This is a genomic window from Streptomyces sp. NPDC127100 (assembly GCF_042724095.1).
Lineage (GTDB): Bacteria > Actinomycetota > Actinomycetes > Streptomycetales > Streptomycetaceae > Streptomyces.
The window spans coordinates 114,230-170,471 of record NZ_JBHXFL010000010.1; the positions used below are offsets into that span (position 1 = coordinate 114,230).

Genomic DNA, 56,242 nt, shown 5'->3' on the forward strand with positions numbered 1-56,242 from the left:
GCTGGTGGCCGCGCTGCGGGAACGGCTGCCCGGGGCGCGGGTGGGCGTCGAGAACGAGACCAACCTCGCCGCCCTGGCCGAGCAGCGCGACGGGGCGGCCCGCGACCGGGACACGTTCGTGCTGCTCTGGCTCGGCCTGGGCGTCGGCGGCGCGGTCGTCCTCGACGGCGTCCTGCGGCGCGGCGTCTCCGGCGGCGCGGGCGAGCTGGGCTTCCTGCCGGTGCCGGGTACGTCGGGCGTGCCGTCGGCCACCGATTGCGGCGGCGGTTTCCACTCCGTGACCGGGGCGGCGGCGGTGGTGGCCCTGGCGGCGCGGCACGGTGTGACGGCGGAGCCCGCCGCGGGCGAGCCGCATGCGGCGGCGCTGGTGCGGGCGGCGGTGCGCGGAGCCGGAGCCGCCCCGTCGGCCGAAGCGTTCCTCGACGCCCTCGCCGCCCGGATCGCGCTCGGCGCCGCCGCCGTCGTCTCCGTCCTCGACCCCGGCTGTGTCGTGCTGGCCGGGGAGGTCGGCCGGGCGGGCGGCGACCCGCTCGCCGCCCGTGTGCAGGACCGCCTGGCCGGGATGTCGCCGCTCGCCACCGAGGTGCGCGCGGGCACGCTGGGCGGCGGCGCGGTGCTGCGCGGGGCACTGCTGACCGCCCGGGAGAGTGCCCAGGACGCCCTGTTCGGACCGCAGGAGCGGTAGGCCCCGTCGTCCGGACATGCCGACCGCCCGGGCGGTGGGTCCCGCCGTCCGGACCGTCCCGGCTTCGGCCGCGCCGAGCGGTGAACCACAAGTCGCTGCACGCCCATTGACTGTGACGGGGTCTCTGCTTAGCGTCACCGGCAACGCTCTGAAACCTTTCAGCCACAGCTTTGGCCTGCGCGCGTGCACGGATCCGTGACCGGTCCACCCCACGAGGAGACCGGTCACCTCGCCTTTCCTTCACGCCGTCGACACAAGTCAGCCACCGCGAGCTGCGGGGCGGCACGGTGCGGGGCCGGCGGTTGACAGGCCGCGTTCGTACGTTTCATTCCACCTCTGCGAAAGAAGCACATGTACAGGCCCATGCCACGGCGCACCCCACTGCTACTGGCCACGATCTGCTCCCTCAGCCTGTTCGCCACCGCGTGCGGCGACTCGTCGGCCTCCGGCGCCTCCGGCACCTCGGGCGCCGCGAACGCCGTGAAGGGCGACGCCTCGCCCAACGCCCCCACGCGCAAGGGGCTCACCGTCGCCTTCCTGCCCAAGCAGGTCGGCACGCCGTACTTCAAGGTGGCGGACGAGGGCGGCAGGCGGGCGGTCACGGAGCTCGGCTCGACCTTCGAGGAGACCGGGCCGGAGCGGGGGGCCGACACGGCCGGCCAGGTGTCGTACATCAACGCCGCCACGCAGGACGAGGTGGACGCCATGGCCGTCTCCGCGCTCGACCCGGAGGCCCTGTGCACCGCCCTGAAGAAGGCCCTGGACGCGGGCCTCAAGGTCGTCACGTACGACTCGGACACCAGACCGGAGTGCCGCAACGCCTTCGTCTCCCCCGCCGGCGCCGAGGACATCGCCGTCTCGCAGCTCGAACTGCTCGGCAAACAGATCGGCTACAAGGGCGAGTTCGCCATCCTCTCCGCCGCGCGGACGGCGACGAACCAGAACGCCTGGATCGCCAGCATCAAGAAGGCCCTGTCGGACCCCCGGTACAAGGACATGGAGCTCGTCGACATCGCGTACGGCGACGACGACGCGCAGAAGTCCTACGAGCAGGCGCAGGCGCTCCTCGAGTCGCATCCAAGGCTCGCGGGGATCATCTCGCCCACCACCAACGGCATCAAGGCGGCCGCCGAGTACCTGTCCCGGTCGGAGTTCAAGGGCACCGTGCGATTGACCGGCCTCGGCGCCCCCAACGACATGCGCTCCTACGTCAAGGACGGCACGGTCGAGGCGTTCCTTCTGTGGGACCCGGCCAGGCTCGGCGAACTGGCGGGGCACGCGGCGGTCGCCCTCGCCTCCGGCCAGATAACCGGCAGGGAGGGGCAGATGTTCCTGGCCGGCGACATGGGCTGGTTCGAGGTGGGCGAGGACGGCGTCATCACGCTCGGCGAGCCGACGCAGTTCAACGCGAAGAACATCGACGACTACGACTTCTGAGGCTCACCCCGCCGGGCCGGCCCGGCGGGGCCGCTGGAACACGGCTTCGCGGGTACGCAGAGTACGGCGAGGAGTGCGGCGGTCAGGTAGGCGAGCGCGCCGATGGCCATGCAGGCGCGCAGCCCGGTGCCGTAGTCCGTGGCCGTGGCCAGCAGGCTGCCGCCGAGTGCCACGCCGGCGGCGCTGCCGATCTGGCGGGCGGTGTTGAACAGCGCGGAGGCGGCCCCCGAGTAGGCCGGGGGAGCGGCGCCCATCACCGTGGTGGTCGAGCCGGTGAGGGCGAAGGAGGTGCCGAACCCGGCGGCCGCCAGCGGGGCGACCAGCAGGGGATAGGCGGGTTCGGTCCCCGCCGCCGCCCAGCCGGCCAGTCCCAGCGCCGCCAGCAGCATGCCGGAGACCACCAGGGGCCGATCGCCGGTGCGGGGGGTCAGCCGCCCGGACAGCGCGGAGGCGAACGTCGTCATCGCCACCGCCGGCAACAGTGCCAGGCCGGTGGCGAGGGCACTGAATCCGCGCTGATGCTGGAAGCTCAGGCTGGCGGTGAACACCATGCCGTAGAAGGCGAAGTTGAACAGCAGGCCGATGGCGGCGCCGCCGCTCATCGCACGGGAGCGCAGCAGGCTCGGGGGAAGAGCGGGAGACCGGGCCAGCCGCTCGCGCACCGCGAACGCCACGGCAGCCAGTACGGCCAGGCCCAGCCCGGCGAGGACGGCCGGATCGGACCAGCCGCGCCGTCCGGCCTCGTTGAGCGCCCCGATCAGCAGCACCACCGCGGCCACGACCGCGCACTGCGCCGGCCGGTCCAGTGCCCGGTCGGGGCGCCGGGGTGAGCGCGCGACATGCCGCAGCGTCAGCGCCAGGCAGGCCGCGCCGACGGGCAGGTTGACGAGGAACACCCAGCGCCAGCCCACCGTGGAGACGAGCAGTCCGCCCAGCAGCGGCCCGGCCGACGCCGCGACGCCCGCCATCGAGCCCCACAGCCCGAAGGCCCGCGAGCGGGCGGCCCGCGCCGGGTAGGCCTGCTGGAGCAGGGCCAGCGAACCCGGCACGATCAGCGCCGCCCCCAGCCCTTCCACCAGTCGGGCCGCGATCAGGAAGGGAGCCGTCGGCGCCAGCGCGCAGGCGGCCGAGGACACGGTGAACACGGCCACGCCCAGGCAGAAGACGCGCCGGTTCCCCAGCCGGTCGCCCAGCGCGCCGCCGGTCAGCAGGAACCCGGCGAAGACCAGGGTGTACCCGTCGGTGATCCACTGGATGCCGGTGAGCGAGGCCGACAGCTCCCGGCCGATCACCGGCACGGCGACGTTGATGACGGTCACGTCGAGGATCACCATGAAGTACCCGGCACAGACCGCCAGCAGCGGTGCCCACGAGCGTCGCCCGGGCGCCGGAGCCGGCCCGGGAGAGGGCTCGGGCTCCTGGCCGCCGGCCGACTCCGCGAACGCCACAGCCCGACTCCGTCCCGTCCGCAGGCCCTTGCCGGAACCGACGATAAGGGACATACCGCGTTCCGGTCTTCGGAGCCACGCCCCTCTTCCGTGCGCCCCGCATGGAGCCCGCGGCGCCGGTCACCGGCTCCGGTCAGCCGCGGCGTCCCGCTCCGGGCACGCCCCCGAAGCGTGCCGTCAGATACTCCTCGAAGGTGCCCTTGCCCAGCGCCCGCTCCGGAGTCAGATGGCCGCCCGAACGGAAGGCGCGGTAGGCCCGCCCGGCGAGCGGCACGTTCACCACGGCCCGTCGCCGCCCCGTCGCGGCCAGATAGGCGCGGGCGAGCGACTCGAAGCTCCGCACCTCGGGCCCGCCCAGGTCCGGGACCCGGCCGGCGGGCTCGCCGGCCGCCAGCTCGGCGAGCCGGTCCGCGACCTCCCGCACCTCGATCGGCTGGTCATCGACCTTCGCCGGCAGCAGCATGACCGGGGGCTTGGCCAGCCCCTGGAACAGCCGCACCACCAGGTCGTGGAACTGCGTCGTCCGCAGCACCGTCCAGCCGAGCCCGGACTCCTCGACGAGGTGCTCGACGTCCGCCTTGGCGCGGTAGTAGCCGAACGGCACCCGGTCGACGCCGACGATCGAGATGTAGACCAGGTGCCCCACCCCGGCCCGCCGGGCGGCCTCCAGCAGGTTCACGGCCGCCCGCTCGTCACCGCCGGTCTGCGTGGTCGCGCAGTGCACGACCGTCTCCACGCCGTCGAGTGCCGCGTCCAGGCCGGCGCCGCCCTTGCGCAGGTCGACGGCGTACGGCTGGGAGTGCCGGCTGAGCACCCGCACCTCGTGCCCGTCCGCGCGCAGCCGCTCGGTGACGTACCGGCCGAGTGTTCCGGTGCCGCCGGTCACCAGGATCGTGGTCATGCTGTTCAGTCCCTTCGGACGGGTGGTGCTCCCGGGCGGAGCACCCTGTCGCCAGCTTGGACGGATGGGCACCCCGGAAATGTGACACCGGGCGGCACCGGCGTCCGTGGTCGCGCGATTGGGTGGCCCGGCGGCGGGCAAGGGCCGTCGTCACCGCCGCCGGGCCGGTCCTGAGGGGGCGGTTCCGCTGCACGGAAGCTTCACGGAAGCTGCGCAGACCCTAAAGAGGACTAGACCAGTAGGTCAATAGGTATGGACCAATCTCAAGCGGGTGCGACGACGCGGGAGTTGGCCGTGCTCGCGGACGGGCACGGTCCGGCGGGGCAGACCGCCGACGCGCTCTGTGAGCCACCCCACACCCTCCGTCCGGATGAGTGCGGGCCGTCCGTGGCACACTGGCCCTGTACCAGAAGCAGCGCACTCCGGGGTCGGTGAAAGTCCGAACCGGCGGTTACAGTCCGCGACCCGGTCGCCTCCAGCGACCGGTTGACCAGGTGAAATTCCTGGACCGACGGTTAAAGTCCGGATGGGAGGCAGTGCGCGGCGGGCGAGCACACGTGCGCGCCGCCGGCCTCTGGGACCGCCCGTTCCGGGTGGCTCCCGTCCGGCGTCGCCTCCACGGTCCTCGTTCGTCCTTTCTGTCGTTCTCGACAGCCCCGGAGTCCGTGCCCGAAGAGGCAGGGAGGACCCGGGAAGTGTTCACCGGAATCGTCGAAGAGCTGGGCGAGATCACCGCCGTCGAGACCCTCGACGACGCCTGTCGCTTCCGCCTGCGCGGCCCCGTCGTCACCGACGGCGCACGGCACGGCGACTCCATCGCCGTCAACGGCGTCTGCCTCACCGTCGTCGACCACGAGGGCGACGAGTTCACCGCCGACGTGATGGCCGAGACCCTCGACCGCTCCAGCCTCGGCGCCCTCGCCGTCGGCTCCCGCGTCAACCTGGAGCGCCCCTCCGCCGTGGGCGCCCGGCTCGGCGGCCACATCGTGCAGGGCCACGTCGACGGCACCGGCGAGATCGTCGAGCGCACGCCCTCCGAGCACTGGGAGATCGTGAAGATCTCCCTGCCCGCCGGCCTCGCGCGCTACGTCGTGGAGAAGGGCTCCATCACCGTCGACGGCATCAGCCTCACCGTCGTCGACGCCGGCCCCGACTTCTTCACCGTCAGCCTCATTCCCACCACCCTCGCCCTGACCACGCTCGGCCTCAAGCAGCCCGGCGACCCGGTCAACCTCGAGGTGGACGTCATCGCCAAGTACGTCGAGCGGCTGCTCGGCGCCCACGTCGAACAGGGAGACACCAAGTGAACTGGCTCAACTCCGAGGCGTTCACCCTCTTCGACCAGCACATCAAGTGGTCGGACATGATCGGCAACGTGATCGGCCTGCTCGGCCTCGCGCTCGGCTGGCGGCGCTCCATATGGACCTGGCCCGTGCAGTTCGTCTCCGGACTCGTCCTCTTCGCGGCCTTCGCCACCGCCCACCTCTCCGGCAGCGCCGGCAAGCAGATCGTCGTCATGGTCGTCGCCGCCTGGGGCTTCTGGCAGTGGAACCGCGGCCGGCAGCAGACCCAGGACGGCTCCATCGCCGTCCGCTTCGCCACCTGGCGCGAACGCGGCGCCCTGGCCGGCGCCGCCGCCCTCGGCACCCTCGCGGTCGGCGGCCTGTTCACCGCCTTCCCGGCCCTGTCCTGGGACCCCTGGCCGGACGCGTACATCTTCGTCGGCACCGTCGTCGCCATGTACGCCCAGGCCCGCGGCATGGTCGAGTTCTGGTTCGCCTGGCTGCTCGTCGACCTGGTCGGCGTCCCGCTGAACTTCGCCAACGGCTTCGCCTTCTCCGGCTTCGTCTACGTCCTGTACGGCGCGCTCGTCCTGTGGGGCCTGCGCGACTGGTGGCTGCGCTCCCGCAACGCGACGCGGCCCGTCCCGGAAGGAGCGCCCGCATGAGCGCGGCACCCATCCTCTACAGCCCCGACGGCCCCGAGGACCTCGCCCTCGACCCGGTCGAGCAGGCCGTCGCCGACATCGCGGCCGGCCGCCCGGTCGTCGTCGTGGACGACGAGAACCGCGAGAACGAGGGCGACCTCGTCGTCGCCGCCGAGAAGGCGACCGAGGAGATCGTCGCCTTCATGATGAGCGAGTGCCGCGGCCTGATCTGCGCCCCCATGGAGGGCGACGAACTCGACCGGCTCCGCCTCCCGCAGATGGTCGACGACAACACCGAGTCGATGAAGACGGCGTTCACCGTCTCCGTGGACGCCACCGCCGCCCACGGCGTGAGCACCGGCATCTCGGCCTCCGACCGCGCCACCACCCTCCAGCTCCTGGCGAGCGGCACCGCCCGGCCGGACGACCTCGTCCGGCCCGGCCACATCTTCCCGCTGCGCGCCCGCTCCGGCGGCGTGCTGGTCCGAGGCGGCCACACCGAGGCCGCCGTCGACCTCGCCCGTCTCGCGGGCCTGCGCCCGGCCGGCGCCATCGTCGAGATCGCCGGCGAGGACGGGCGCATGCTGCGGCTGCCCGAGCTGATCCCGTTCGCCCGCAAGCACGGCCTGACGATCATCTCCATCGAGGACCTGATCGCCTACCGCCGCAGCGCCGAGCCCACCGTCCGCCGCGAGGCCGAGGTCCACCTGCCGACCCGGCACGGCGACTTCACGGCGTACGGCTACCGCTCCACGGTCGACGGCGTCGAGCACGTCGCCCTCGTCCACGGCGACATCGGCGACGGCGAGGACGTCCTGGTGCGCATCCACTCCGAGTGCCTCACCGGCGACGTCTTCGGCTCCCAGCGCTGCGACTGCGGCCCCCAGCTGGACGCCTCCCTCGACCGCATCCAGGCCGAGGGCAGGGGAGTGGTGGTCTACCTCCGCGGCCACGAGGGACGCGGCATCGGCCTGATGTCCAAGCTGCGCGCCTACGAACTCCAGGAGCGCGGCCGGGACACCCTCGACGCCAACCTCGAACTCGGCCTGCCCGCCGACGCCCGCGACTACGGCGCCGGCGCCCGGATCCTCGCCGACCTCGGCGTGCGCGCCGTACGGCTGATGACCAACAACCCCGACAAGTCCGACGCCCTCGAACGGCACGGCATCGACGTCACCGGCCGCGAGCCGATGCCCGTCCAGGCCGGCGAGCACAACCTCCGCTACCTGCGCACCAAGCGGGACCGGATGGGACACGACCTGCCCTGGCTGGACACGACGCCCGTGTCCACCTGCGGCAACCAGTAAGCGCAGCACGCAAAGGATTCAAGGAGACACGTGAGCGGCAAGGGTGCACCGGAGCTGTCCGTACGCAACGTGGGCGACCTGCGGGTCGCCGTCATCGCGGCGCAGTGGCACGACAAGGTGATGGACGGACTGGTGGACGGCGCCCTGCGCGCCCTGCGCGAACTCGGGATCGACGAGCCGACCCTGCTCAGGGTCCCCGGCAGCTTCGAGCTCCCGGTCGTCGCCAAGGTCCTCGCCGGCCGCGGCTACGACGCGATCGTCGCCCTCGGCGTCGTCATCCGCGGCGGCACCCCCCACTTCGACTACGTGTGCCAGGGCGTGACCCAGGGCCTGGTCCAGGTGTCCGTCGACACCGGCGTGCCCGTCGGCTTCGGCGTGCTCACCTGCGACACCGAGGAGCAGGCCCTGGACCGGGCCGGCATCGAGGGCTCCAGCGAGGACAAGGGCCACGAGGCGGTGACCGCGGCCGTCGCCACGGCGGCCACGCTCCGCTCGGTATCCGAACCGTGGCGCTAGGCCCCTCGGCACTACGCGTAAAGTGGGCGCCACCATGTCCAAGAAGACTTTCGAGGAGCTCTTCACCGAGCTCCAGCACAAGGCCGCGAACGGCGACCCCGCCACCTCCCGCACCGCCGAACTGGTGGACAAGGGGGTCCATGCCATCGGCAAGAAGGTCGTCGAGGAGGCCGCCGAGGTCTGGATGGCCGCCGAGTACGAGGGCAAGGAGGCGGCGGCCGAGGAGATCTCCCAGCTGCTGTACCACGTCCAGGTGATGATGGTCGCCCGCGGTATCTCCCTGGACGACGTCTACGCCCATCTGTAAGCCAGCCCTCGCAGAGCCTTTCCCCACCCCCTCACACGAAGGAAGCCGACCTCATGCTGCGCATCGCCGTCCCCAACAAGGGTTCCCTGTCAGGCCCCGCGGGGGAGATGCTGCATGAGGCCGGCTACCAGCAGCGCCGTGAGTCCAAGGAACTGCGGATCGTCGACCCGGTGAACGAGGTGGAGTTCTTCTACCTCCGCCCCCGCGACATCGCGATCTACGTCTCCTCCGGCCGCCTCGACATCGGCATCACCGGCCGGGACCTGCTGGTCGACTCCGGCGCCCGGGCGGAGGAGATCCTCCCGCTCGGCTTCGCCCGCTCCACCTTCCGCTTCGCCGCCAAGCCGGGCACCGCGAACGGCATCGAGGACCTCAAGGGCAGGACGGTCGCCACCTCGTACGAGGGCATCGTCGCGGGCCACCTCGCCGAGCACGGCGTCGACGCCTCCGTCGTCCACCTCGACGGCGCCGTCGAGACCGCCATCGAGCTGGGCGTCGCCGAGGTCATCGCCGACGTCGTCGAGACCGGCACCTCCCTGCGCAACGCCGGCCTGGAGGTCTTCGGCGAGCCCATCATGAAGTCCGAGGCGGTCGTGATCCGCCGTACCGGAGCCGACACGGAGGAGCCCAAGGTCCAGCAGTTCCTGCGGCGCCTCCAGGGCGTCCTGGTGGCCCGGACGTACGTGATGATGGACTACGACTGCCGCGTCGAGCAGCTGGAGAAGGCCGTCGCCCTCACCCCCGGCCTGGAGTCCCCGACCGTCTCCCCGCTGCACAACGAGGGCTGGGTCGCCGTTCGCGCGATGGTGCCCTCCAAGGAGGCCCAGCGGATCATGGACGACCTGTACGACATCGGTGCCCGGGCCATCCTGACCACGGCCATCCACGCGTGCCGTCTGTGACCCCCCGCCCCGTCGTTCCTCCAGCATGATGCGGAGCACACACACCATGTCGGACGCACCGTCGGGCGCCGGACCGGACCTGCCCGCCCTGCCCGTCACCTTCCGGCCGGGCCGCACCCGAGCCGTCCTCCTCGGTCTGGCCGCGGCCACCGTCGTGACCGTCTCGGCGGTCGGCATGCTGCTCGACGGACTGGGCCCGGGGGAGCGCCTCAGCTTCGTGCTGACGGCCCTCTTCCTGGCCGGCGTCCTGCTGATGCTGTCCCGGCCCAAGGTCGTCGCCGACGAGTCGGGCGTCACCGTCGTCAACCTGACGAACCGGCGGCAACTGGAATGGGCGGAGATCCTCCGGGTCAACCTCCGGGCCGGCGACCCGTGGGTGTTCCTCGACCTCAGCGACGGCACGAGCCTGCCCGCGCTCGGCATCCAGCCGGGCATCGCCAAGGAGCGCGCCATCGCCGACGCCCGTGCCCTGCGGGCCCTGGTGGAGGCCCGCTCCGCCGCCGGCCCCGAGGCACCGCGCGGCTGACCGCGCACGTCCCCGGGACGCCACCCGAGCGGCCCCGGGGACCGGCTCGGCGGCGTCCACCCTGCCGCACGCACCCTTTTCGTGATTAATCTGGGAACGGAGACGCGGTCGTCGCGCCTCCGCCCCTGTCGCTCCGCCCGGTGCGCGGGGGTTCCTGCTACCCGAGGAGTGACTCCCTCCGGCGATGGACGGATCGTCCTGCAGTACCTGCGCCGCCCCCTGCCGACATAGCGCGGACCGTGCCCACGAGGCACGCGTCCCTGCGGAGGCGGCGGCATCATGACCACCCCCCTGCTGCTCCTGGCAGCCGCGTTCCTGCTGATCCTGGCCAACGGCTTCTTCGTCGCGGCCGAGTTCGGCCTCGTGACGGTCGAACGGCCGGACGCCGAGCAGGCCGCCGCCGACGGCGACCGGCGTGCCCGCCGGGTCGTCGAGTCCCTCAAGGAGCTGTCCTTCCAGCTCTCCGGCACCCAGCTCGGCATCACCATCACCTCCCTGGTCGTCGGCATGCTCGCCGAACCGGCCCTCGCCCGGCTGCTCGACGGCCCGTTCACCGCGATCGGCGTCCCCGACGGCGCCGTGTCCGGCGTGTCGGTGATCGTCGGCATGCTGCTGGCCTCGGCCGTGCAGATGGTGATCGGTGAGCTCGTGCCCAAGAACTGGGCGGTGTCCAAGCCGCTCCAGGTCGCGCGCTTCGTCGCCGGCCCGCAGCACGCCTTCGCCCGGCTCTTCCGACCCGTGATCTCCGCGCTGAACACCGTCGCCAACCGGCTCGTGCGCATGCTCGGCATCGAGCCGGCCGAGGAACTGGCCTCCGCCCGTACCCCCGGCGAACTGGTCTCCCTGGCCCGGCACTCAGCGCGGGCCGGCGCCCTGGAACAGGACACCGCGGAACTCTTCGTCCGCACCCTGTCCCTGGGCGAACTGACCGCACAGCACGTCATGACCCCGCGCGTGAAGGTCAGCGCCCTGCAGTCCTCGGCGACCGCCGAGGACGTCGTCAACCTGACCCGGGCCACCGGCCTGTCCCGCTTCCCCGTCTACCGGGAGAAGATCGACGAGATCGTCGGCATGGTCCACCTCAAGGACGCCCTCGCGGTCCCCGCGCACGAGCGGCTGCGCACCCCCGCCGGCCGCATCGCCCGCCCGGCCCTGCTCGTCCCCGAGACCCTGCCCGTACGGCCGCTGCTCACCCGCCTGCGCAGCGAGCAGCCCATCGCGGTCGTCGTCGACGAGTACGGCGGCACCGCCGGCGTCGTCACCCTGGAGGACATCGTCGAGGAGATCGTCGGCGAGGTCCGCGACGAGCACGACGGACTGGACGTGCCCGAACTCGCCCCCGCCCCGCCCGAGGAAGGCCGCCCCGCCTGGGACGTCGACGGCAGCTGCCGCGTCGACGCCCTGCGGCGCATCGGCCTGGAGCCGCCCGAGGGGCCGTACGAGACGGTGGCCGGCCTGGTCGCCGACCTGCTCGGCCGCATCCCCGCCGTCGGGGACCGCGCGGAACTGCCCGGCTGGCGCCTGTCGGTACGGCAGGTCGGCCACTACCGCGCCGAGCGGATACGGCTGGTGCGGACGGCACCGGCGTCGCTGCTGGAGGCCGCCCGATGAGCGTCCTGCAACTCCTGTTCGCCGCGCTGCTCGTCCTCGCCAACGGCTTCTTCGTCGGCGCCGAGTTCGCCCTCGTCTCCGTGCGCCGCAGCCAGATCGAGCCGCTCGGCACCGCCCGGGCCCGGCAGGTGCTCTACGGGCTCGAGCGGCTGCCGCAGATGATGGCCGCCGCCCAGTTCGGCATCACCGTCTGCTCGCTGACGCTCGGCGCGGTCGCCGAGCCCACCGTCGCCCACCTGCTGGAGCCGGTCTTCGAGTGGATGCACCTGCCGCACGGCATGATCCACCCGCTCGGCTACGTCATCGCGCTTGCCGCCGTGGTCTTCTGCCACCTCGTCATCGGCGAGATGGTCCCGAAGAACCTCGCGATGGCCGCCCCCGAGAAGGCCGCCCTGTGGCTGAGCCCCGGCCTGGTCGCCTTCGCCCGCCTCTGCAGGCCGATCACCGTCGCGCTCGGCGCCTGCGCCCAGGGCATCCTGCGGCTGTTCCACGTCGAGCCGAAGGACGAGGTCGAGGCCGTCTTCACCAGCGAGCAGCTCAACCGGCTGGTCGAGGACGCCGGGCAGGCCGGCCTGCTCGACCCGGAGGAGCAGGAGCGCCTGGAGGACGCCCTGGAACTGGGTTCCCGCCCGGTGACGGACGTGCTCCTCGGGCGCGAGTCCCTGGTGACGGTCAGCCCCGCGGTCACGCCGGGCGAGATCGTGGCGCTCACCGCCCGCACCGGGTACTCACGCTTCCCGGTCGCGGCGGACACGGGCGCGTTCATGGGATACCTGCACGTCAAGGACGTCCTCGACGTGGAGGACTCCGACCGTGCGGTGCCGCAGCACCTGTGGCGGCCGATGACCACCCTGCGCGCGGAACTGCCGCTCGACGACGCCCTCACCGTCATGCGCCGCGCCGCGACCCACCTGGCCCAGGTCGCCGACGCGTCCGGCAAGGTGCTGGGCCTGGTCGCGCTGGAGGACGTACTCGAACTCCTGGTCGGCGAGGTCCGCGACCCGGCCCACCGCGAGGCGACGGTGGCGGAACAGCGGACGAGCGGAGCACCGGAGGAGGCACTCGCCTAGCCGCGGCCCGCAGCCGTCACGGCTGCGGGCCGCGGTGCGGCCTAGACCGCCGGAGGGTCCTGCGGCCCCCGCCCCGACAGCACCTCCCCGTACGCCTGCATGAGATCCGGCAACCGCAGCGTCGCCAGATCGTCCCGCGTCAGCACCCCGGGGTACCCGGACAACCGCAGATCCCGGTACGCACAGCTCTTCTCGTACAGCGTCCGCAGGAACCGCCCGTTCCCCAGCTCGTCGATCCATCCCTGGTCCACCACGTGCCCGGCGATCGACCGCAACTCGTCGAGCGCCTCCTCGTCCCACGCGTCCCCGTTCTCGGCGGCGAGCACCTCCCCGATGGAGGTCAGCTCCAGCGGCCGGTAGGAGGGGAAGTCCACACGGGTGGTGAACCGGGACGACAGCCCGGGGTTCGCCGCCAGCAGCCGGTCCATGCCCTCCGGGTAGCCGGCGAGTATCACCACCAGGTGGTCGCGGTTGTCCTCGGCCCGCTTCAGCAGCACCTGCAACGCCTCGTCCCCGTAGGCGTCGCCCTTGCCGTACCCCGAGTTGGACAGCGAGTAGGCCTCGTCGACGAACAGCACACCGCCGAGCGCGGAGTCGATCAGCTCGTTGGCCTTCACGGCCGTCTGCCCCAGGTACTCGCCGACCAGGTCGGCCCGCTGCGCCTCGACCAGGTGGTCGCCGCCCAGCAGTCCGAGGGCGTAGAAGACGCGCCCCAGGATGCGGGCCACGGTGGTCTTGCCGGTGCCCGAGGGACCGGAGAAGACGAAGTGACGTTTGGGCGGCTGGACGGGCAGGCCCTGCCCGGCCCGCAGCCGCGCCATGTTCAGTTGTGCGGACAGCGCCTTGACCTGCCGCTTCACCGGCTCGAGACCCACCATGCGCTCCAGCTCGGCGAGCGTCTCCTCCAGCAGGGCGGGGTCCGTGGGCCCGGTGGGAAGGAAAGGGTCCGCCAGGCCGTCCCTCCTGCGCACCGGCGGGCCGGTCGGCGAGGGCAGCGCGCCGGCCGGCGGCGGTACCGGTTCGGAGAGCTTCAGATCGCGCTCCGCGGTGCCGAAGAGCGGATCGAGCCCGTCGGCACCGTCCGCGCCGTCGGGTCCGGCACCGGCCGGGGCGAGTCCCGCGAGGTCGGCCGGTTCGTCGTAGCCGTCGCTCTCGGCGATGGCCGCCAGCCGGGCCGAGGTGTCCATGAAGGCCGGGTCGGCGCGGTGCACGGCACGGTACAGGGGCAGCGCCGCGGCGCTGCGGCCCGTACCCTCGTGGGCCCGCGCCAGCCAGTAGCGCAGCTCCTTGCGCTGCGGCTGCTCGCTGCGGCACCGCATGAGCGCGGCCGACAGCAGCGGCTCGGCCTGCCCGTACATCTCCAGCCGTACCCGGGCCATCCCGCTGAACAGGCCCGCCTCGATGCCCAGCAGCGGGTCGCCGAGCAGCGGATCGGTGTGCCGCACGAGCTGTTCCCAGTCCTTGACCAGGTAGGCGCGGCAGGCGTGCAGGAAGCGGACCTGGGCGTCGGTGTCCACCGGCGGCAGCCCGGCGAGTGCCTGGTCCAGCTCCGGGACGTGGCGGCCGTCCAGCCAGTGCGAGGCGTGCGCGAGCAGCAGGTCGCGAGGGCTCTCCAGCACGGGCTGAACCCACCAGCCCAGCCAGTACCAGGAGTTGAGAGTACGGCGGTGCCGGGCGCGCTGTTCGCCGAAGCGGTCCCGGTGCCGGAACATCCGCAGCAGCGCGTTCGTGGTGTCGACGCGCAGCGCGTGCAGGCCGAGCCAGCCGTCGGCCATCGCGGGATCGATGCGCACCGCGGTGCGGAACTCCTCCTCCGCCTGCGGATAAGCCCCCATGGTGTAGGCGTCCACGCCGCGCAGCCAGGCGAGGTCGGCCGGGGCCTGCGGGCCCTGCGTGCCGAAGTCCATCACGTCCCCCACGAACCGTGCCCCCGTCGGTATGCCACCGGACCGTCGCCCGCCGGTCCTCCGGCCCAACCGCTGTACGGGCGACCGGAGTTGCCAGGTGCGCGCAGCCGCCGTCCGTAGGCCGCACACCGAGGGCATCGTACCCGCGGCGGTCTTCCCTCCGAAGGGTGCCGGGACAGGCCGTTGCCCGAGGTGGGAGCGTGCGGAACGCAGGCTGGACAGTGACCGAGAGTGATCGGAGAGCGTCGTGGAGCACCCGGAAAAGGGGTTCGGGGCAGAACGAAGCCCCCGGTCACGGGGGAACAACCGGGGGCTTCGCGTCTTCGGGCGGTTCCGTATGACCGCACAGTGAGAACGTAAGACCTGTACGGCCCTTGGGTCAAGCACAGTTGGGGCACTCCGCCGCGTCGCGGGAGAATGACCTTCACAAGTTCAACACATTGCGGAGAGTTCGTCACTCAGCGTGAGAAAGTGTGCCCGGGGCAGCGGGTCCGCAGGGCCCCGGAAGCACCTCGTACCCCTCTTCCCTCTGACGCACCAGCAGGCGCGCGAAGGGGCGCGAGGGGTCATCGGCGAAGTGTCGGCGCTCCGCCGGGATCCACCCGTCCCAGAACGTCCGCTGTTCCGCCCCGTCGCGCGCCCGTCCGCGGGCCCACGCCTCCTCGCGCGGCAGTTCCATCCACAGCAGCAGGGCCAGGTGCGGGCGCAGGTCGCGGCGGCCCGCGCCGACCCCCTCGACCAGGACCACCGGCGCGGGCGGCAGCGCGCGCGGCGCGGTGAAGCACCGAGCCCGCCAGTCGTAGGGCGCGTAGTGCGCCGTGTCGCCGTGCCGCAGGGGCTCGATCACCTGACGCAGCAGGCGTCCGGTCCAGTCGAACAGTTCCTCGTGGCTGGCCAGGTCGTCGAGGTGCAGCACGGGGGCGCCGCCCAGCGAATCGGCCAGCCGCCCGGCGAACGTGGACTTCCCCGACCCGGCGTGCCCGTCCACGCCGACGAGGCGCACGGGCCCGCAGGAGGGGGGCAGCCGGCGGATCCGGGAGGCGAGGTCGTGGATGGCGGGTCCTGGGCGGGCGGAGGGGCGGACGGGCGTTCGTCCAGCACTCTAGCGGCGCCCGCGGGCCCTCCGGCCCCGGCTCCGTGCCACTGGTCGACACCAATGTTCATGGCGTGGCGTGCGCGGAAGTGCTGGCAGGAGCGGCGGCCTGCGGCCATAGTTGGCGCACATCCGTGCAACGGACCCGCCCCGACGCGCACACCTGGGGGACTTTCACCCATGAGCAGAGCCGAACAGCCCTCCCGCAGAACGGTCCTGGCCGCCGCGGTCGCCGCCGCGGTGGCCGGCGGCGCGATCCCGGCCACCGCCGAGGCCGCGCCGTCCGCCGGCACCGCCGCGGACCCCGACCGCGCCTCCCGTCCGGTCGACTACCACGCCTGGACCACCTTCCAGGACTGGCGGCACGGTGCCGCGCAGGGCACCCGGCCCGTCGCGGGCGCCCGGCCCGGCGTCGTCATCGGCGTCCCGGCCGGCACCGCCGACTACACCGACCCGCACACCGGCACCACCGCCGCCTGGGAGTACGCCACCTGGACCTCGCCCGTCCACCGGCTCGCCGTGCCCGCGACGGAGGTCATCGCCTCCTGGAACGCCCGCACCCCGAGCGGCACCTGGCTCCAGGTCGAGCTCAGGGGCACCTACTCGGACGGCACGGACACGCCCTGGTACGTGATGGGCCGCTGGGCCGCCGGCGACCAGGACATCCGGCGGACCTCGGTGGACGACCAGAGCGACGGCAGAAGCAGCATCTGGACGGACACCTTCTCGATCGACGACGCCTCCACCGGCCTGCGCCTGGTCTCCTACCGGCTCAGGCTCACCCTCCACCGCCGCCCCGGCACGCGGGCCACCCCGACCGTCTGGCGGCTCGGCGCCATGGGCTCCGACATCCCCGACCGCTTCACCGTCCCGGCCTCCGCTCCCGGCCTCGCCCGGGAACTGCGCGTCCCGCGCTACTCCCAGGAGATCCACAAGGGCCAGTACCCGGAGTACGACAACGGCGGCGAGGCCTGGTGCAGCCCCACCTCCTCGCAGATGATCGTCGAGTACTGGGGCGGCCGGCTCACCGATGAGCAGCTCGCCTGGGTCGACCCGTCCTACCCCGACCCGCAGGTCTGCCACGCGGCCCGGCACACGTACGACTTCCAGTACGCGGGATGCGGCAACTGGCCCTTCAACGCCGCCTACGCGGCCACCTTCAAGGACCTCCAGGGCGTGGTCACCCGCCTCGGCTCCCTCACCGACCTGGAGACGCTGATCGCGGCCGGCATCCCGGCCATAACGTCCCAGTCCTTCCTGGAGGAGGAGCTGACCGGTTCCGGGTACGGCACCTCGGGCCACCTGATGACCGTGATCGGCTTCACCGCCGACGGCGACGTGATCGCCAACGACCCCGCCTCGGACGACAACGAGGCGGTGCGCCGTGTCTACAAGCGGCGCGAGTGGGAGAACATCTGGCTGAGGACCAAGCGGTACAACGCCAGTGGCAAGGTCGTCTCCGGCACCGGCGGCGTCTGCTACCTGTACTTCCCGGCCCGTCCGAGCCCCCGCCAGCGCGCGGCGCTCGCGGCGGTGGGCGTGCGCTGACCCCTCGCCGCCAAAACGGCCCCCGGTACGCACGACCGCCGGGGGCCGTCCGCTGTGACCAAGGTCTCCGCCTCGAGAGCCGCCGACGATGGCATGGTGGACAGCGTCAGTGGGGGAACCCGACGACCGTCCGAGATCAGCGAGAAGCCATGAGCGCATACACCGCCACCGCCGCCCGTGCCCGAACCGGCGGCCCCAAGGACGACGGCCCGAAGCTCTTCGAGCACATCATGGGCTGGACCCTCGTCGTGGTGGTCGCGATGCTCGTGGTCCGGCTCGGCCTGCTGTGACCTGACCCGCGTGTGACCTGCCCCACGACCCGACCTGCCATACTGCGGACGTCCCGCCGCCCGTAGGAGACCAGGGTCGAAATTGAATATCAGTCAACAACGTGCCGACGCCCGTCCCGGGGTGCGCGGCACGGACCGCTCGCTGGCCCGCCGCGCCGAACTCATCGCCATCGGGCGGAGGTTGTTCGCCGACACGTCGTACGACGCGCTCTCGATGGACGACATCGCCCGCCATGCCAACGTTGCCAAGGGGCTGATCTACTACTACTTCCGGTCCAAGCGGGGGTACTACCTGGCGATCATCCAGGACTCCGTCGCCGGTCTGGTCACCACCGCGGCGGGCGGCACCGAACTGCCGCCGGTGGACCGTGTCCACCGCACGATCGACGGCTACCTGCGCTACGCCGAGCACCACCAGGCCGCGTACCGGGCGATCGTCACCGGCGGCGTCGGCTTCGACGCCGAGGTGCACGCCATTCGCGACGGAGTGCGCGAGGCGATCGTGGAGACCATCGCCGAGGGGGCGTACGGCCGCACCGACATCGGCCCGCTGGCCCGCATGGGCCTGCTCTCCTGGGTGTGCAGCGTCGAGGGCGCCACCCTCAGCTGGATCGACCGTCCCGGGCTGTCCCGCGAGACCATGCGCGACCTCCTGGTGAAGACGCTCGGCGGCGCCCTGCGCGCCGTCGAGGAACTGGACCCGGCCTGGCCGGCCCCGGCCCCCGCCCGCCGCGACGCGTGACGCGTGACGCGGGGGCGGAGGCCCGAGCCGGCCTCCGCCCCCGCGTTCCCCTCCTGCCGGTCAGCCGATCGCCTTGATCAGCTCACCGTTGGTGGTGTCCCCGCTCAGCTCCCAGAAGAACGTCCCGCCCAGCCCCTGCTGGTTCTTGTACGTCATCTTGGTCGCGATGGTCGCCGGGGTGTCGTAACTCCACCAGTTGCTCCCGCACTTGGCGTACGCGGTGCCGGCCACCGTACCGTTCGCCGGGCACGTGGTCCTCAGCACCTTGTAGTCCTCGATGCCGTTCTCGTACGTCCCCTTGGCCGGTCCGGTCGCGGTGCCGCCGGGCGCGGACTGGGTGACGCCGGTCCAGCCGCGGCCGTAGAAACCGATGCCGAGCAGCAGCTTGGAGGACGGGATCCCGAGGCCCTTGAGCTTCGCGATCGTCGCCGAGGTGTGGTAGTTCGCCTTGGGGATCCCCGTGTACGAGGTCAGCGGCGAGTGCGGCGCCGTCGGTCCGGCAGCGTCCCAGGCCCCAAAGAAGTCGTACGTCATTGGGTTGTACCAGTCGACGTAGCGGGCGGCGCCCGCGTAGTCGGCCGCGTCGATCTTGCCGCCGGCGGTGGCGTCGGCAGTGATCGCCGCCGTCACCAGGTTGCCGGTGCCGAACTTGGCGCGCAGCGCCGACATCAGCTTCCCGAACGCGTCCCGGCCGCTGGTGTCGCAGGTCAGCCCGCAGGCGTTCGGGTACTCCCAGTCGATGTCGATGCCGTCGAAGACGTTCGCCCACTTGGAGTTCTCGACCAGGTCGTAGCAGGACTGGGCGAACGCGGCCGGGTTCTTCGCGGCCTCGGCGAAGCCGCCGGACCAGGTCCAGCCGCCGAAGGACCAGAGGATCTTGAGGTTCGGGTGCTTCTTCTTCAGCTTGAGGAGCTGGTTGAAGTTGCCGCGCAGCGGCTGGTCCCAGGTGTCGGCGACGCCGTCGACGGACTCGGCCGCGGTGTACGCCCGGTCGGTGGCCGCGTAGGCGTCGCCCATGGCGCACTTGCCGCCGGTGACGTTGCCGAAGGCGTAGTTGATGTGGGTGAGCTTCGCGCCGGAACCGGACGTCTCGATGTTCTTGACGTAGTACTTGCGGTCGTAGGTGCCCCATTCGGTGAAGTAGCCGACGACCTTCGAGCCGGCCGCTGCCCGAGCGGAGGGTGCGACCTCCGCGGCCGTGCCGGCGCCGGCGGCCGTCGCGGCGCCCGCGCCGGCGAGCAGTCCGGCGCCGAGGGCCGCGGAGCACAGTGCGGAGAGCAGCGCCCGGAACGGGGCGCGGGGGAGGTGCGGGACGTGCATCGGGTGTCTCCTCGTGGGGGGAAGAGGGGAACGCTCGCCGATTGGCATGAACGCGGTAATGCGTTCGGTCCGTCACCGTAGAAGGACTAGACCAGTAAGGTCAATGGTTCGGACCAAATGGCTCGTCACCCGGGGGAGTTCGGGCTCCCGTGGCCCGGTGGGAGATTTCTTGGAGTAAGCGGTCGTTAACTGGTGACTCCATGCGTCCGATCGGGCATACTCACAGCGCACAGCCGCTGGTCAGGCGCTTCCGCGACCCGGGAGTGCGAGCATCGGCCCAGCCCGAACGACCTGGCGGAGCCGCCTCCACCCAAGGCGCACGTCCGCCGATGTGCCCGAAAAGGGAGGAGAGCGTCGCCATGCCCGACCGCGCCCCGCAGCCGGTGGACCGGCAACTGCCCACGGACGAGGCACGGGATCTGATCTCGCTCGTCCGCGACATCGCGCAGCGCGAGATCGCCCCGAGCGCGGCCGAGGAGGAGGACGCCGGACGCTTCCCGCGCGAGGTCTTCACCCTGCTCTCCGACTCCGGCCTGCTCGGCCTGCCCTACGACGCCGAGTACGGCGGCGGCGAGCAGCCCTACGAGGTCTACCTCCAGGTCCTGGAGGAACTCGCCGCGACCCGGCTCACCGTCGGCCTGGGCGTCAGCGTGCACACCCTCGCCTCCTACGCGCTCGCCGCCTACGGCACCAAGGAGCAGCAGGTCGAGCACCTGCCCGCGATGGTCGGCGGCGGTCTGCTCGGCGGCTACTGCCTTTCCGAACCGGCCTCCGGCTCGGACGCCGCCTCCCTGCGCACCAGGGCGGTGCGGGACGGGGACGACTGGGTGATCACCGGGACCAAGGCGTGGATCACGCACGGCGGGATCGCCGACTTCTACACCGTCATGGCGAGGACGGGCGTGGAGGGCCCGCGCGGCATCACCGCCTTCCTGGTCCCCGGCGACGCCGAGGGGCTGAGCGCCGCGGTGCCGGAGAAGAAGATGGGCCTCAAGGGCTCGCCCACCGCGCAGGTCCACCTCGACGGCGTGCGGGTCCCCGACTCCCGGCGTCTCGGCGACGAGGGGCAGGGCTTCGCGATCGCCCTGTCCGCGCTCGACTCCGGGCGGCTCGGCATCGCCGCCTGCGCGATCGGCGTGGCCCAGGCGGCACTGGACGAGGCGGTGTCCTACGCGGCCGAACGACGGCAGTTCGGCAAGCCGATCTCGGACTTTCAGGGGCTGCGCTTCATGCTCGCCGACATGGCCACCCAGATCGAGGCGGGCCGCGCGCTGTACCTGACCGCGGCCCGGCTGCGCGACGCGGGACTGCCGTTCGCCAAGCAGGCCGCCATGGCCAAGCTGTACTGCACCGACACGGCGATGCGGGTCACCACCGACGCCGTGCAGGTCCTCGGCGGTTACGGCTACACCGCGGACTTCCCGGCCGAGCGCTACATGCGCGAGGCCAAGGTCCTGCAGATCGTCGAGGGCACCAACCAGATCCAGCGGATGGTCATCGCCCGTCACCTCGCGGGGCCCGAGGGACGCTGAAGGTGCCGGTGACGATGTCACCGGCCGCGACGGCCTCGCCGAGCCCTCGCGGGGGCTCGGCGAGCCCGACCCACTCCGGATCGTGGCGCCCCGGCAGGGTGCGGCCGCGGTCCGCCCAGGTCCGCATCAACTCACGGTAGATCGGCGGGTCCGGGGCGTGCGGAGCCGGCGGCGTCGGCCCGGTCGGCACCGGCACGAACACGCGGAGCCGGCTCCCGGCCGCCGAGTACGTGGGAGTCATACCGGGGCAACGCGGCGCGGCGCGGGCAGGTCACCGGCCCGCGGAATCGGGCGTGCGTTCACGGGGTCCGCCGCGCGGCCCGGGCGGCGGCCGGTGCCGCGTGCCCTCCCCGGCGGCCGTCACGGCATGCCTGTCCGCGCCACGGCGGGCCGCGGCGCGGAAGGGTTCACGCAAGGAGCGGTGCCCCCGGGTGGACCCGGGAACGCGGTCGCTCAGGCCGCCTCGCGCCGCATCGTCGGCACGCGCATCGGGCGCGAGCCCGGGCCGCCGACGTGGGAGAAGGGCTGGGTCCGCCAGTCCAGGCTCCGCGGAAGGGTCAACAGCAGGGCGGTGTCCTGCTCGTGCGGCTGGAACGACGCGTCCGCGGGGCGCGCGTCGGCGGCCCTGCGCCCGGTGCCCGCACACGCGGTCAGACCGAACGGATTCCACGGCGAGGCGCACAGCGCGTGCTCCGGCAGCACCTCCTCGTCCGCCAGCAGGGCGATGGGCTGCGCGCAGTCCGGGCAGATCACCCGGTACATCTCGAACGTGTCGTAGGCGTCGAGTTCCTCGTCGTCGAAGGTGTCGGGATCGACACCCTCCGGCACGGATTCGACGACGGGCTGCTGCCGCTTGGGCGCGGAACGACCAGGGCGCTTAAGACTCTGCATGGGATTCTCCCCCTCGGGCTGGGCCGTGACGGCACTGCGGCCTCGACCACAGCAAGCACTTCCCCTCCCCCCTACCTGGTAATCACGGGAACATCACGGAGACGGGCCGGGGGGTGTGGTGTTGGTCACACGCCGCTCGCAGGTGTCCGGTGCGGCGGTTTTGTCCCCGCCGAGCCACCCGCCGGACCCCGCCCGCGCCACGAACCGGGCCCGGCCCGGGCGGCTCGGGTACCCGCGGAGATCAGGCGCACTGTAGGTTCTTGCGCCATGGAGGAGCTGGACCGACAGATCGTGCAGCTGCTCGTCAAGGACGGGCGGATGAGCTACACAGACCTGGGCAAGGCGACGGGCCTGTCCACGTCGGCCGTGCACCAGCGGGTGCGGCGGCTGGAACAGCGTGGCGTCATCCGCGGGTACGCCGCGGTCGTCGACCCGGAGGCCGTGGGCCTGCCGATGACCGCCTTCATCTCCGTCAAACCGTTCGACCCCAGTGCGCCCGACGACATCGCCGACCGGCTGGCCGGGGTCCCCGAGATCGAGGCGTGCCACAGCGTGGCGGGCGACGAGAACTACATCCTCAAGGTGCGCGTGGGCACCCCGCACGAGCTGGAGGAACTGCTCGCCCGGGTGCGTTCCCTGGCCGGCGTGTCGACCCGCACCACGGTCGTCCTCTCGACCCCCTACGAGGCACGCCCGCCGCGGATCTGACCCCGTCGGGACACCCCCGTCCCTCCCGGCGCCGACCTGCGTGCGAGCCGTCCGGGGGGAGGGGCGAGACTGGTGTCCATGAGTGAGTCCACCACCCCGCCCGCCACCGTCCTGCTGCGCCGCGGCGAGGTCCACAGTCCCGCCGACCCCTTCGCCACCGCCATGGTCGTCGAACGCGGCCAGGTCGCCTGGGTCGGCTCCGAGGGCGCCGCGGACGCCTTCGCGGACGGCGTGGACGAGGTGATCGACCTGGACGGCGCCCTGGTCACTCCGGCGTTCACGGACGCACACGTGCACACCACGTCCACCGGCCTCGCCCTCACCGGCCTCGACCTGTCCGGCGCCGCCACCCGCGAGGCGGCCCTCGCGCTCGTCCGGGACTTCGCCGCGGCCCGCCCCGGCGACCGGGTGCTGCTCGGCCACGGCTGGGACGCCTCCCGCTGGCCCGACGGAACGCCGCCGTCCCGCACGGAACTGGACGAGGCCACCGGCGGCAGGCCCCTCTATCTCAGCCGTATCGACGTCCACTCCGCGGTCGTCACCACCGCCCTGCTCGACCTGGTCCCGGGCGGCGCCGGACGGGCGGACGGCCCGCTCACCGCCGACGACCACCATGTCGTGCGCGCCGCCGCGCTGGACGCGGTCACCGCCGCCCAGCGCACCGAGGCCCAGCGTGCCGCCCTCGCGCACGCGGCCTCGCTGGGCATCGGCACCGTTCACGAGTGCGCAGGCCCGGAGATCTCCTCGGAGGACGATCTCACCGGACTGCTGCGCATCGCGGCCGAGGGCGACGGACCGCGCGTGATCGGCTACTGGGCCGAGCGGAACGTCGACCGGGCGAGGGAACTGGGCGCGGTCGGCGCCGCGGGCGACCTCTTCGCCGACGGCGCCCTCGGCTCGCACACCGCCTGCCTGCACGAGCCGTACGCCGACGCCGGCCACACCGGCACCGCATATCTGGACGCAGCCGACGTCGCCGCCCACGTCGTCGCCTGCACCGAGGCGGGCCTCCAGGCGGGCTTCCACGCCATCGGCGACGCCGCCGTGACCGCCGTCGTGGAGGGCGTGCGCGCCGCCGCCGAGAAGGTCGGCCTCGCCCGTGTCCGCGCCGCCCGTCATCGCGTCGAGCACGCCGAGATGCTCACCCCGGAGACCGTCGCGGCCTTCGCCGAACTCGGCCTCACCGCCTCGGTGCAGCCCGCCTTCGACGCGCTGTGGGGCGGTGACGACGGCATGTACGCCCAGCGGCTCGGCGCCGAGCGGGCCCGCACCCTGAACCCCTTCGCGGCCCTCCTGCGCGCCGGCGTCCCGCTCGCCTTCGGCTCGGACAGCCCGGTCACCCCCCTCGACCCGTGGGGCACCGTCCGGGCCGCCGCCTTCCACCGCACCCCGGAGCACCGCGTCTCCGTGCGGGCGGCGTTCACGGCGCACACGCGCGGCGGCTGGCGGGCGATCGGCCGGGACGACGCGGGCGTCCTGGTGCCGGGCGCACCGGCGGACTACGCCGTCTGGCGCACCGGCGACCTGGTGGTCCAGGCGCCCGACGACCGGGTCGCGCGCTGGTCGACGGACCCGCGCTCCGGCACCCCGGGCCTGCCCGACCTCACCCCGGGGCGGGATCTGCCCGTCTGCCTGCGCACCGTCGTGGGCGGCCGGACGGTCTTCGTACGCCCGGGCGAGTGATCTCCACGGCCGACGAGGCGGTGATCTTCCGACCCGCGGTGACCGGGCGCCCGCCGCGCTGACCTGGGCTTTGGTGTGAAAGCCGCAGGTCGAACGACTGTTGACAGGCGACGGCGGAGGGCCGGTAGGTTCGGCGGAGTCCACCACCGGACGCCCGACCGGGAAACCTCCGCGCACTCGCCGCGGCGCCGCTGCGTCAGGGACGGTGTGCCGCACCGGCGCACCGCCACTGGGAGCCAGGCTCAGCGCTCGCGCCGCGGCGGGGGAACGATACGGCCGGTCGGGAGGTGTGACCCCGGGTGGGGCCCGGGAGCTCAGTAGACAACGGCTTTCGGTCGACCCGCAGCCAGCGGGCCCCAGGTCGGCCCGAAGGGCGCCGGGCCCCCATCCGCAGCGGAAACGGTCCGAAACGCGCATCCATACCCCAATTCCCGGCCGACGACACCGCCAATCGAACGTCCTGTCACGTCACCGCAGGCCGCGGCCACTATGGTGGTCCTCTGCGTACGGACATGAAGGGGCAGCAGTGAACGACGGCGACGGGACGCTCGCGGCAGCGGACCAAGGGAGGCGGTTCGGCCCCCTGGGCACGGCCCTGGTGATCATCCCGACCTACAACGAGGCGGAGAACATCAAGGCGATCGTCGGGCGCGTGCGCGAGGCGGTCCCCGAGGCACACGTTCTCGTGGCCGACGACAACAGCCCCGACGGCACCGGCAAGCTCGCCGACGAACTGGCCGCCGGGGACGACCACGTCCAGGTGCTGCACCGCAAGGGCAAGGAGGGCCTCGGCGCCGCCTACCTCGCGGGCTTCCGCTGGGGCCTGGAACACGGGTACGGCGTGCTGGTCGAGATGGACGCGGACGGCTCCCACCAGCCCGAGGAACTTCCCCGCCTGCTGACCGCGCTCAAGGGCGCCGACCTGGTGCTCGGCTCCCGCTGGGTGCCCGGCGGCCGGGTGGTGAACTGGCCCAAGTCCCGCGAGTTCATCTCCCGCGGCGGCAGCATGTACTCGCGCCTGGCGCTCGACCTGCCGCTGCGCGACATCACGGGTGGCTACCGCGCCTTCCGCCGGGAGACCCTGGAGGGTCTCGGCCTGGACGAGGTCGCCTCCCAGGGCTACTGCTTCCAGGTCGACCTGGCCCGCCGGGCGATCAAGGCCGGCTACCACGTCGTCGAGGTGCCCATCACGTTCGTCGAGCGCGAACTCGGCGACTCCAAGATGAGCCGCGACATCCTCGTGGAGGCCCTCTGGCGGGTGACCACCTGGGGTGTGGGGGAGCGGGTCGGCAAGGTGCTGGGCCGGGACAAGCCCACCGAGAGGCCCGCCGGCACGCCGGACGAGGGCCCGGACGACCGGAGCAGCGCCGGCGGGGAGGCCGGGAAGGACGCGCCGGCCGGGTCGAGCGCGCCGGACGGGAAGGCCTGATCACCCCCTTATCCCGTGCTGAGCCGGGCCCAGGCACACTGGGGGTATGACGACAGGCGCTCAGCCCCCCAGGACCCCCGCCCGGCCCCGGCGCTCACGGCTGCGCACGTTCCTGCCGCTGGGTCTCGCCGCGTGGCTCGTGCTGGAGGTCTGGCTGCTGACCGTGGTCGCGGGCGCGTCCAGCGGGTGGGTGGTCTTCCTGATTCTGGTGGCGGGTCTGGTGCTCGGCTCCGTGGTCATCAAGCGGGCCGGCCGCCGCGCCTTCCGCGACCTCACCGAGACGCTGCAACAGCAGCAGCCCGGCGTGATGCCCGCACCCCGCCCGAACAGCGAGGGCAACGGGCTGACGATGCTGGGCGGCCTGCTCCTGATGATCCCCGGCGTGGTCTCGGACGCCGTGGGCCTGCTCCTCCTGCTGCCCCCGGTCCAGAAGGCCGTCAGCCGGTACTCGCAGCGAACCCTGGAGCGCAAGCTGCGCGAGACGAGCCCGGGCACCCTCGGCGACGCCTTCCGCCAGGCCCGCATGCACCGCCCGGACGGCAAGGTCGTCCAGGGCGAGGTGATCCGGGACGAGCCGGGCGACGCCCCGCAGGGGCCCCGCCCGCCGCTGGCGCGCTAGCCCGGACCCGCGAGCGGGTGAGCGCCCTCCAAGGACGCACCGGCACACAGCACGAACGCGGGCGCCGTACGTGATGTCACGTACGGCGCCCGCGTTCGCTTGCGTTCGCTGACAGTCCGGCTCAGCCCCTTTGGGGACTACGCACTCTTGCGGCTGTCCCGCGGATGAACCGCGATGTTCATCGCGCCGGAGCGCAGAACGGCCAGCCGCTCCTCGAGGACCTCTTCGAGTTCCTCGCGGGTGCGCCGTTCCATCAGCATGTCCCAGTGCGTACGCGCGGGCTTGGCCTTCTTCTCCTCAGGGCCGTCGCCGTCCACCAGGAGTGCCTGGGCCCCGCAGACCTTGCACTCCCACTCCGGCGGGATCTCCGCCTCGACCGAGAAGGGCATCTCGAACCGGTGCCCCTTCTCGCATGCGTACTCCACGGCCTGGCGCGGGGCCAGGTCGATGCCGCGGTCCGTCTCGTAGCTGGTCACCACGAGGCGCGTGCCGCGAAGAGCTCGCTCACTCATGAATCGTGCCTCCCGGGCTTGTCGCCCACAGGACAGGTGTCGCTGTCGTCGTCATCCGGTCAACGTCCGGGCGGCGGTAAAGATTCCCGTCCGGAGTCCCCGTTCCGGGCCATGCGTCGCCGTCGCAGCCGCAGCCTTGTCAACCAGTGCAGTACCCGCCGACGTCCGGTTTGTCACCTCTGTGGTCAGTTGTGACATAGCGTTTCGGCACCTTTGACGCGCAGTAACGGTACGCCTGGCAGGCCAAACGCGTACACTACAGCCCTTTCGTGTCGAGTGCTAAATCCTTTCGGGTACCGGGTTGCCCGCGTCGCCGATCGCTCGCCGTACCGGTACCCGCGCGAGCAGGACGAAACCGATGACGAAGAACGCCACCAGCGAGATGATCGCGTCGCGGTAGCTCCCGGTCAGCTGGTAGGTGAGTCCGAAGAGCAGCGGCCCGAGCCAGCTCATGCCGCGGTCGCTCATCTCGTAGGCGGAGAAGTACTCGGCCTCCTTGCCGGGCGGGACCAGGTATGAGAAGAGCGAGCGGGACAGCGCCTGGCTGCCGCCGAGGACGAGGCCGATGCCGGCGGCCAGGACGAAGAACCACGCGGGCGCCCCGGCAGGCAGGAAGTACCCGGCCGCGAGCGTGACCGTCCAGGCGACCAGCGACCCGAGGATCGTGCGCTTGGCGCCGTACGTCCGGGCCAGCCGGCCCAGCGCCAGCGCGCCCACCACCGCCAGCACCTGGACCAGCAGGACGGCCACGATGAGCGTGGACTGCCCGAGCCCCAGTTCCTCGGAGCCGTAGACCGAGGCCTGGGAGATCACCGTCTGGATGCCGTCGTTGTAGACGAGGTAGGCCAGCAGGAAGGCCAGGGTCAGCGGGCGGCGGCGCATGTCGCGGACGGTCGCCGCGAGCTGCCGGAAGCCGGGGAGGGCCGCCTCCCGGGCGGGGGCGCGGCGGTCGCGCAGCCGCCGGAGCGGTATGAGCGTGAAGGCGCCCCACCACAGTCCGGCCGAGGCGAGGCAGATCCGGACCGCCGCGCTCTCGCCGAGGCCGAAGGAGTCGTGGGCGGTGTAGAGGACGAGATTCGCGACCAGGACCAGGGAGCCGGCGGCATAGCCGAAGGCCCAGCCGCGGGAGGAGACGGCGTCGCGTTCCGCGGGCGGCGCGATCTGCGGAAGGTAGGAGTTGTAGAGCATCATCGCCACCGACTGCGCGGCGTTGGCGACGACCAGGAGCAGGCCGCCCAGCAGGTAGCGGTCGCCGTCCAGGAAGAACATGCAGGTCGTGGCCGCCGCGCCGGTGTACGCGGCGGCCGCGAGCAGCGGCTTCTTGCGGCCCGTGCGGTCCGCCGCGGCGCCCACCACGGGCATCACGAGCACCGCCACGATCACCGACAGGGACACCGAGTACGCGAAGAAGGAGCCGGAACGCACGGGGATGCCCAGGGGGTGCACGTATCCGTCCGCGTCCGACGCCGCCTCGGCGACCGACGTCAGGTAGGGCCCCAGGAAGACGGTGAGCACGCTCGTCGAGTAGACCGAGCAGGCCCAGTCGTAGAAGTACCAGCCGCGCTGCTCGCGCCGCCGGCCGGCGGCCCCGTCGGCCGCGTCCGTCCGCACGGTGTCGATGCCCACCCGTGCCCTCGCTTCCCCGTGAACGCGCGACGCCCCGGCGGGGGCCGGCCCGTGGGGCTCAGACGGTCTGGGACGGTCTCAGACCCAGACGCCGCGGTCCTCCATGACCGTGCGCAGTGTGTCGATGTGATCGGTCATGATGCCATCCACCCCCAGGTCCAGGAGCCGGTGCATGCGGGCCGGATCGTTCACCGTCCACACGTGCACCTGGAGCCCGCGCGCGTGGGCGGTGCGCACGAACCGGTGGTCCACCACCGGGATGCCCGACTGGACCTCCGGCACCTGCGCGGCCACCGCCGACCGGCGCAGCGCGGCCGGCACGCCCCAGGAGCGCAGCCGCAGGCCGAGGACGCCCAGGGTGCCGTACGAGGTGGCGAGGCGCGGGCCGGCCGTCCGCTGGGCGCGGACCACCCGGGCCTCGGAGAACGAGCCGACGCAGATCCGGTCCCAGGCGTTCGCCCGCCGGACCAGGTCCAGGAGGGGCCGCAGGGCCGGCTCCGCCTTCACGTCGATGTTCCAGCGCACGTCGGGGAAGGTCTCCAGCAGCTCCTCGAACAGCGGCACCGGTTCCGCGCCCGCCACGCGCGCGTGGCGCACCTCCGCCCAGGGCAGGCCGGCGATCCTTCCGGCGCCGTCCGTCACCCGGTCCAGGGTCGCGTCGTGGAAGGCGACGAGCCGCCCGTCCCGCGTGGCGTGGACGTCCGTCTCGATGTAGCGGTAGCCCGCCTCGACCGCGTGGCGGAACTGGCGCACCGTGTTCTCCAGACCGTCCGCGGCACCGCCCCGGTGGGCGAAGGCGATCGGGCCGGGATGGTCGAGGTAGGGGTGGCGTATCGGGGTGGTCACCGCCGCAGTATCGCGCGCCGGGGCCGACCCTCGGCAACCACCGTGCTGCCCTGCGGTGCCACGGGGACGGCGAACGCGCGCAGGAAGACCTGGGCGAGCGGACCGATCGCCAGGGCGTACAGCAGGGTGCCGACCCCGACCGTGCCGCCGAGGATGAAGCCGGTCGCCACGACGGTGATCTCGAGGACCGTGCGCACCAGGCGCACCGACAGGCCCGTGCGCCGGTTCAGGCCCGTCATCAGGCCGTCCCGCGGGCCCGGCCCGAACCGGGCCGCGATGTACAGCCCGGTCGCCGCGCCGTTCAGGACGATCCCCGCCGCCATCATGGCGATCCGCAGCGTCCAGCCGTGGGCGTCGGGCACCGCGGCCAGCGTCGCGTCCATCGCGGCGCCGATCACCAGCACGTTGGAGACCGTGCCCAGGCCCGGGCGCTGGCGCAGCGGGATCCACAGCAGCAGGACGGCCGCGCCCACGACGGTCAGCACCACGCCCATGGAGAGGCCCGTGCGCTCCGCGAGGCCCTGGTGCAGCACGTTCCACGGCTCGAGGCCGAGCCCCGACCTGACCAGCAGCGCCGAACTCGCGCCGTAGAGCACGAGGCCGCCGTAGAGCTGTGTCAGCCGCCGTGCGAGATGACCGTGTCCGGATCGCCTGGACAAGACGTGCCCCCCTGTGTGGTGGTAGTGGCCTGCTGCATGACACCCTGTGGCTTGAGAAGCAGAGCCAACCATGGCCAATTCAGGGAAGGTGGACTGATTTTCATGGCGCAGTGGACCTCGGCCGTGGGGGCGGCCCAGCTCGCCCGGCTGCTCGGCTCCCAGCAGGACCGCCCGGCCGGCCCCGGCACGCGCCGCCCGCCCGCCTACCGAGCCCTCGCCGACGGCATCCGGCTGCTGGTCCTCGAGGGACGGGTGCCGGTCGCCGCCCGGCTGCCCGCCGAACGCGAGCTGGCCCTCGCCCTGACCGTCAGCCGCACCACGGTCGCCGCCGCCTACGAGGCCCTGCGCGCCGAGGGCTTCCTGGAGTCCCGCCGCGGCGCCGGCAGCTGGACCGCCGTACCGGCCGGGAATCCGCTGCCCGCCCGCGGCCTGGAACCGCTGCCGCCCGAGGCCCTCGGCTCGATGATCGACCTCGGCTGCGCGGCGCTGCCCGCGCCCGAGCCCTGGCTCACCCGCGCGGTGCAGGGCGCCCTGGAGGAGCTGCCGCCCTACGCGCACACCCACGGCGACTACCCGGCCGGGCTGCCGGCGCTGCGGTCGATGATCGCCGAGCGCTACACCGCCCGCGGGATCCCGACCATGCCGGAACAGATCATGGTGACCACGGGCGCCATGGGAGCGATCGACGCCATCTGCCACCTCTTCGGGGGGCGCGGCGAGCGCATCGCGGTCGAATCGCCGTCGTACGCCAACATCCTCCAGCTGATGCGCGAGGCGGGGGCGCGACTGGTCCCCGTCGCGATGGCCGAGGGCCTCACCGGCTGGGACGTGGACCGCTGGCGGCAGGTGCTGCGCGAGGCCGCGCCCCGCATCGCCTACGTCGTCGCCGACTTCCACAACCCCACCGGCGCGCTCGCCGACGACGACCAGCGGAGGCGGCTGGTGGACGCGGCCCGGTCGGCCGGGACCGTCCTCGTCGCCGACGAGACGATGAGCGAGCTGTGGCTCGAGGACGACGTGGAGATGCCGCGCCCCGTCTGCGCCTTCGACCCGGCCGGCTCCACGGTCGTCACCGTCGGTTCCGCCAGCAAGGCCTTCTGGGCGGGCATGCGCATCGGCTGGGTCCGTGCCGCGCCCGATGTGATCCGCAGCCTGGTCGCCGCGCGTGCCTACGCCGACCTGGGCACGCCGGTGCTGGAGCAGCTCGCGGTGAACTGGCTGTTCAGCACGGGCGGCTGGGAGCAGGCGGTGCGGATGCGGCGCGAGCAGGCCCGGCAGAACCGTGACGAGCTGGTGGCGGCGGTCCGGCGCGCGCTGCCGGACTGGGAGTTCGAGGTGCCCCGCGGCGGCCTCACCCTCTGGGTGCGCTCCGGCGGACTCTCCGGCTCGCGCCTCGCCGAGGCGGGGGAACGCGTGGGGGTGCGGGTCCCGTCCGGGCCGAGGTTCGGCGTCGACGGGGCCTTCGAAGGGTATGTCCGGCTGCCGTTCACCGTCGGCGGGGCGGTGGCGGAGGAGGCGGCCGTGCGGCTGGCCGCGGCGGCCCGGCTGGTGGAGAACGGGGGCGCCGGAGGAGGCGAGGCACCCCGGACCTTCGTGGCCTGACCGGAAGGCGCCCGGCCCCGGCCGGGCGGGGCGGCGCCTCGCGGCCGGGCCCGCGTGGGTCAGGTCGTCTCCGCGGCGACCTTGGCGGGAACCGATTCCGCCGCGACCGGTCCGGTCGGCGCCGGCCCGGCGGTGTCCCTTTCCGGCGCGGGGGCGTCGGTGACGGTCCCGGGCTCCTCGGCCGTGTCCGCGGGCCGTTCCCCGGAGGCCGCCTTCGTCCCGGTGCCGGCGGACTCGGCCGCGGTCCTCGCCGTCCCGTGGGTGGTGGCGGTCCGCGTCTCGGCCGGGACGCCCTCCGTCTTGATCAGGATCGTGTGCGGCACTGCCTTCGCCGGCACCGCCACTTGTTCACCGTCGGCGGGCGTCGTGCGCGGCGGCAGCAGCTCCAGGACCGCCTGCCGGTGCGCGTCGCTCGTGGCGTCGTCGTAGGGATCCGGCGTGGCCGGCACCTGGAGCCGGTGCACCGGGCCCGAGCCGAGGCGGGCGTAGCCGCGGCCGGGCGGCACCTGGTCGACGGGCGTGGTGTGCGGGGCGGCGCCCAGCGCGGTCGTCAGTTCGCCAGCCGTGGCCGGACCGAGCACCACCCGCGCGCGCGTGTGCTGCTGCACGGCGTCGCAGAGGGCGTCCAGTGCGTCCAGCTGCTCGGCGACGACCACCGTCACGTTCGCCGCCCGGCCGTGCCGCAGCGGGATCTGGAGCAGGGACTGGGGGTCCCGGCGGCCGTCCGCGGCGGCGAGGTGCGTGAACGCGCTGGGCCGGTCCACGAGGACCCACAGGGGCCGCCGGGTGTCGTCGGGGGGCGGCTCGCCCTCCTGCCGGGCCCGGTTGAGGGAGATCAGCCGGCGCTCCGTCTCGTGGGCGGCCCACTCGAGGCTGGTCAGGGCTCCGGCGAGGCCGCACTCGACGGCCAGGACGCCGTCGCGCCCGGTCAGACAGGCGTACTCGCCGGTGCCGCCGCCGTCCACGACGACCAGGTCGCCGTGGTGCAGCGCCTGGAGGGCGATCGAGCGCAGGAGGGTGGACGTGCCGGTGCCGGGCCGGCCCAGGACGAGCAGATGCGGCTCGGTGGAGCGGATGCCCGTGCGCCAGACGACCGGCGGCACGTCCCGCTGTTCCTCGCCGTGGGTGAGCGGGAGGGTGCGCTGCACCCGGGTCGGGTCGGTGAAGCCCAGGACCGTCTCGCCCGGTGCCGTGACGAACCGCTGCACGGCGATGTCCGTGGGCAGCGGCGCGAGGACGGCGACCGTGAGGTGGTTGGCCTCCTCGTCCCACGTGTAGTGGTACTCGCGGCCCCGGCCGGCCTTGGCGGTGAGCAGGTGCTCGATGCGCGCCCGTGACGCCGCCTCCCCGTCCGTGAAGTACGCCGGGTAGCGGATCACCAGTTCGGCGACCCGGCCGGCGTCGTCGAACTCGTGGGCCGGGAAGGCCTTCTCCCAGTCACCGCCGTGGACGTACAGCGGATCGGGGTCCTCGGCGAGCGAGAAGTAGGGGACCAGCGCCTCGTAGAGCGACTTGAGGCGCTGGATCTGCGCGTCGTCGGGACCCTGCGGCCCCGGCGGCGTGCGGTCCCTGCCGTGCCACGCCGCCGCCGCCATCAGGACGGCGGCGGCGAGCAGCGGGCCGTACGGTGCCAGGACCACGACCAGGACCACGGAGGCCACCAGGAACAGCAGCGCACCGCGCCGGTCCCTGGGGGTCTCGGTCCATCTGCGCCGGGCGGCCGAGGCCAGCCGGCGCAGACCGCGGGCGATCGTGATGAGCGGCTGGAGGACGTCCGTGGCGCCGTCGGCCGCCGTCCGGGCCAGCTCCCGGCTCCGGGCGAGCTGTGCGCCGCCGTTGCTCAGAATGCGGGGGAGGGGCCGCCGGGCCACTGCTGCCTCCTGGGAGTCCGTACGTGCGGGTTGCGGGCGATCCGGGCCGTCAGAACTTGATTCCGCCGAGCAGGCCCGCCAGGCTCTCGCCGCCCGCCCTGATGCTCGGGGCGATGGCGGTACTCGCGAGGTAGAAGCCGAACAGGACCGCGACCAGCGCGTGCGAGGCCTTGAGGCCGTCCTTGCGGAAGAAGATGAAGACGACGATGCCGAGCAGGACCACGCCTGAGATCGAGAGGATCATGTGAGTTCTCCTGGTTCGCGGGGACAGTCACCATGAGTACTTCCAGGCTCACAGGATGTATCCATACTATTAAAGGTGCAAATGGAGGAATTTTCATAAAATTGCCCCGTGTGGCGCAGCGGTCCCCGCACCGGCCGGACGCAGGGGTTGCGCCCGTCCGGGTCCGTGACGATCTTTGCCTCGGGCGCGTCCGCTCATGTGCGGCACGAGCCAGTACCCTGGCGATTCACTCGTACGGCCGCACCGCTCGCGGCCGTGCGCACACGCAGTCCCCGACGTTCGTACGTCCGTGAGTGAGAGGTGGTCCGGCCGATGAGTGAAGCCCCCGACCCGGAGGTCGTGGAGCTGGCGACCAAGATCTTCGATCTGGCCCGGCAGGGGCGGACCGAGGAGCTGGTGGCCTACGTGGACGCCGGCGTGCCGGCCGACCTCACCAACGACCGGGGCGACTCCCTCGTCATGCTCGCCGCGTACCACGGCCACGCCGGCACCGTGCGCGCGCTGCTGACCCGCGGCGCCGACGCGGACCGGGTCAACGACCGGGGCCAGACCCCGCTCGCCGGTGCCGCCTTCAAGGGGGAGACGGACGTGACCAGGGCGCTCCTCGAGGCCGGCGCCGATCCGTCCGCGGGCACTCCGTCGGCGGTCGACACGGCGCGGATGTTCGCCCGGACCGAGCTGCTCGAGCTGTTCGGACTGGCGTGAACCACCGCTGATCCACTCCTGGTCCGACGTGCTGACCAGGGAAAATACGATAAACGGGGGAGGCGGTACGAGGCCGCCGAAATTTCGGTCGCGGCAGATGTGACCGCCGGGTCATCATGACGACGTGGTTCACGGACGCGATGGCTGGGCAGGTAGTGCCGCACCGCGCGGGCCGTGATGCGGCCCGCCTGGGCCACCGACGAGAGGCAGAGGAACATGGTTCACGGCAAGCAAGAGACGGCGGGCGCTCCGACGTGTTGTCACGCGGCCAGGTAACGCGTGGTTCCCGGTTGCGTCGACGCTTGATGTGAGGCTGTATCCCATGTTCGATCCGGTCATAGCGCCCAGCGGTACCCTGCTCGGCCTGCTGCAGCGGGGTCGAGGCGACGGCACGCTGCACGCGCTCACCGCCCCGCGCGCCGAGGCGCTCGCGGCGCTCAACCACTGCGTGCTGCGCGACCCCCGCCACGACTGGCAGGTGGAGAACCGCTCCCTCTACTACGCCCGCCTCTACCTCGACCTGAACGGCGAGCTGGACGCGATCGAGACCCACCTCTTCGACCCGGAGGACGTCCTCGACTCCGACGAGTCGCGCACCGGGCTGGCCCTCGCGGTCCTCGGCCACCTCGCCTCCTACGGCAGGCTCGACGCGCTCCACCTGCTGCGCCGGTACGCCGCCCACGGCGTCAACTGGGCCTGGGCCCTGGACGAGCTGGCGCTGCGCGACGACGACGCGGGACTGCGGGCCCTCGCCGCGCCCGTGCTGGCCCGCTTCCCGCGAGATCCCGAGGGCGACGCGGAGCTGGCCGCCGCCGTGCGCGACGCCTTCGAGCCCAGGCCCTGGCGGCTGTGGGCGGAGGATCCGCGCGAATCGATCGCCACGCGCGTGCGTGCCGCCCACGAGACGGGCTGCTTCGACCGGTGGCAGCGGCAGATGAGCCCCGGCGGGCCGCGCCCCGGCTGGAGCGTCGGAGCCGTGTTCGAGTGGGCCCAGCAGGGCGTGGAGCGCGGAGCCGCGCTCCACGTGCCCGCCGCCCGCTGCCTCACCGCGGTCGCGGGTCCGGACGACCGGGCCGAGATCGTCGAGGCCGCGCGGTCCGGCACCGAGGGCGCCCGCTGCACGGCCCTGCGCTATCTCGCCGACTGCGACGATCCCGAGGTCCTCGGTCTGATCGAGGCCGCGGTCGTCACCGGCCCGGCGCCCGTGGTCGAGGCCGCCGTCGCCGCCTACGAACGCATGCGCGGCCCCGCCGCGGTCGACCGGGCGCGCGGCTGGGTCCACCGGCCCGACGCCCTGGGCGCCGCCGCCGGACGCGTGCTCGCCTGCCGGGGCGGGGCGCAGGACAGCGAGCTCGTCCTCGCCGCGCTGCGGGAGGCGGTACGGGGCGAGGGCCCCGACGCGCCGACCCTGTGGACCCTCGTGGACGGCACCGGTCGGCTGGGCATCGCCTGCGCCGCCCCCGTGCTGCGCCACATCTACCGCGAGACCGCCTCCTCCCACCTGCGCGGCCGCGCCGCCCGAGCGCTGGCCGCCACCGACCCGTCCTTCGCCGCCGGCTTCGCCGTCGAGTGCCTGTGGGACTGCGAGGAGACGACCCGGGAACTGGCCGCCCGATACGCCGAGACCGGCGACAACCGCGTCGTCGAACGGCTGCGCAGGCTCGCCGCCGACCCGGCCGAGGAGGACGAGGTGCAGACGGCGGTGCGCAGCCGCTTCAACCCGGACGCGCCCGCCGTGTGAAGGGCCCGTTCCGCCCCGCCCGTTCCGGATCCGCCCGCCGTGTGACCCGCGGCCGCCCGGCCCGGAGCCGCCCGCCGCGCGGGGGGTGGGGTTTCGCGCGGTCCCCGTCGACGCGTGCCGTCCGGGTCCGGCGGCACGGCGGTGGGTGTGTCGCCGACGGGCTCCGTGTCCGGCACGGATGTCAGACCACGCGGTACTGCTCGTCGCGGGCGTCCGTGAGGAACATCTGCCCCGGGGCGTGGGTGATGGCGAAGGGCGGACGCGAGGCCGTCACCGCGGCCTGCGGAGTGACCCCGCAGGCCCAGAACACCGGGATGTCGTCCGGCGCGGTGTCCACCGGGTCACCGAAGTCGGGCCGGCCCAGGTCCTCGATGCCGAGTGCCGAGGGATCGCCGCAGTGCACCGGGCTGCCGTGCACGGCCGGGAGCAGGCCGGTCTCGTGGATCGCCGCCGACAGGTGCGCGGGCGGCACCGGGCGCATGGAGACCACCATCGGGCCGTGCAGCCGCCCGGCCGGACGGCACTGGCGGCCGGTCACGTACATCGGCACGTTGCGGCCCTGCTCGACATGGCGGATCGGCACGCCCGCCGAGGTCAGCGCCGACTCGAAGGTGAAGCTGCAGCCGAGCAGGAACGACACCAGGTCGTCCCGCCAGTGCGCGCGCACGTCCGTGGGCTCCTCCACCAGTTCGCCGTCCCGCCACACCCGGTAGCGCGGCAGGTCGGTGCGCAGGTCGGCCCCGTCGGCGAGAACGGTGGTCCAGCTCCCGGCGTCCGTGACGTCCAGCACCGGGCACGGCTTCGGGTTGCGCGTGCAGAACAGCAGCATGTCGTACGCCCAGTCGGCGGGCACCGAGATCAGGTTGGCCTGGGTGTGCCCGGCCGCCACTCCGGCGGTGGGGCCGGCCAGCCCGTTCCGGAAGCGGGCGCGGGCCGTTCCCGGGCTCCACGCGGGCGCGTGCTCCTCGACGAGGGTGATCGGCCGGTCCCCGGTCGCGCGCTGCGAGTGGTGCACGCCGGTTCCGTCCCGAGGGTCTCCGGCGGAGCCGGCGCCGCGCCGGCTGCGGTCGTGCGAGTCGAGGGCGTGGCCGCCGAACGCGGCGCCGTCCGTGGGGAGTCCGGCGCTGCCGGCATGGATGCCGGCGGGCGGAACCTGGCGTGGAGGGGTCGTACTCATGGGCACCTCGCAGGGGAGGACGGAGGGTGCTTGTCGAGTGAGCCGGTCGGTGCGACGGCGCCGTGCGAAGGGGGCGCCGCGGGGACATCTGACGGCACCGTAGGGGATCGTTCAACGATCCCTCAATACCCATGTTGTTTCGTGCAGGTATCTGCGATTGAATTCCGGTCATGGCAGAGCAGTTGACGGGACTGGCCGGCGACCGCGTCCTCCTCGGACGGACCAGCACCGCGGAGCGGGTCTCGGACATCCTCAGGAGCCGCATCGCGGACGGCTACTTCCCGCCCGGGACACGTTTGTCCGAGGACAGCATCGGCGGCGCCCTCGGCGTCTCCCGCAACACCCTGCGCGAGGCGTTCCGCCTGCTCACCCACGAACGCCTGCTCGTCCACGAGCTGAACCGCGGCGTCTTCGTCCGGGTCCTGACCGTCGAGGACGTCGAGGACATCTACCGCACCCGCGGCCTGGTCGAGTGCGCCGTCGTCCGCGGCCTCGGAGAGCCGCCGTACGCCCTCGACGGGGTCGCCACGGCCGTCGAGGACGGGCGCCGGGCGGCCGGCGAAGGTGACTGGAAAGGTGTGGGTACGGCCAACATCCACTTCCACCGGGAACTGGTCGCCCTTGCCGGCAGCGAACGCACGGACGAGCTGATGCGCAGCGTCTTCGCCGAACTGCGCCTCGCCTTCCACGTCGTGGACGACCCGCGGCGCCTGCACGAGCCGTACATCGCGCGGAACGCGGAGATACTGGAGGCGCTCCGCGCGGGGGACCGGGAGGGGGCCGAGCGGCTGCTCGCCGGCTACCTCGAGAAGTCCCTGGAGCGGCTCGTGGACGTGTACCTGCGGCGGGTCGGCGACGACGGGGCCGCACCGGCCTGAGGGGCGGCGGGGGCCCGGCGACGGCCGGTGCCGGGGGCGGTGGTTCTGCGCCGTTTGGGTTGTTGTCGGAGCGAGGACCTAGTCTGTGCACCGTGACTTCGCCTGCATCGACGGACAGTGTTCCGCCCCAGCTCAGCGCGGGGCCGCGCCCTGCCCCGGGCCCGGCCGCCGACGAGGGACTGGCGCGGCGGCTGCGCGCGCTCGCCTGCACGGCGCCGCTGCACGACCTCGACGCGCGCAAGGCCAACCTCGCCGGCGAGTACTCGGTGTACGGCATGGCGGAGGTCGCCCTCGCCGCCATCGACCTCGTCACCCTGAACATGGACTTCGACACGGGCGCCGACCACGACCAGATAGTCGCCCGGCTCGTCCCGCGCGTCGCCGCCCAGGCCCCCTCGCGTCCGGCCGCCGAGCACGAGCGGGTGGCCCGCTGGGTCCTGGAGAACCTGATCAACGTCGGCAGCGTCGACCGGGGCTTCCGCGCGGTGTACGGCACCTTCGAGCCGGACGGCACCTATGTGCGGCGCGACTACGACTTCAAGCTGCTGGAGGAGGTGCCCGGCCCCGGCGGCACCGTCTATCTGCGCACCACCGACGAAGCGGTCAACGTCCTGGTCGGCGCCCTGGACACCGATGTCACCAGCGCCCAGATCGCCGCCGAGGTCAAGCTGGAGGTGCTGATCAGCCGCGGCAGGCTCGCGGACGCCCAGCTCGCCGCCGAGCAGGCCCGGTACCGGACCGTGCAGTACTCGGAGACCCTGCGCAAGGCCCTGGACGCCACCCGGCGCAACGTCCGCGCGGTCGACTGGCTGAACACCGTGCCCGACATGATCACCGAGGCCCTGGACCACGTCGCCGACCGGTACCGCCACGAGAACGCGATCCTCACCAACATCCGCAAGGCCCGCGACGAGTCCGAGGAGCCCGAGCACAAGCGCCGCGCCGCCGAGCTCGTCGACATCGTCAAGGACTGCATCCGCCGCCACACCCAGCTCCAGTCCCGGCTGCTGGAGGCCGGCCCGCTCTTCCGCGCCGAACAGGACCGGCAGGCCTTCGCCACCCCCCTGACGACCTCGGGCCTCGACCTGTACGGGCACCTCCTCGCCCCCGTCCTGCCGCTGCCCCTGGAGCAGGCGCTGCGCGCGACCGACGCCTTCTTCGCGCACGGCACCGGTCTGCGCACACCCGTCTCCGTGCGGGTCGGCGACCTCGTCGACATCCTGCTGACCCCGCCGGTGGAGCGGGAACACCTCGGCGCCGAGATGCCGGAGCCCGACCTGATCGCCACCCCGGACGACAGCCGCTTCAGCGAGGAGCAGCTGGCCTCCGCCATGGAGCTGCTCGACGTGCCGCACGACGCCCCGCGCCGGCTGTCCGGGCTGCTGGCCGACGCCCGCGCGCAGGACCCCGACCTGCCCTACCTCGTCGCCCTGCTGGCCGTGCACGCGGCCAGCCCACCGGTCGGCACCGCCTACCGGCAGGGCGAGCCCAAGCTGCTGTTCGCCGTGGACGACGGCACCGAACTGGACGATCCCGAGTTCGGCGGCGCCGACCTCATCGTCGGTACGGCGCTGCTGGACGCGGCCGGGATGGCGGCGGACCGGACGGAGGCGGCATGAAGGCCCCCCGGCACCGGCCGCACCCCCGCGAGCCGCACCACCGCCCGTACCGGTCACGCCACCGCGTGACGCAGCCGCACCACCGCGGGCACCGGCCGCACCGCGATCACCAGCCCCACCACCGCGACCACGAGGAGCACCGACCGTGACCGAGCACGTCGACCGGAGCGAACCGGCGGAGCCGGGAGCCGCACCGGCCACCGCGGCCGTCACGCCCGCCGACGCCGCCGACGCGGCGCGACTCGTGGCCTTCGGCCTCCAGCCCAAGCTGCTCCCCGCCCGCGACCAGGAGTACGCCGACCTGCTGCGCCGGTACCGCGAGGATCCGCCCTTCGCGCGCCTCGCCGACGCCGTGGCCACCGGCCTCGGCCTCGTCGTCCTGGAGGTGTCCCCGCGCGCGGGCATGGCCGTGACGGCCGCCGAGGACTCGGTGTTCGCCGTCCGCATGGGCGACTACGCGCGCCGCGCCGCCACCGACTCCGGCGACCGCTTCCTCCACGGCCTCGCCCACCTCGCCGTCGCCGCCATGGCCTACCCGCGCCCCGAGGACCTCGCCGACGACGGCTACATCGGCCGCGTCACCGTCAACGGCGTGGACGCCTTCGTCCGCCAGGCCTGCCGGCGCCTGGAGGAGCGCGCGGAGCAGCAGGGCGAGAACACCGACCCGGCCACCGACGCCCCCGGCCTGGAGGCGGCCTGGCGGATCTGGGCCAGGCGCAGCGCCACCGGCGCCACCAAGGACGCGCGCAGACTCCCCGGTTCCACCACCGGCATCGTCGGCAAGGCCGCCGCGTTCCTCACCGAGTCGGGCTTCCTCCAGCGCACCGGCGACGACAACGGCGGCACCTACCGCACGACCGCCCGCTACCAGCTCCAGGTGCGGGACATGGCGGGCAGCGCCGCGATGGCCGAGCTGCTGGAGCTCGGTGTCGTCCCGGTCACCGACGGCACGGCGACCCTGCTGCCCGCGGACGACACGGAGGACCTGGAGCTGGTCGCCGACGCGGGACTGCCGTTCCACTCGTCCTGACCCTGCTCCCCGACGCCCGCCCCACCACGCCCCCGAACGTCCCCGACTTCACGAAGACTTACGAGAGTCCGCCATGTACGAGCTGTCCCGGGTCCGCCTCTACTCCATCGGACCCGCCGGTGCGCGCTACGCCGACACCGTGCTTGACCTGCGCGGTGTCGGCGAGCCCGTGCCCCGCCCCGCGCCCGCTCAGGCGGAGTTCTTCGAGGAGGAGCCCGTCGGCCCGCCGCGCCGTCCCGCGCCCGCGGGCGTGCTGTTCCTGGAGAACGGCGGCGGCAAGTCCGTCCTGCTCAAGCTGATCTTCTCCGTGATGCTGCCGGGCCACCGCAACACCCTGGGCGGCGCCAGCTCCGGCGTGCTGCGCAAGTTCCTGCTCGCCGACGACTGCGGCCACGTGGCGCTGGAGTGGCAGCACGTGCAGACCGGCGAGTGCGTCGTCGTCGGCAAGGTCAGCGAGTGGCGGGGACGCCAGGTCTCCAACGATCCGCGGAAGTTCGCCGAGGCCTGGTACTCGTTCCGGCCCGGCCCCGGACTCACCCTGGACAACCTGCCCGTCGCCGAGGCCACCTCCGTCCGCCCGCCCGTCGAGGGCGTCTCCGGCGCCCAGGGCCGGCGGCGCACCATGAAGGGCTTCCGGGACGCGCTCACCGATGCCGGCAAGGCCTACCCGCACCTGGAGGTGCACTGGGAGGAGACCCACGACCGCTGGATCGAGCACCTCGGCGACCTGGGCCTCGACCCCGAACTCTTCCGCTACCAGCGCGAGATGAACGCCGACGAGGGCGAGGCGGCCGGCCTGTTCGCGGTCAAGAAGGACGCCGACTTCACCGACCTGCTGCTGCGCGCCGTCACCGACACCCGCGACACCGACGGACTCGCCGACCTGGTCAGCGGCTTCGGCAACAAGCTGGGCCGCCGCGCCGAGCTGATGGCCGAACGCGACTTCACCGCCGGCTCCGTCGACCTCCTGGGACGGATCGTCGAGGCCGCCGAGGCCCGCACCCGCGCCCGGGACATCCACACCGGAGCCGAACGCCGCACCAGGGCCCTGGCCCGCCGGCTCTCGGCACGCGGCGGCCAGGAGCGGGCCCGGGCGGCCGACCTCGCCCAGCGGGTCACCGCCGCCGCCTACGCCGTCACGCACACCGAGTCGGCCCGCCACCGCAGCGGCCTCGTCGCGGCCGAACTCGCCTACCGGCACGCCTCCCTGGCACTGACCGCCGCCGAGAAGTCGGCCGCCGCGCAGAAGCGCGAACTCGCCGACGCGCGCACCCTGCACTCCGCCTGGCAGGCCGCCGAAGCCGTCCTGCGCCACCGCGCCGCCGCCGACCGCGTCGCCCGCGTGTCCGCCGCCATCCAGGAGGCCGAACGGGACGCGGCGCCCGCGCTCGCCGCCCGCGCCAGAGCCGCCGTCGACCTCGTCCGCGCCCTGCACGCGGCGGCCGGCAAGGCCGAGCACCAGGCCAACGAGGAGGAGGAGCGGTCCGCCGCCCTCCAGGACGTCGGCGACGCCGCCCACCGGGACTCCACCGCCGCCGCCACCGAGGCCCAGCGGGCCCGCAGCGAGGCCGGGCACCTGCGCCAGCGTCTGACCGAGGTCGAGCAGGAGACCGCCGAGGCGGTCCGCGCCGGCTGGCTCGACGACAGCGCCCCCGACGCCGACCCCGCCCGCGCCGCCCTCGAGGCCAGCGACGCGGAGAAGACGACGGTCGCCGCCTGGGACACCGCCCGCGAGGCCGCCCGCCGGGCCACCGAGCACGCGCGCGAGGCCGCCGCCGCCGAGACCCGCGCCGAGCTGACCGCCGCCCGCGCGGCCGACGCGGCCACCGCCGCCGAGCGCGCCCACGAGGCCGAACGCCGCACGGCCGCTGCCCTGGCCGCCGAGGACCGGCTCGCGGAGCTGCTCGGCCTGGCCGCCACGCCCCGCCCGGGCATCCCCCAGCCCCGGCAGGACGCGGACCACGACCGCCCCGCCGACCCGCCCCGGACATCCGGCGGCGCCCTGACCGCCGAGGAACTCGACCGCTTCGCCGACGAACTGCGCGAGCTGCTCGACGACACGGTCTCCTCCGCCGAGCGCCACCTGTTCGACCTGCGCACCGCCGCCGCCGACGACTCCCGCATCCTCGGCGCCCTCGGCGACGGCGGACTGCTGCCGGCCGGCCCCGACGTGCTGGCCACCGTGGAGTTCCTCGGAGAGCACGGCATCCCCGCCCTGCCCGGCTGGCGCTACCTGGCGCAGGCCGTCGACCCCGCCGACCACGCGCGCGTGCTGGCCGCCCGGCCCGAGCTGGTCGACGGTGTGATCATCACCGACCCGGACTCGCACACCCGCGCCCGGGACGTCCTCGGCGACGCGGCCCTGCTGCCGCGCTCCGCGGTCGCCGTCGGCACCGCCGCCGCCCTGCTCGCGCCCACCCCGGCCACCGAGTCCGGCGCCGAGGACGTCTTCCTCGTACCGCCGAACCCCGCCATGCACGACGAGCACGCCGCCGACGAGGAGCGCCAGGCCCTGCGCGCGCGGGCGGCGGAACGCGACGAGGAGATCCGCGCACTCGCCGCCCGGCTCGGCAAGGACCGGGAACTGGCGGCCCGGCTCGCCTCCTGGCGCTCCGGCTGCCCCGCCGGGCGCCTCGCCGAACTGGCGCGGACCGCCGAGGAGGCGCGCGCCTTCGCCGAGGAGACCGAGGCCGAGCTGACCGAGGCGCGCACCGTGCGGGCCGAGGCCGACGAGAACGCCGCCGAGGCCGTCCGGATGCGCGACGAACGCCAGGAGGCCGCGCAGAAGGCCCGCCGCGCCGCCGACGCCCTCGCGGGACTCGCCTTCCGGCTGCGCGAGCGCGCCGGCTGGCAGGCCAGGCTCCGGGAGCTCGCCGACGAGGGCGCCGAGGCCGAGGCCCGCGCCCAGGTCTGCCTGGAGCGGGCCCGCGCCGCCGACGAGGACCGCCGCGCCGCCCAGCGCGCCGCCGACGACGCCCGTCGCACCGCCCGAGCCCTGCGCGCCGAGCGCGCCGAGATCGCGGGCGCCCCCGACGACGTGCCCGACGACGCACCCGGGAACGGCACGGACGCGCCGAAGGCTCTGCCGGACCTCCGCGAGGCCTACCGCGCCGCCTCCCAGGTGTACGAGAAGGTCGGCGTCGGCGCCGACCTGCGCGCCGAGCAGGCCCGCGCGGAGAGCGACGAGAGCGCGGCCCGCGCGGAGCTGGACCGGCTCAGCAACAAGGTCCGCACCCGGGCCGCGCAGCTGCTGGAGTCGCCCGACGGCTCCGACGGGCCCTCCCGGCAGGCCGCCGCCGCCCGCGCCGAAGAGCTGGTGCAGCTCCTGGAGACCCGCGTGTCGACCGCGAGCGAGCAGCTCGGCCGGCTGCGCGGCGAGGCCGAGCGGCACGCACCCGAGGACGGCGACGCCCACACCGAACTCCCCGAGGACCTGGTCCCGGCCGACGCCGAGCACGCCCAGGCCCTGCTGCGCACGGCCACCGCGGAACTCGCCTCCCGCACCGAGGCCCTGGCCCAGGCCCGCGACGCCCACGCCCAGCTGCTCGACGCGCACCGCGCCGCCGAGGACGCGGCCGGCGGCTTCGACGAGATCGCCGCGATGCTCCGCGACCTGCTGCGCGATCCGGCGTCCGACGACGAGCCGCAGGACCACGACCCCTACCCGGGGAGCCTGGACGAGGCCCGGCAGTCCGCCGCCGAGACCCGCCGGTCGCTGCGCGGCTGCGCCGCCGACCTGTCCGCCGCGGAGGCGGCCGTCCGCGAGGCGAGCGACGTCCTCGTCCGGCACGCCAACTCCACGCGCTACGAACAGGTCCGCACCCCGGCACGGCAGCAGATCCGCGAGCTGCCCGCCTCCGCGCTGCCCGAGCACGCGGGCAAGTGGGCGGACGCCTTCGCGCCCCGGCTGCGGGTCCTGACCGACGAGCTGGCCCAGCTGGAGCGCAACCGCGACTCGATCGTGGACCGGCTGCGCGGCCTGGTCGAGTCTGCCCTCGCCACCCTGCGCTCCGCCCAGCGGCTCTCCCGGCTGCCGGAAGGGCTCGGCGAGTGGTCCGGGCAGGAGTTCCTGCGCATCCGCTTCGAGGAGCCCGACCAGGCCACCCTCACCGAGCGGCTCGGCGAGGTCGTCGACGAGGCGACCAGGGCGGCCGTGCGGAAGAACTCCGACCTGCGCCGCGACGGCATGTCCCTGCTGCTGCGCGGCGTCGCCGCCGCCCTCCAGCCGAAGGGCGTCGCCGTCGAGATCCTCAAGCCCGACGCCGTCCTGCGGGCCGAGCGCGTCCCCGTCGGGCAGATGGGCGACGTCTTCTCCGGCGGCCAGCTGCTCACCGCGGCCATCGCCCTCTACTGCACGATGGCGGCGCTCCGCAGCAACGACCGGGGCCGCGACCGGCACCGGCACGCCGGCACCCTGTTCCTCGACAACCCCATCGGCCGAGCCAACGCCACGTATCTGCTGGAGCTCCAGCGGGCCGTCTCCGACGCGCTCGGCGTGCAGCTCCTCTACACCACCGGCCTGTTCGACACGACCGCCCTGGCCGAGTTCCCGCTGGTCATCCGGTTGCGCAACGACGCCGACCTCAGGGCCGGCCTGAAGTACATCAGCGTGGAGGAGCACCTGCGACCGGGGCTGCCCCAGCAGGCCCCGGCCGGCGAGGCGGACGCGGTGCACAGCGAGATCACGGCGACCCGGATGTACAAGCGGCCCGCGCCCGCCCCCCAGCCACCCGCCTAGCCGCCCGCACACCGCGGCCGGCAAAGAGGCACCGCCGGACACCGGATGTCCGGCGGTGCCCAGGACCGGCACACGGCCGCTCAGGGATGCGAAAGCTGCCCCGCGCGGCCGCGCCCGCGTATCCGCCCGAGGGCGCGCTCGGCGGTCCGTGCCTGCCGCCGCGCCCGGCGCCGTTCGCGCCGCATGGCCCGCGCGGTGCTGCTCGGCACCGACACGACACCGTGGCGCTGGTTCCAGACCTGACGCGTCACCCACACGTCGAGTACGCCCCACGTGGCCACCACCGTGCCGGCCACGCTGCTGAGCACCATCGGGAACGCCAGCCAGGATCCGGCCATCGTGCACAGGAAGGCCACCATCGCCAGGATCAGCGTCACGGCCACGACGAGCACCGCACGCACCGCGGCGGTACGCACCGGGTCCGGCAGCCGTCGTCGCCGAGCGGGCTCCTCCGTCCACAACTGCCGGTAGACCGGCTGCGGTTCCCGCCGGTCCCGCTCCGGCCCCTCGACGGCGCGTCCGCGCGCCGGGATGTCGCGATCCGGTACCCCGGGACCCGATCCCGCCGCCGACGCGGCCGCCCCGGCGTCCTCCGGCGCCCTGCGCCGCTCCGCCGTGCCCATCACCATGTCACTCCCCACCGCCTGCCAACCGCTCGCCCGCGTCCGAAGACCCGGCTCCCCTCTGGCTGCCCGGCTTGCCTCGCTTTACGCCGCCCGGAGGCGGGATGCGGCTCCTGTGGCCGATTCCGCCCCGGTTTCCCTAGGGGAAGGACGAACCGCGGCCCGCCAGGATTCCCGGAAATTCCCCGTAGTCGAAAAGTTTCGGCCAACTCGCCCGCCGTGCCGCGCCGGCATGCCCGCGCACCGTCCGCCGGAACCCGGGAGCAATCTCCCGCAATGACCGGACAACTCACCATCTCCCGCCGTCGGTGCGGAAGTTGACCCTCCGGAAAGGCCTTCGAGTTCCCTGTGCGTCAGTAGTAGGCTCGCGCCGTTTGTTGACGCACATGTGTGCCCCCTGCCGGTGGGGGTCCAGCTGGGGGAGTCCATGCGCTTTCGCGGGAAGTCGATCCGCCGGAAGATCGTGGCGCTGCTTCTCGTGCCGCTGGTGTCCCTGACGGCGATCTGGGCCTTCGCCACGGTGCTCACGGGTCGTGAGGCGGGCCGGCTGTTCAGCGTGTCGACCCTCGTCGAGCAGGTCGGCTACCCCGTCGAGGACACCGTCCGCGTCCTCCAGCAGGAACGCCGCCAGACCCTCGTCCACCTCGCCGACCCACGCGCCTCCGACGGCCTCTCCGCCCTTGAGCGCAGCCGCACCGCCACCGACGAGGCCGTCGCCGAGATCCGCCGCAACGCCGCCGACTCCGACGTGCGCGACGCGCTCGACGAGGCCGGGAAGGACCGCCTGACCGCGGTCCTGGACTCCTTCGACGGCATCGCCCCCCTGCGCCGCAGCGTCGAGGACGGCACCGTCGACCGCGCGCAGGCGCTCGGCCTCTACAACCGCCTGGTCGACCCCTGCCACGCCCTGCTCGCCAACCTCCGCGTCGTCGACGACGTCGGCCTCTACAAGGAGTACCGCGCCCTCGTCAACGTCTCCCGCGCCCGCGAACTGCTCTCCCGGGAGGACGCCCTGCTCGGCTCCGCCCTGGTCACCGGCAGGCTCACCCGGAGCGAGACACGGGACGTCTCGGACCTCGTCGCGCAGCGCACCGTGCTGTACGAGAGCAACCTCCCGCTGCTGCCCGCCACGGAGCGCGGCCGGTACGAGCGCTTCTGGAAGAACGCCTCCTCCGCCCCCCTGCGCGTCGCCGAGGAGGCGGCCGTCTCCACCGAGGACGGGACCCCCCGCGGGGTCAGCGCCGAGAGCTGGGACACCGCCGCCGGGAGCGTCCTCGACGAACTCGGCGACCTCGACGACCAGGCCGCCGACCGTTACCAGGACCGCGTCCGGCCGGTCGCGATGAACGTCATCACCAAGGCGGTCGTCGCCGGCGCGCTCGGACTGATCGCCGTGCTGTTCTCCCTCTTCCTGTCCGTCCGCGTCGGCCGCGCCCTGATCCGCGACCTCAGGCAGCTGCGCCTGGAGGCCCACGAGGCCTCCGGCGTCCGCCTGCCCGGCGTCATGCGCCGTCTCTCGGCGGGCGAGCAGGTCGACGTGGAGACCGAGGTGCCGCGCCTGGAGTACGACAGGAACGAGATCGGCGAGGTCGGCCAGGCCCTCAACACGCTCCAGCGCGCCGCCGTGGAGGCCGCCGTCAAGCAGGCCGAACTGCGTTCCGGGGTCTCCGAGGTGTTCGTCAACCTCGCCCGCCGCAGCCAGGTACTGCTGCACAAGCAGCTCACCCTGCTCGACACCATGGAACGCCGCACCGAGGACACCGAGGAACTCGCCGACCTCTTCCGCCTGGACCACCTGACCACCCGTATGCGCCGGCACGCGGAGGGCCTGGTCATCCTCTCCGGCGCCGCCCCCTCCCGGCAGTGGCGCAAGCCCGTCCAGCTCATGGACGTGGTGCGGGCCGCGGTCGCCGAGGTCGAGGACTACGAGCGCATCGAGGTCCGCCGGCTGCCCCGCATCGCAGTCACCGGGCCGGCCGTCGCCGACCTCACCCACCTGGTGGCCGAACTCCTGGAGAACGCCACGGTGTTCTCGCCTCCGCACACCGCCGTGCAGGTCCTCGGCGACCGGGTCGCCAACGGATTCACCCTGGAGATCCACGACCGCGGCCTCGGCATGACGGCCGAAGCGCTCCTCGACGCCAACCTCCGGCTCGCCGAGACCCCGGACTTCGAACTCTCCGACACCGACCGGCTCGGCCTGTTCGTCGTCAGCCGGCTGGCCCAGCGGCAGAACGTCCGGGTCTCCCTGCAACCCTCCCCGTACGGCGGCACCACCGCCGTCGTCTTCGTCCCCGACGCGCTGCTGACCGACGACGCGCCCGACACCAACGGCATCGGGTTCCGCCTCGACCGGCCGCAGCAGGCCAGGGAGAACGAGCGGGAGGCAAGCCGACGTTCCGCCCTCGCCCACGTGCCGGCCCGGCTGCCGGGCCGCCCGGCACCCCTGCTGGACGGACCGGTCGAACTGGAGGCGCCCGTCGACCTGGACGCCCTCGGCGACCTCCCCGGCGGGCTCGACGAGGACGGCGAGCGCGGCGGCCTCTTCCGCCCGCGGCGTTCCCTCGCCGCGGCCGACGACGACGCGGTGATCCGCCGCGGCGAACGACGAGGCCAGGACGCCGAGGGGCCGCCGCGCCCGGACCGGTTCCCCGCGGCCCCGGAACCGCCCGGAAGCTCCGAGCGGCCGGACGGTCCGGTCCGGCCCGGTGCCCAGGGAGACCCGAACGCCCCGGTCCCGCTGCCCCGCCGACGGACCCCCAAGCTGGTCAGCTCGCACGGACGCCCCGTCCCCGAGCGCGGCTCCCGCGACCGTGCGGACGACACGCCCCGGACCGACACCGGAGACCGGGCGGACCGTCCGGAACCCGACGCGCTGCCGTCCCTCCCGTCCCGCCGCCGCGGTACCCCCCGCGCGCAGGGCGGGCCCCCGGCGGACGGCGGACCCGCGCGGGACGGCGACCCCGGCCGGACGCCCGGCCCCCCCGCCCTCCCGAGCCGCGCCCGGCCCGCCGAGCCCGTGTCCGGTGCCGCGGACGACTCCGGACCGGGCACCGGCGCCGACGACGGCGCGCTGCCCCGACGCGTGCGGCAGGCCAACCTGGCCCCCCAGCTCAAGCGCGGCACCGGAAAGCCCGCCGAGGACCGGTCCGCCCCGGCCGACCGGGACGCCGAGGAAGTGCGCAGCCGCATGGCCTCGCTCCAGCGCGGCTGGCAGCGCGGTCGCCAGGAGAACGCCGCGGGCGACGCCCCGTCCGACGACGGCACACCACCACAGGCGTCACGACCACCGACGCCACAGGCACCACAGGCACCACAACGAACGACTAAGGGGGACGGTCGATGACCGCACCGAAGGCGACCGACCACACGACGGCCGGGTCCGGGGAGCTCAACTGGCTCCTCGACGACCTGGTGGAGCGTGTCGCGAGCATCCGCAAGGCCGTGGTCCTGTCCGGCGACGGCCTGGCCACCGGGGCTTCCAAGGACCTGACCAGGGAGGACAGCGAGCACCTGGCAGCAGTGGCCTCCGGCTTCCACCTCAAGCGCGGCACCGGAAAGCCCGCCGAGGACCGGTCCGCCCCGGCCGACCGGGACGCCGAGGAAGTGCGCAGCCGCATGGCCTCGCTCCAGCGCGGCTGGCAGCGCGGTCGCCAGGAGAACGCCGCGGGCGACGCCCCGTCCGACGACGGCACACCACCACAGGCGTCACGACCACCGACGCCACAGGCACCACAGGCACCACAACGAACGACTAAGGGGGACGGTCGATGACCGCACCGAAGGCGACCGACCACACGACGGCCGGGTCCGGGGAGCTCAACTGGCTCCTCGACGACCTGGTGGAGCGTGTCGCGAGCATCCGCAAGGCCGTGGTCCTGTCCGGCGACGGCCTGGCCACCGGGGCTTCCAAGGACCTGACCAGGGAGGACAGCGAGCACCTGGCAGCAGTGGCCTCCGGCTTCCACAGCCTCGCCAAGGGAGTGGGCCGCCACTTCGACGCGGGCAGCGTCCGGCAGACGGTCGTCGAACTCGACGACGCCTTCCTGTTCGTCACGGCCGCCGGCGACGGCAGCTGCCTCGCCGTCCTGTCGGACGCCGACTCCGACGTCGGCCAGGTCGCCTACGAGATGACCCTCCTCGTCAAGCGGGTCGGTGCGCACCTGGGCACCGCCCCGCGCACCGATCTGCCCTCGGGCGGGTAAGTGGGATGACATGAGCGCAGACGGTCAGGGAACAGACCACTGGTTCGACGACGAGGCCGGCCCCGTCGTCCGTCCGTACGCCATGACACGCGGCCGCACCAGCAGCACGGCCCAGCACCGCCTCGACCTCATCGCGGTGGTCGTCTCGGAACCGCACGCGGACGATCCGGAGGCGGACGTCACGCTCGCCCCGGAGCACGTGGACATCGTCGGGCTGTGCCGGGACACCCCGCAGTCGGTCGCCGAACTCGCCGCCGGACTCGACCTGCCCGTCGGCGTCGTACGCGTCCTGGTCGGGGACCTCGTCGACGCCGAACTCGTGCACGTCAACCGGCCGGTGCCCCCGGCCGAACTACCGGACGAGAACATCCTGCGCGACGTGATCAACGGCCTGCGAGCACTGTGAAAGCGGTCCCGCGGCTCGCCGGAGCGGCCCGCGGGCACGGTAAGGAGAGGAAATCGATGATCTTCGGGCGTTCTCAGCGCGGCAGGCCGCCGGTCGAGCCCGTCACGCTGAAGATCCTCGTGGCCGGCGGCTTCGGCGTGGGCAAGACCACCCTCGTCGGCGCGGTCAGCGAGATCAGACCGCTGCGCACCGAGGAACTGCTCACCGAGGCCGGGCGGCCCGTGGACGACGTCAGCGGTGTGGAGGGCAAGCACACCACCACCGTGGCGATGGACTTCGGCCGGATCACGCTGCGCGAGGACCTGGTGCTGTACCTGTTCGGCACACCCGGACAGGAGCGGTTCTGGTTCATGTGGGACGAGCTGTCCGAGGGCGCCCTCGGCGCGGTGGTCCTCGCCGACACCCGCCGCCTGGAGGACTGCTTCGCCGCCGTCGACTACTTCGAGCGGCGCTCCATCCCCTTCCTCGTCGGCGTCAACTGTTTCGAGGGCTCGGCCCGCTACCCGGCCGAGACCGTCCGCCAGGCCCTCGACCTCGACACCGAGGTACCGCTGGTGATGTGCGACGCCCGTGACAAGGAGTCGGTCAAGGAAGTCCTCGTGGGCGTCGTCCAGCACGCGATGGCCCAGGCGGCGGACCGGCGCCGGCCCGTCACCACCTGAGCCACGCCCACGCGTCCGACGGTCCGGCACCCGGCCCCCACGCTTCGCGACCCCGCAGGGCGGGTCACGCGACGCGCGGGCCGGGTGATCTCCGCCTACTTCCCTCACGGAGCCCCCGCCTGATAGATGCAGGGGACATGACACGACTCTCCACCGCCGTACGCGGACTGGTCACCACCGTCGCCGCCCTGCTCGCCGTGACCACCGCCCCCGCCACCGCCCAGGCCGCTCCCGAACCCGGGGCGCCCGAGGACTTCGTGGCGCTGAGAAGCGTCGACCCCACGATCATCCAGGAGATGCGCTACGCCACCGGGCACAACTTCGTCGGCGAGCGCATCGACGGCTACCGCCAGCCGCTGTGCATCCTCACCCGCCCCGCGGCCGAGGCCCTCCACCGCGCCCAGACCCGTCTGCTGAGCCAGGGCTACTCCCTCAAGGTGTACGACTGCTACCGCCCGCAACGCGCCGTCGACCACTTCGTCCGGTGGGCCGAGGACCTCGGCGACCAGAGGATGAAGCCCGAGTTCTACCCGAACGTCGACAAGACCCGCCTGTTCGACGACGGCTACATCGCGGAGAAGTCCGGCCACAGCCGCGGCTCGACCATGGACCTCACCCTCGTGGAACTCCCGGCCAGACCCACCCGCCCGTACCACCCCGGGCAGCCGCTGGTGCCCTGCTTCGCACCCCGGGACGAGCGCTTCCCCGACAACTCCGTCGACATGGGCACCGGCTTCGACTGCTTCGACACCCTCTCCCACACCCTCGACCCCCGCGTCAGCGGCATCCAGCGCGCCAACAGGCTGCTGCTCAAGAACACGCTGGAGGACGCCGGCCTCGTCAACCTCCCCGAGGAGTGGTGGCACTTCACCTACAAGCCCGAACCCCACCCGGACACCTACTTCGACTTCCCGGTCTCCGCGAAGTCACTGTCCGGCCGCCACTGAGCCGCCCGCCGGAGCCGCCCCGTCCGTGATCGGATACAGTCCGCCGCGTGTCCGAAAACGAAACCTCCGTTCCCAACTCCGCGCCGGACTCCCACTGTTCGCGCTGCGGAACGCCCTACGGAGAGGGCGTCTCCGGCTGGCCCCGCACCTGCCCGGCCTGCGGCACCACGGCCTACCGCAACCCGCTGCCGGTGGCGGTCGCCCTCCAGCCCGTGTACGACACCAAGGGCACCGCCCTGGTCGTCATCACCCGCACCGTGCCCCCCGCCCTCGGGGGAGTCGCCCTGCCGGGCGGCTACATCGACGACCGGGAGGACTGGCGGCAGGCCGTCGTCCGCGAACTCGAGGAGGAGACGGGCATCCACGCGGCGAGCCGCGACGTACGACTCGCCGACGCCATGAGCTCGCCCGACGGCCATCTGCTGCTCTTCGGACTCCTCCCGGAGCGGCCCGCCGAGGACCTCCCGCCGTTCACCGCCACCGACGAGACCGGGGACCGGCGTCTCCTGCGCCGGGCCGAGGAGCTCGCCTTCCCCCTCCACACCCGGGCCGTGCGGGCCTGGTTCGAAGGCCGCTACATCTGAGCCGGGCGCTCCGCCAGCCCGCGGACGCGCACCGGCCGGGACGGCGCACCCGCGCCGTCCTCACCCTCCCGCTCCACCACCACCCGCCGGCCCTCCCAGCGGACGGCGTACCGCTCGGTCGCCGGTTCCTCCCAGCCGTCCCCGGCGTCCGGCACGACCAGTCCGCCCCCGGCCCGGCCCCGGGCGGGCGCCCACACCTCCAGCTCGAGCCGCCCGTCCTCCCCGCGCACGGGAACGACCGCCCCCGCGCGCGCGAACACCGGAATCCGGCCCGGCGGAGCATCCACGAGCACCTGCGCCGGCCCCTCGTACGCCCGCTCCGTCACCGTGTCGTACCAGCGCCCCCGCGGCAGCCGCACCGCCCGCCCGTCCGCGCCGGGGTCCAGCACCGGCGCCACCAGCAGGCAGTCGCCCAGCAGAAAGGCGTCCTCGCAGTCCCGCAGGACCCGCTCCTCGGGCGCCGACCACCACAGCGGCCGCACATAGGGCGCACCCGTACGCCGGGCCAGATGCGCCAGCGTCACGAAGTACGGCAACAGCCGCCGCCGCTCCACCAGCACCCCGCGCGCGTGCTCCAGCACCTCGGCGCCGAAATCCCACGGCTCGCGGAACTCCGCCCGCGCACCCGCGTAGGTACGGAACAGCGGCAGATACGCCGCCAGTTGCAACCACCGCAAGTACAGCTCGGGCGACGGACCGTCCCCAGGGCCGCCCACGTCCGGCCCCGAGTACGGCACCCCGCACAGTCCGAGCCCCAGCACCAGCGCCAGCGACGTCCGCAGCCCCGGCCAGCCCGCGCCCGCCTCCCCGGACCACGCGCCCCCGTACCGCTGCATCCCGGCCCAGCCCGAGCGCGCGAGGACGAACGGCCGCTCCTCGGGCACCAGCGCCCGCAGGCCCTCGTACCCGGCCCTGGCCATGCACAGCGCGTACACGTTGTGCCCCTCGCGATGATCGCCGCCGCGCCCCTCCAGCCGGTGCCGGGCCGACCGGGGCAGCGTCGGATCCCCGAACGCCGCGAACGACACCGGCTCGTCCCGCTGGTGCCAGAACCCGGCGAACCCCCGCTCCAGCCGCTCCGCGCACAACCCGCCCCACCACGCCCGCACGCGCGCGTCCGTGAAGTCCGGGAACACCACGTCCCCGGGACTCCCCACCCCACGCACCACCGGTCCGGAGGCTCCCCGTACGAACACGTCCGCGTCCGTCCCGCCGTCGTACGGCGCATGCCCCGGCACGGCCGGGACCCCGGGATCGACGACCGACACCAGCCGGATCCCGTCCCGCCGCAGCTCCTCGGCGAGGACCGGCAGCTTGGGGAACCGCTCCTCGTCGAGGGTGAAGTTCCGACGGGCGTCGAGGTGATCGACGTCCAGGTGAACGGCGTCGACCGGCAGTTCACGCTCCTGGTAGCCGGCGACGACCCGCCGCAGCTCCTGCTCATCGCCGAACTCGCGCCGTCCGTGATGGTGGCCGAGCGCCCACGCGGGCGGCACCGCCGGAGCGCCGGTCAGCGAGGCCCAGGCGAGCAGCACACGCGCGGGGGTCCCCACCATCACCCAGCAGCGCAGCGGCCCCCCGTCCATCCGCAGCACGCTCCGGCCCGGCCGGTCGTGCCCCGACCCGGCACCCTCCTCGCCCTCCCGCAGGGTCACCGAGCCGTCCCACGCGTTGTCGTGGAACACCAGGTGCGTCCCCGCGTCGGCCACCACCAGCTGCACCGGCATCGTGACCGACGCCGACGCGTCCCGCGCGGCGGAGCCCGCCCGGCCGGGACCCCCGTTCCACAGCCGGTACACACCGTCGCGCAACCGGGGCCCCGAGGCCCGCCCGCCGAGCCCGAAGAACCGGGCGTCCGCCGTCACCTCCGACCGCTGCGTCCAGCGCGCGGGACCACCGTCCACCGGCTCCCACCACCGGGGCGGCAGCTCACGGCGCAGGACCACGCCCCCCGGGGTACGCACCTCCACCGCGCCGTGCCGCGACACGGCCACCGTCACCCGCTCGGCCACCACCCGCCGGCCGCCGTCCTTGTCCGGCTCCAGCACCGCCCGCGGATCCGGCTCCGGACAGCGGCCCGCCAGCGCGTACGACGGCTCCGGCGCCGCCCCGTCCCAGCCCCAGAACACCGCCCCGTTCACGGCGACGAGGATCCGCAGCTCCGAACGGCCGAACCGGATCACACCACCCCCGGGCGCGGGCTCCACCTCTCGCATCGCCCCCGGCACCCGCGCTCGCTCCGCCCCGCGCGGCGGCAGCCCCGCGGCGTCCGCACGCCGCCTGCGCCACGCCGCCCGTACGGTACGCAACCCCTGCGCCGGCCCCGCGGAACCGAACGTCTTCATCGAACGCACCAGGTCACGACCGTCCATGCTGCTCACCCTGCCACCGACCGCCCTCGTCGCGGGCCGCGTTCAACTGCCGTTCACCCGTGACAGGACCACATCTTCCCGACACCGACTATGTGCGGCGGACCCTGGTGCGGAAGTCGATCACATGGCATCGTCCCTGTCAGCCGCGTCACGCGCACACCCCAGCCCGTGCGCGGAGGACGCACACGACGCGCACAGTCCGGGAGCCGCCCCATGTCGACCATGAACCCCCAGCCGCTCTGGCAGCCAGATCCGCAGCGCATCGCCCAGGCACGGATCACCAGGTTCCAGTCCTGGGCGGCCGAGCACCACGGCGCCCCCGCCGAGGGCGGTTACGCCGCCCTGCACCGCTGGTCCGTCGACGAGCTGGACACCTTCTGGAAAGCCGTCACGGAGTGGTTCGACGTACGCTTCTCGACCCCTTGCACGCGCGTGCTGGCCGACCGCTCGATGCCCGGCGCCCAGTGGTTCCCCGGCGCCACCCTGAACTACGCCGAGCACGCCCTGCGCGCCGCGGCCACCCGCGCGGACGAACCGGCCCTGCTGTACGTCGACGAGACCCACGAGGCGACCCCCGTCACCTGGTCGGAGCTGCGCCGACAGGTCGGGGCCCTCGCCGCCGAACTGCGCGCCCTCGGCGTCCGCCCCGGCGACCGCGTCAGCGGCTACCTCCCGAACATCCCCCAGGCCGTCACCGCCCTCCTCGCCACCGCCGCCGTGGGCGCCGTCTGGACCTCCTGCGCCCCCGACTTCGGCGCCCGCAGCGTCCTGGACCGCTTCCAGCAGGTCGAACCCG

Annotated in this window: 50 protein-coding genes and 1 riboswitch (2 of these 51 cut by a window edge); of the genes, 34 read left to right on the top strand and 16 right to left on the bottom strand. The window is 73.6% G+C overall.

All coding sequences use genetic code 11. The annotated features are described in order from the left end of the window. On the top strand, window positions 1–685 hold the 3' portion of the coding sequence (locus ACFWJB_RS13315) for an ROK family transcriptional regulator (protein ID WP_386922194.1). The gene continues 509 nt to the left of window position 1, outside the view; only the last 685 of its 1,194 coding nucleotides appear in the window; its start codon lies beyond the left edge, outside the window; its stop codon occupies window positions 683–685. Window positions 686–1,036: 351 nt separating this feature from the next. Further along, a complete protein-coding gene (gene rhaS, locus ACFWJB_RS13320; RefSeq protein ID WP_385457819.1) occupies window positions 1,037–2,122 on the top strand; it encodes a rhamnose ABC transporter substrate-binding protein in 1,086 nt (361 codons plus the stop codon). Here the strand turns inward: rhaS and ACFWJB_RS13325 are convergent. Together ACFWJB_RS13325 and ACFWJB_RS13330 are read right to left on the bottom strand one after the other, a co-directional pair. Beyond that, window positions 2,110–3,570, bottom strand: a complete 1,461-nt coding sequence (locus tag ACFWJB_RS13325) for an MFS transporter (RefSeq protein WP_386922196.1) — start codon at window positions 3,568–3,570, stop codon at window positions 2,110–2,112. The two genes, rhaS and ACFWJB_RS13325, sit on opposite strands and share 13 nt — an antisense overlap. A 133-nt stretch (window positions 3,571–3,703) precedes the next feature. Continuing rightward, window positions 3,704–4,471: an SDR family oxidoreductase gene (locus ACFWJB_RS13330; RefSeq protein ID WP_386922198.1), complete on the bottom strand. Its 768-nt coding sequence runs from the start codon at window positions 4,469–4,471 to the stop codon at window positions 3,704–3,706. A gap of 413 nt (window positions 4,472–4,884) precedes the next feature. Continuing rightward, a riboswitch (FMN riboswitch) is annotated at window positions 4,885–5,015 on the top strand. A gap of 151 nt (window positions 5,016–5,166) precedes the next feature. On the opposite strand from ACFWJB_RS13330, the gene ACFWJB_RS13335 reads away from it, so the two are divergent. From ACFWJB_RS13335 to ACFWJB_RS13375, 9 genes are all read left to right on the top strand, one after another. Further along, window positions 5,167–5,778 carry a riboflavin synthase gene (locus tag ACFWJB_RS13335; RefSeq protein ID WP_386922200.1) on the top strand — a complete coding sequence of 204 codons (612 nt, stop codon included), beginning with the start codon at window positions 5,167–5,169 and terminating at the stop codon, window positions 5,776–5,778. Then, complete coding sequence (locus ACFWJB_RS13340) at window positions 5,775–6,419, top strand: nicotinamide riboside transporter PnuC (RefSeq protein WP_385457812.1); 645 nt, start codon at window positions 5,775–5,777, stop codon at window positions 6,417–6,419. The genes ACFWJB_RS13335 and ACFWJB_RS13340 overlap by 4 nt, the downstream gene beginning before the upstream one ends. After that, complete coding sequence (locus ACFWJB_RS13345) at window positions 6,416–7,705, top strand: bifunctional 3,4-dihydroxy-2-butanone-4-phosphate synthase/GTP cyclohydrolase II (protein WP_385457810.1); 1,290 nt, start codon at window positions 6,416–6,418, stop codon at window positions 7,703–7,705. Before ACFWJB_RS13340 ends, ACFWJB_RS13345 begins: the two co-directional genes overlap by 4 nt. Window positions 7,706–7,735: 30 nt before the next feature. Next, entirely contained in the window at window positions 7,736–8,221 is a 486-nt protein-coding gene (ribH, locus tag ACFWJB_RS13350) for a 6,7-dimethyl-8-ribityllumazine synthase (protein ID WP_385457808.1), read from the top strand. A 34-nt stretch (window positions 8,222–8,255) separates the two neighbouring features. Beyond that, the gene (locus ACFWJB_RS13355) at window positions 8,256–8,528 is read left to right on the top strand and encodes a phosphoribosyl-ATP diphosphatase (protein WP_030951748.1); all 273 of its coding nucleotides are present in this window, start codon (window positions 8,256–8,258) and stop codon (window positions 8,526–8,528) included. Window positions 8,529–8,581: 53 nt separating this feature from the next. Beyond that, window positions 8,582–9,430, top strand: a complete 849-nt coding sequence (hisG, locus tag ACFWJB_RS13360; RefSeq protein WP_385457806.1) for an ATP phosphoribosyltransferase — start codon at window positions 8,582–8,584, stop codon at window positions 9,428–9,430. Window positions 9,431–9,476: 46 nt separating this feature from the next. Next, complete coding sequence (locus ACFWJB_RS13365; protein WP_386922203.1) at window positions 9,477–9,956, top strand: PH domain-containing protein; 480 nt, start codon at window positions 9,477–9,479, stop codon at window positions 9,954–9,956. Window positions 9,957–10,235: 279 nt separating this feature from the next. Further along, window positions 10,236–11,567, top strand: coding sequence for a hemolysin family protein (locus tag ACFWJB_RS13370; protein WP_385457803.1), 1,332 nt, complete (start codon window positions 10,236–10,238; stop codon window positions 11,565–11,567). Next, window positions 11,564–12,637: a hemolysin family protein gene (locus ACFWJB_RS13375; protein WP_385457801.1), complete on the top strand. Its 1,074-nt coding sequence runs from the start codon at window positions 11,564–11,566 to the stop codon at window positions 12,635–12,637. The genes ACFWJB_RS13370 and ACFWJB_RS13375 overlap by 4 nt, the downstream gene beginning before the upstream one ends. 41 nt (window positions 12,638–12,678) lie before the next feature. Here the strand turns inward: ACFWJB_RS13375 and ACFWJB_RS13380 are convergent, their stop codons facing one another. Both ACFWJB_RS13380 and ACFWJB_RS13385 read right to left on the bottom strand, forming a co-directional pair. Further along, the gene (locus tag ACFWJB_RS13380) at window positions 12,679–14,544 is read right to left on the bottom strand and encodes an AAA family ATPase (RefSeq protein ID WP_385457799.1); all 1,866 of its coding nucleotides are present in this window, start codon (window positions 14,542–14,544) and stop codon (window positions 12,679–12,681) included. 454 nt (window positions 14,545–14,998) lie between these two features. Further along, window positions 14,999–15,547, bottom strand: a complete 549-nt coding sequence (locus tag ACFWJB_RS13385) for a uridine kinase (protein ID WP_385457797.1) — start codon at window positions 15,545–15,547, stop codon at window positions 14,999–15,001. Between the two features lie 270 nt (window positions 15,548–15,817). On the opposite strand from ACFWJB_RS13385, the gene ACFWJB_RS13390 reads away from it, so the two are divergent. From ACFWJB_RS13390 to ACFWJB_RS13400, 3 genes are all read left to right on the top strand, one after another. Continuing rightward, complete coding sequence (locus ACFWJB_RS13390; RefSeq protein WP_386922206.1) at window positions 15,818–17,185, top strand: peptidase C39 family protein; 1,368 nt, start codon at window positions 15,818–15,820, stop codon at window positions 17,183–17,185. 149 nt (window positions 17,186–17,334) lie between these two features. Then, window positions 17,335–17,475: an SCO1431 family membrane protein gene (locus tag ACFWJB_RS13395; protein ID WP_386922208.1), complete on the top strand. Its 141-nt coding sequence runs from the start codon at window positions 17,335–17,337 to the stop codon at window positions 17,473–17,475. 82 nt (window positions 17,476–17,557) lie between these two features. After that, entirely contained in the window at window positions 17,558–18,217 is a 660-nt protein-coding gene (locus tag ACFWJB_RS13400) for a TetR/AcrR family transcriptional regulator (RefSeq protein ID WP_385457791.1), read from the top strand. Window positions 18,218–18,277: 60 nt separating this feature from the next. On the opposite strand, the gene ACFWJB_RS13405 is transcribed toward ACFWJB_RS13400, so the two are convergent. Then, window positions 18,278–19,537 carry a glycoside hydrolase family 18 protein gene (locus tag ACFWJB_RS13405; protein WP_386922210.1) on the bottom strand — a complete coding sequence of 420 codons (1,260 nt, stop codon included), beginning with the start codon at window positions 19,535–19,537 and terminating at the stop codon, window positions 18,278–18,280. A 359-nt stretch (window positions 19,538–19,896) separates the two neighbouring features. Between ACFWJB_RS13405 and ACFWJB_RS13410 the strand changes: the two genes are divergently transcribed. After that, a complete protein-coding gene (locus ACFWJB_RS13410) occupies window positions 19,897–21,069 on the top strand; it encodes an acyl-CoA dehydrogenase family protein (protein ID WP_386922212.1) in 1,173 nt (390 codons plus the stop codon). Here the strand turns inward: ACFWJB_RS13410 and ACFWJB_RS13415 are convergent. Together ACFWJB_RS13415 and ACFWJB_RS13420 are read right to left on the bottom strand one after the other, a co-directional pair. Next, on the bottom strand, window positions 21,032–21,310 hold the full coding sequence (locus ACFWJB_RS13415; protein WP_385457786.1) for a hypothetical protein: 279 nt from the start codon (window positions 21,308–21,310) through the stop codon (window positions 21,032–21,034). The genes ACFWJB_RS13410 and ACFWJB_RS13415 overlap by 38 nt on opposite strands. Before the next feature lie 212 nt (window positions 21,311–21,522). After that, window positions 21,523–21,960 (bottom strand): hypothetical protein, encoded by a 438-nt coding sequence (locus ACFWJB_RS13420; protein WP_386922215.1) that lies wholly within the window; start codon window positions 21,958–21,960, stop codon window positions 21,523–21,525. A gap of 267 nt (window positions 21,961–22,227) precedes the next feature. On the opposite strand from ACFWJB_RS13420, the gene ACFWJB_RS13425 reads away from it, so the two are divergent. The 4 genes from ACFWJB_RS13425 (at window position 22,228) to fxsA (ending at window position 26,399) form a co-directional block, all read left to right on the top strand. Then, complete coding sequence (locus tag ACFWJB_RS13425) at window positions 22,228–22,668, top strand: Lrp/AsnC family transcriptional regulator (RefSeq protein ID WP_385457782.1); 441 nt, start codon at window positions 22,228–22,230, stop codon at window positions 22,666–22,668. Between the two features lie 78 nt (window positions 22,669–22,746). Beyond that, on the top strand, window positions 22,747–24,351 hold the full coding sequence (locus tag ACFWJB_RS13430; RefSeq protein ID WP_386922217.1) for an amidohydrolase: 1,605 nt from the start codon (window positions 22,747–22,749) through the stop codon (window positions 24,349–24,351). A gap of 526 nt (window positions 24,352–24,877) precedes the next feature. Continuing rightward, window positions 24,878–25,780 carry a polyprenol monophosphomannose synthase gene (locus tag ACFWJB_RS13435; RefSeq protein WP_386922219.1) on the top strand — a complete coding sequence of 301 codons (903 nt, stop codon included), beginning with the start codon at window positions 24,878–24,880 and terminating at the stop codon, window positions 25,778–25,780. Window positions 25,781–25,826: 46 nt separating this feature from the next. Next, entirely contained in the window at window positions 25,827–26,399 is a 573-nt protein-coding gene (gene fxsA / locus ACFWJB_RS13440; protein ID WP_386922221.1) for an FxsA family membrane protein, read from the top strand. A 137-nt stretch (window positions 26,400–26,536) separates the two neighbouring features. On the opposite strand, the gene ACFWJB_RS13445 is transcribed toward fxsA, so the two are convergent. The 4 genes from ACFWJB_RS13445 to ACFWJB_RS13460 all read right to left on the bottom strand — a co-directional run bounded on the left by ACFWJB_RS13445 (window position 26,537) and on the right by ACFWJB_RS13460 (window position 30,114). After that, window positions 26,537–26,911, bottom strand: coding sequence for an RNA polymerase-binding protein RbpA (locus ACFWJB_RS13445; RefSeq protein WP_003977404.1), 375 nt, complete (start codon window positions 26,909–26,911; stop codon window positions 26,537–26,539). 279 nt (window positions 26,912–27,190) lie between these two features. After that, window positions 27,191–28,537, bottom strand: coding sequence for an MFS transporter (locus ACFWJB_RS13450; RefSeq protein WP_386922223.1), 1,347 nt, complete (start codon window positions 28,535–28,537; stop codon window positions 27,191–27,193). A 78-nt stretch (window positions 28,538–28,615) separates the two neighbouring features. Continuing rightward, window positions 28,616–29,383: a glycerophosphodiester phosphodiesterase gene (locus ACFWJB_RS13455; RefSeq protein WP_385457773.1), complete on the bottom strand. Its 768-nt coding sequence runs from the start codon at window positions 29,381–29,383 to the stop codon at window positions 28,616–28,618. Further along, entirely contained in the window at window positions 29,380–30,114 is a 735-nt protein-coding gene (locus tag ACFWJB_RS13460; protein WP_386922225.1) for a YitT family protein, read from the bottom strand. The genes ACFWJB_RS13455 and ACFWJB_RS13460 overlap by 4 nt, the downstream gene beginning before the upstream one ends. A gap of 30 nt (window positions 30,115–30,144) precedes the next feature. Between ACFWJB_RS13460 and ACFWJB_RS13465 the strand changes: the two genes are divergently transcribed. After that, entirely contained in the window at window positions 30,145–31,644 is a 1,500-nt protein-coding gene (locus ACFWJB_RS13465; RefSeq protein WP_385457771.1) for a PLP-dependent aminotransferase family protein, read from the top strand. 59 nt (window positions 31,645–31,703) lie between these two features. Here ACFWJB_RS13465 and ACFWJB_RS13470 read toward each other — a convergent pair whose 3' ends face one another. Both ACFWJB_RS13470 and ACFWJB_RS13475 read right to left on the bottom strand, forming a co-directional pair. Next, entirely contained in the window at window positions 31,704–33,515 is a 1,812-nt protein-coding gene (locus ACFWJB_RS13470; protein ID WP_386922227.1) for a hypothetical protein, read from the bottom strand. Between the two features lie 49 nt (window positions 33,516–33,564). Beyond that, window positions 33,565–33,759: a hypothetical protein gene (locus ACFWJB_RS13475; RefSeq protein ID WP_161166034.1), complete on the bottom strand. Its 195-nt coding sequence runs from the start codon at window positions 33,757–33,759 to the stop codon at window positions 33,565–33,567. Between the two features lie 312 nt (window positions 33,760–34,071). Between ACFWJB_RS13475 and ACFWJB_RS13480 the strand changes: the two genes are divergently transcribed. Together ACFWJB_RS13480 and ACFWJB_RS13485 are read left to right on the top strand one after the other, a co-directional pair. Next, window positions 34,072–34,464: an ankyrin repeat domain-containing protein gene (locus ACFWJB_RS13480; protein ID WP_386922230.1), complete on the top strand. Its 393-nt coding sequence runs from the start codon at window positions 34,072–34,074 to the stop codon at window positions 34,462–34,464. 322 nt (window positions 34,465–34,786) lie between these two features. Then, window positions 34,787–36,205 (top strand): HEAT repeat domain-containing protein, encoded by a 1,419-nt coding sequence (locus ACFWJB_RS13485; RefSeq protein WP_385457765.1) that lies wholly within the window; start codon window positions 34,787–34,789, stop codon window positions 36,203–36,205. A 181-nt stretch (window positions 36,206–36,386) separates the two neighbouring features. On the opposite strand, the gene ACFWJB_RS13490 is transcribed toward ACFWJB_RS13485, so the two are convergent. Further along, window positions 36,387–37,382 (bottom strand): putative hydro-lyase, encoded by a 996-nt coding sequence (locus ACFWJB_RS13490; protein WP_386922232.1) that lies wholly within the window; start codon window positions 37,380–37,382, stop codon window positions 36,387–36,389. Window positions 37,383–37,552: 170 nt separating this feature from the next. Between ACFWJB_RS13490 and ACFWJB_RS13495 the strand changes: the two genes are divergently transcribed. From ACFWJB_RS13495 to ACFWJB_RS13510, 4 genes are all read left to right on the top strand, one after another. After that, complete coding sequence (locus ACFWJB_RS13495) at window positions 37,553–38,260, top strand: GntR family transcriptional regulator (protein WP_385457762.1); 708 nt, start codon at window positions 37,553–37,555, stop codon at window positions 38,258–38,260. Between the two features lie 92 nt (window positions 38,261–38,352). Then, window positions 38,353–39,879 (top strand): hypothetical protein, encoded by a 1,527-nt coding sequence (locus ACFWJB_RS13500; protein ID WP_385457760.1) that lies wholly within the window; start codon window positions 38,353–38,355, stop codon window positions 39,877–39,879. Between the two features lie 145 nt (window positions 39,880–40,024). Next, a complete protein-coding gene (locus ACFWJB_RS13505) occupies window positions 40,025–40,909 on the top strand; it encodes a hypothetical protein (protein ID WP_385457758.1) in 885 nt (294 codons plus the stop codon). A 73-nt stretch (window positions 40,910–40,982) separates the two neighbouring features. After that, a complete protein-coding gene (locus tag ACFWJB_RS13510; RefSeq protein ID WP_386922235.1) occupies window positions 40,983–45,647 on the top strand; it encodes a hypothetical protein in 4,665 nt (1,554 codons plus the stop codon). Window positions 45,648–45,727: 80 nt separating this feature from the next. On the opposite strand, the gene ACFWJB_RS13515 is transcribed toward ACFWJB_RS13510, so the two are convergent. Then, on the bottom strand, window positions 45,728–46,270 hold the full coding sequence (locus tag ACFWJB_RS13515) for a hypothetical protein (protein WP_386922254.1): 543 nt from the start codon (window positions 46,268–46,270) through the stop codon (window positions 45,728–45,730). A 427-nt stretch (window positions 46,271–46,697) separates the two neighbouring features. On the opposite strand from ACFWJB_RS13515, the gene ACFWJB_RS13520 reads away from it, so the two are divergent. The 7 genes from ACFWJB_RS13520 (at window position 46,698) to ACFWJB_RS13550 (ending at window position 53,074) form a co-directional block, all read left to right on the top strand. Continuing rightward, window positions 46,698–49,616, top strand: coding sequence for a nitrate- and nitrite sensing domain-containing protein (locus tag ACFWJB_RS13520; protein ID WP_386922237.1), 2,919 nt, complete (start codon window positions 46,698–46,700; stop codon window positions 49,614–49,616). Then, window positions 49,613–50,044 carry a roadblock/LC7 domain-containing protein gene (locus ACFWJB_RS13525; protein WP_386922239.1) on the top strand — a complete coding sequence of 144 codons (432 nt, stop codon included), beginning with the start codon at window positions 49,613–49,615 and terminating at the stop codon, window positions 50,042–50,044. The genes ACFWJB_RS13520 and ACFWJB_RS13525 overlap by 4 nt, the downstream gene beginning before the upstream one ends. After that, the gene (locus ACFWJB_RS13530; RefSeq protein ID WP_385457750.1) at window positions 50,041–50,475 is read left to right on the top strand and encodes a roadblock/LC7 domain-containing protein; all 435 of its coding nucleotides are present in this window, start codon (window positions 50,041–50,043) and stop codon (window positions 50,473–50,475) included. Before ACFWJB_RS13525 ends, ACFWJB_RS13530 begins: the two co-directional genes overlap by 4 nt. A 10-nt stretch (window positions 50,476–50,485) precedes the next feature. Then, window positions 50,486–50,881 (top strand): DUF742 domain-containing protein, encoded by a 396-nt coding sequence (locus ACFWJB_RS13535; protein ID WP_385457749.1) that lies wholly within the window; start codon window positions 50,486–50,488, stop codon window positions 50,879–50,881. A 56-nt stretch (window positions 50,882–50,937) separates the two neighbouring features. After that, window positions 50,938–51,543, top strand: a complete 606-nt coding sequence (locus ACFWJB_RS13540; protein WP_385457747.1) for an ATP/GTP-binding protein — start codon at window positions 50,938–50,940, stop codon at window positions 51,541–51,543. Between the two features lie 137 nt (window positions 51,544–51,680). After that, window positions 51,681–52,490: a M15 family metallopeptidase gene (locus ACFWJB_RS13545; protein ID WP_385457745.1), complete on the top strand. Its 810-nt coding sequence runs from the start codon at window positions 51,681–51,683 to the stop codon at window positions 52,488–52,490. A 47-nt stretch (window positions 52,491–52,537) separates the two neighbouring features. Next, window positions 52,538–53,074: an NUDIX domain-containing protein gene (locus ACFWJB_RS13550; RefSeq protein ID WP_386922242.1), complete on the top strand. Its 537-nt coding sequence runs from the start codon at window positions 52,538–52,540 to the stop codon at window positions 53,072–53,074. Here ACFWJB_RS13550 and ACFWJB_RS13555 read toward each other — a convergent pair. Further along, window positions 53,065–55,446 carry a glycoside hydrolase family 31 protein gene (locus tag ACFWJB_RS13555; protein WP_386922244.1) on the bottom strand — a complete coding sequence of 794 codons (2,382 nt, stop codon included), beginning with the start codon at window positions 55,444–55,446 and terminating at the stop codon, window positions 53,065–53,067. The two genes, ACFWJB_RS13550 and ACFWJB_RS13555, sit on opposite strands and share 10 nt — an antisense overlap. A gap of 213 nt (window positions 55,447–55,659) precedes the next feature. On the opposite strand from ACFWJB_RS13555, the gene ACFWJB_RS13560 reads away from it, so the two are divergent. After that, on the top strand, window positions 55,660–56,242 hold the 5' portion of the coding sequence (locus ACFWJB_RS13560; protein WP_386922246.1) for an acetoacetate--CoA ligase. Its footprint extends 1,385 nt past the window's final position; the window shows 583 of its 1,968 coding nt (coding positions 1–583); the start codon lies at window positions 55,660–55,662; the stop codon falls past the right edge of the window.

What these genes read in the sequence shown, in the direction of transcription:
- ACFWJB_RS13355 (WP_030951748.1), top strand. Translation starts at nt 8,256, where the DNA reads ATGTCCAAGAAGACTTTCGAGGAGCTCTTCACCGAGCTCCAGCACAAG.
- ACFWJB_RS13330 (WP_386922198.1), bottom strand. Translation starts at nt 4,471, where the DNA reads ATGACCACGATCCTGGTGACCGGCGGCACCGGAACACTCGGCCGGTAC.
- ACFWJB_RS13530 (WP_385457750.1), top strand. Translation starts at nt 50,041, where the DNA reads ATGACCGCACCGAAGGCGACCGACCACACGACGGCCGGGTCCGGGGAG.
- ACFWJB_RS13380 (WP_385457799.1), bottom strand. Translation starts at nt 14,544, where the DNA reads ATGGACTTCGGCACGCAGGGCCCGCAGGCCCCGGCCGACCTCGCCTGG.
- rhaS (WP_385457819.1), top strand. Translation starts at nt 1,037, where the DNA reads ATGTACAGGCCCATGCCACGGCGCACCCCACTGCTACTGGCCACGATC.
- ACFWJB_RS13545 (WP_385457745.1), top strand. Translation starts at nt 51,681, where the DNA reads ATGACACGACTCTCCACCGCCGTACGCGGACTGGTCACCACCGTCGCC.
- ACFWJB_RS13405 (WP_386922210.1), bottom strand. Translation starts at nt 19,537, where the DNA reads ATGCACGTCCCGCACCTCCCCCGCGCCCCGTTCCGGGCGCTGCTCTCC.
- ACFWJB_RS13535 (WP_385457749.1), top strand. Translation starts at nt 50,486, where the DNA reads ATGAGCGCAGACGGTCAGGGAACAGACCACTGGTTCGACGACGAGGCC.
- ACFWJB_RS13430 (WP_386922217.1), top strand. Translation starts at nt 22,747, where the DNA reads ATGAGTGAGTCCACCACCCCGCCCGCCACCGTCCTGCTGCGCCGCGGC.
- ACFWJB_RS13510 (WP_386922235.1), top strand. Translation starts at nt 40,983, where the DNA reads ATGTACGAGCTGTCCCGGGTCCGCCTCTACTCCATCGGACCCGCCGGT.
- ACFWJB_RS13345 (WP_385457810.1), top strand. Translation starts at nt 6,416, where the DNA reads ATGAGCGCGGCACCCATCCTCTACAGCCCCGACGGCCCCGAGGACCTC.
- ACFWJB_RS13490 (WP_386922232.1), bottom strand. Translation starts at nt 37,382, where the DNA reads ATGAGTACGACCCCTCCACGCCAGGTTCCGCCCGCCGGCATCCATGCC.
- ACFWJB_RS13370 (WP_385457803.1), top strand. Translation starts at nt 10,236, where the DNA reads ATGACCACCCCCCTGCTGCTCCTGGCAGCCGCGTTCCTGCTGATCCTG.
- ACFWJB_RS13390 (WP_386922206.1), top strand. Translation starts at nt 15,818, where the DNA reads ATGAGCAGAGCCGAACAGCCCTCCCGCAGAACGGTCCTGGCCGCCGCG.
- ACFWJB_RS13425 (WP_385457782.1), top strand. Translation starts at nt 22,228, where the DNA reads ATGGAGGAGCTGGACCGACAGATCGTGCAGCTGCTCGTCAAGGACGGG.
- fxsA (WP_386922221.1), top strand. Translation starts at nt 25,827, where the DNA reads ATGACGACAGGCGCTCAGCCCCCCAGGACCCCCGCCCGGCCCCGGCGC.
- ACFWJB_RS13475 (WP_161166034.1), bottom strand. Translation starts at nt 33,759, where the DNA reads ATGATCCTCTCGATCTCAGGCGTGGTCCTGCTCGGCATCGTCGTCTTC.
- ACFWJB_RS13375 (WP_385457801.1), top strand. Translation starts at nt 11,564, where the DNA reads ATGAGCGTCCTGCAACTCCTGTTCGCCGCGCTGCTCGTCCTCGCCAAC.
- ACFWJB_RS13515 (WP_386922254.1), bottom strand. Translation starts at nt 46,270, where the DNA reads ATGGGCACGGCGGAGCGGCGCAGGGCGCCGGAGGACGCCGGGGCGGCC.
- ACFWJB_RS13540 (WP_385457747.1), top strand. Translation starts at nt 50,938, where the DNA reads ATGATCTTCGGGCGTTCTCAGCGCGGCAGGCCGCCGGTCGAGCCCGTC.
- ACFWJB_RS13365 (WP_386922203.1), top strand. Translation starts at nt 9,477, where the DNA reads ATGTCGGACGCACCGTCGGGCGCCGGACCGGACCTGCCCGCCCTGCCC.
- ACFWJB_RS13485 (WP_385457765.1), top strand. Translation starts at nt 34,787, where the DNA reads ATGTTCGATCCGGTCATAGCGCCCAGCGGTACCCTGCTCGGCCTGCTG.
- hisG (WP_385457806.1), top strand. Translation starts at nt 8,582, where the DNA reads ATGCTGCGCATCGCCGTCCCCAACAAGGGTTCCCTGTCAGGCCCCGCG.
- ACFWJB_RS13525 (WP_386922239.1), top strand. Translation starts at nt 49,613, where the DNA reads ATGACCGCACCGAAGGCGACCGACCACACGACGGCCGGGTCCGGGGAG.
- ACFWJB_RS13415 (WP_385457786.1), bottom strand. Translation starts at nt 21,310, where the DNA reads ATGACTCCCACGTACTCGGCGGCCGGGAGCCGGCTCCGCGTGTTCGTG.
- ACFWJB_RS13520 (WP_386922237.1), top strand. Translation starts at nt 46,698, where the DNA reads ATGCGCTTTCGCGGGAAGTCGATCCGCCGGAAGATCGTGGCGCTGCTT.
- ACFWJB_RS13555 (WP_386922244.1), bottom strand. Translation starts at nt 55,446, where the DNA reads ATGGACGGTCGTGACCTGGTGCGTTCGATGAAGACGTTCGGTTCCGCG.
- ACFWJB_RS13480 (WP_386922230.1), top strand. Translation starts at nt 34,072, where the DNA reads ATGAGTGAAGCCCCCGACCCGGAGGTCGTGGAGCTGGCGACCAAGATC.
- ACFWJB_RS13410 (WP_386922212.1), top strand. Translation starts at nt 19,897, where the DNA reads ATGCCCGACCGCGCCCCGCAGCCGGTGGACCGGCAACTGCCCACGGAC.
- ACFWJB_RS13445 (WP_003977404.1), bottom strand. Translation starts at nt 26,911, where the DNA reads ATGAGTGAGCGAGCTCTTCGCGGCACGCGCCTCGTGGTGACCAGCTAC.
- ACFWJB_RS13420 (WP_386922215.1), bottom strand. Translation starts at nt 21,960, where the DNA reads ATGCAGAGTCTTAAGCGCCCTGGTCGTTCCGCGCCCAAGCGGCAGCAG.
- ACFWJB_RS13395 (WP_386922208.1), top strand. Translation starts at nt 17,335, where the DNA reads ATGAGCGCATACACCGCCACCGCCGCCCGTGCCCGAACCGGCGGCCCC.
- ACFWJB_RS13465 (WP_385457771.1), top strand. Translation starts at nt 30,145, where the DNA reads ATGGCGCAGTGGACCTCGGCCGTGGGGGCGGCCCAGCTCGCCCGGCTG.
- ACFWJB_RS13460 (WP_386922225.1), bottom strand. Translation starts at nt 30,114, where the DNA reads ATGGTTGGCTCTGCTTCTCAAGCCACAGGGTGTCATGCAGCAGGCCAC.
- ACFWJB_RS13495 (WP_385457762.1), top strand. Translation starts at nt 37,553, where the DNA reads ATGGCAGAGCAGTTGACGGGACTGGCCGGCGACCGCGTCCTCCTCGGA.